The following is a 54,420-nucleotide window of genomic DNA, read 5'->3' as shown; positions in this document are numbered from 1 at the left end:
AGCATCTGCGCCATCGCCTATGCGGTGTCGTTCCTGATGAATGTCGGGCTCTGCATCGCCCTCGTCCCCCGCTACGGCGGCATGGGCGCCGCCGCGTCGACCTCGCTGTCGCTGACCTTCGAGACGATCCTCTTGTTCTATGTGGTGCGCTCGCGCCTCGGGCTGCACGTGCTGGCATTCGGCAAGCGGCGGTGGCATGACCGCCGCCGGACTGGAAAACCTGCCTGACCGCGTTCAGCCTTGCGCCTGTCAGGCGCGCCTGATGTCCGCCTGCCTCCAAGAGTGGCCGGCAACCATGCGGCGGAAGAACCACAGCACGGCCGGGCAAGCCAGGAGCACGGCGGCGCCGAAGTCGAGCGCCGCGCTGGCGGAGCCGACCGCGGTGGAGAGCTTTCCTCCGATCGCAGGTCCCGCCAGCATGCCGGCGTAGAAGACGGTGTAGAATATTCCCATTCCGATCGGCCGCGTCTTCTGCTCGAGCACACGCGCAGGCAGGCTCATGATCGGACCGGCAGGCAGGCCGCAGAGGATTCCAAGAGCGATGACGACGGGAAGCACCGTGCCGCTGCGCGACAGGAGCAGTGTCAGGAGCGCGAAGGCGATGCAGCCCGTGACCAGGATCACCTCGCCGCGCCTGGTCCGATCGGCGAGGAAGCCGCCCAAGGGCACCGAAAAGGCGGCGAGCCAGAGCACGATACTGATGGTCGATCCGGCTGCGGCGCCGGACCAGCCTTGCTCGACAAGCATCGACGGACCGAAACTGAAGATCATCGCAAAACCGATGTTGTAGAGGCACCAGATCAGGCCGGCGGCAATCACGGCGCAGATCGTGTCGGCGGTCAGGCTGCTGTGCTCGCCTTCAACCGCGACGGCCGCATCCGGCGCGCGATAAACCAGAGCGATGAGGCCGAGACCGACCAGGATCACCCCGGCGACGGCAAGATTGACGGCATGGAGTCCGAGCGTGGCTCCGATTGCCGGCAACAGCATGAGAGCGACTGCGATGCCGGCCGGCCATGAGTTGATGAAAATGGCCATCGCGGTGGCGATTTCCCGGCCGGTAAACCAGTCCGCGACCATCTTGGTCATCAGAACGTTCAGGAGGACGCCGCCGATGCCGGCAGTCAGTCGGCCCGCGATCTGCACGCTCCACGACGTTGACGTGGTCATCAGCAGTTCGCCCGCCAGCATCATCAGGAGACCGGCAAGGACCACCACCTTGTCGCCATAGCGACGGCCGATCGCGCCGCCAGGCAAGGCAAGCAAGGCGCCCGGCGCAAAGTAGAGCCCGATCAGAACGCCGATATCGGCGAGGCTCGCGCCCAGACCCTGGCTGAGCTGCGGCGCGATGGCCGCGACGCTCTGAAACTGAAAGGCGATGGTGGCACGAGCGACGAACAGAGCAGCAAGAATGGTCCAGCGGCTTCGCATTTGGATTTTCTCCGATGCCCAGAACTATGTCGTCGGCTTGATGTTCTGGTTCAGGCGGAAGAAATTCGTCGGATCGTACTTGTTCTTGAGCGCGACGAGACGTGCGTAATTTTCGCCATAGGCGTCGCGCACCCGGTCTTCGCCCTCATCCCCCAGGTTGTTGGCATAGACGCCGCCGGTCGAATAGGGCCTGACGGCGCTCCACAGTTCGCGCGCCCAACGCATGTTCGCCTCGTCACCGGCCGGATCGTCCCAGATCGCGACCGGGAAGCAGTCGAACGCCGCATCGCGGTTTGCGTAGGGCGAGTTCGATACCGGAACCCGTGCAATCGCGCCGCCGACATGCTGGAGGACCAGCAAGGACGAGGTGTTGGGGGCTCTCGCATAGGCGTCGAGCAGCGCGTCGATCGCGCCCGCACCGATCTCGCGCAGGAACTGCGCCTTCCAGTAATAGCGGCGTCCCCGCGGAAACAGGGCATCGCCACCCGACTGAATCTCGAGATAGGGCACGGTTGCGAGGCGCGTCTCGACGGGCGAGCCGAACTTGACGATCGGCGAAAGCGCGCGCTCACCGTCATGATGCGAGCCGACGTAACAACCGGAGATGTTGAAGAACCGGTCGCCCGACGGCAGCGTCACAAGGGCCGCATCGACGTTGACCTCGTCGGCAGCGTTTCGGGCGAATTCATCGTAGAACTGCATGGCCTCGCGCGCCTGATCGTAAGGATAAAGCGTTGACGCGACGGGCAACGACGTGCCGATCGGATGCAACTGGTATTCGAACGCAGTCACGATGCCGAAATTGCCGCCGCCGCCTTTCAAGCCCCAGTGCAGGTCGGGGTGTTCGGTCGCGCTGGCCCTTATGACCCCTCCCTCGGCCGTCACCACTTCGGCGGCAATCAGGTTGTCGCAGGTCAACCCGTATTTTCGCCCGAGCTTGCCGAAGCCGCCGCCAAGCGTCAGCCCGGCGATGCCGGTGTCGCTGTTGACCCCCATGGTGGTCGCGAGGCCGTGCGCCTGCGTGGCCCGATCGAATTCGCCGAGATCGAGGCCGGCCTCCGCGCGCGCGGTGCGCCGGACCGGATCAACATCGATGCGTTTCATCCGCGACAGGTCGATGACCATGCCGCCGTCACAGACCGAGAGGCCAGCGACATTGTGGCCTCCGCTGCGAACGGCCACCGGGAACGTGCGGGACCGCGCGAACGTCACAGCCTCGACCACGTCCCGGGTATCCGCGCAGTAGGCGATCATGGCCGGCCGCCTGTCGACGGCACCGTTCCAGACCCTGCGCGCCTCGTCGTAACCGGCGCTCCCGGCGAGGACCACCTGGCCCTTGAGCCGTAGCTGGGAGGTGGGCCGAAGCTCGGAATCCGATTTGCCCATCACCTCGTCATATGGCTGCCGCTGCTCCATCCGATTTGCTCCTCGCCACGAATGCCCATGCCATCATCTCACGGCGTGCCAAATCGTCCTGAATCCGATCGGAAAAAGTTGCGAAAATTTGCCGAAAGGGATGGCTCCAGGCGATGGCGACGACGCCGACATGCGCACCGCCTGCGATGTCGTCCACCCTGGCTCGCGGCCTCAAAACAAAAGCCGGCCCTGATCCAATCAGGGCCGGCTTGTTCTTAGGCCGCCAAATCCCGTCGGAAAATTACTCCGCGGTCCAGCCGCCGTCGATCGAGTAGTTGGAGCCGGTGATCTGCGCGGCATCGTCGCTGCACAGGAACAGCGCGAGCGCTGCGACCTGATCGGAGGTCACGAACTCCTTAGTCGGCTGCGCGGCGAGCAGCACGTCCTTGATGACCTGCTCCTTGGTCATGTTGCGCGCCTTCATGGTCTCCGGAATCTGGTGCTCGACCAGCGGGGTCCAGACATAGCCCGGGCTGATGCAGTTGCAGGTGATCTTGTGCTGCGCGAGCTCCAGCGCCACCGTCTTGGTGAGGCCGGCAATGCCGTGCTTGGCCGAGACATAGGCCGACTTGAAGGGCGAAGCGACCAGCGAGTGGGCCGAGGCGGTGTTGATGATGCGGCCCCAGCCGCGCTTCTTCATGCCGGGCACCGCGGCGCGGATGCCGTAGAACGCCGACGACAGATTGATCGCGATGATCGCTTCCCACTTCTCCGGCGGGAATTCCTCGATCGGCGACACGAACTGGATGCCGGCATTGTTGACGAGGATATCGACCGAACCGAAGGTCTTCTCGCCGAGCGCAATCATGTCGGCGATCTCGGCCGGCTTGGTCATGTCGGCCGGCGAATGCACGGCCTTGACCTTGAAGTCGGTCTCGATGCCGGAACGCTCCTTCTCGATATCGGCCGGAACGCCCATGCCGTTGAGAACGATATTGGCGCCGGCACCCGCGAAGGCGCGCGCGATCGCCAATCCGATGCCGCTGGTCGAGCCGGTCACAACGGCGGTCTTGCCTGTCAACGTACCCATTATCGGTCGCTCCTATTTGCTTGCGGGGGGTGTGGGTTCATCCCCCGTGAGATCGTAAGTCACCATGGTCTCCCCGGACTGCGTCCGTTCTAGCCATTCTTTGTGACGCATCGACAAATGCACGTCGCGGACGCCCGCGCCCCAGTGCTCGACCATCGCAACATGGGAGAAGTCGTAGTCCTTCGAGGAGCTCTCGTAGTTCTTGCTCTTGTAGATCAGGTGAACCACCGTGACGGTGTTCTCCTTGGACGCCTTGCGCAGCAGCTCCACCGACGGATCGTTCTTCAGGTAATCGGGCAGCTTGCCGATCAGGTCACGCACCGCCATGCGGGCGTTGTGGATCTGCCTGTTCTTGTCGGTGTTCATCCGCGTCCGGCTGGAATAGCGGATGTCCTTTTCGCGCTCGGCGGCCTCCAGCAGCGTCTCCGGCAACGGCCCGCGCGCGCTGAACAGATCGACCTGGAAGATCAGGAGATCGCGGCTGGTCTCCTCGTCGAGCACGAAGTCGAGCGGGGTGTTGGAGGCGATGCCGCCGTCCCAGTAATGCTCGCCCTCGATGACGACGGACGGAAAGCCCGGCGGCAGCGCGCCCGAGGCCATGATGTGCTCGGGACCTATCTTCTTGCCGAGCTTCCTGAACTCGTAATTGTCGAAATAGCGGAAATTGCCCGAGGTGACGCTGACCGCGCCGACCGACAGGCGCGTCTTCAGATCGTTGATGCGGTCGAAATCAACCAGGCGCTCCAGCGTCTTCTTCAGGGGCGCGGTGTCGTAATAGCTCAGCGATTGCGAGCTGCCGGGCGGCCACAGCGGCGCCGGCGGAATCCGCGGCGTGAAGAAGCCGGGCACGCCGAAGGTCGCGATGATGGCGGCGCTGGTCTCGTTGAACAGCGAGCGGGCGCGTTCATGCTTCGAGACCGGATTCCACGGCACCGGCGCCGACACCATCTCCCAGAATTCCTTCAACCGCGGCACGCGCTCGGCCGGCTCGTTGCCGGCGATGATCGCGGCGTTGATGGCGCCGATCGAGATGCCGGCGATCCATTCCGGCTCGAAGCCTGCGTGACAGAGCGCCTGAAAGGCGCCGGCCTGATAGGAGCCGAGCGCGCCGCCGCCCTGAAGAACCAGGACGCGTTGCGCTTGCGCGGGCGTCGAGGCCGGCGCGGAATCCGAAGTATCCATTCGTAACCGTTGGGGCTGCAAACAACGAGAACGGCGCACCGTGGCCGCTGTTCGCCGCGGCGTCAATCAACGAGATGCAGGGCTCTTTGTTTGAGCATGATCTCCGCGCAAACGCTTCGCGTTTGTCGCAGGGAAAACCGCCTCACACTTTTCCGGATCATGCTCCAGATCACGCGGAATTTATCGAGATCAGGTTGCCGCCAAAATGAGCGTCCAGAACACCTTGTACTTGGTGTTGGGTGCATAGACCGCCGCGATGCCCATTTTTGTGACACCGCCCTTCAGCATATTGGCCTTGTGCGGCGGTGAATCGCGCCAGCCCGAAAAGGCTTCGGCAAGCGTGTGATAGCCGGCCGAGATGTTCTCGACCGCCACCGTCGCAGGATAGCCCCCGGCCTGCAGCCGCTTGCCGAGCGGGGCCTTCACGTCGTGGTCCATCTTGTTGCGGGCGGCCATCGCCTGCGATTGCTGCTCGGCGAGCTTGGTCAGGTCCGGATCCACCACCACAGTCCCAAGACCATTGTTCTGGCGGTACTGCGAGAACATGATTGCGGCGGCCTGGCTATCCAGCACCGCGCCGGGCTGTGCCATGTTGAGATACATGGTCGGTTCTTCCGGGAGTTTGGTGTCGGCGGCGCAGCCGGCAAGCACCAGAAGCCCGAACAGGGCGACCGTCGTCCGTTTCACTTTTGAGAACCCCCAAGGTTGGCCCGCCGTTGTTGCATACCAACCGTGGCTGAATGGTGAACAGGGGCTAACTTTTGGCCACACAAAACGCCGTCATTCCGGGGCGATGCGGTAGCATCGAACCCGGAATCTCGAGATTCCGGGTTCGGTCCTGCGGACCGTCCCGGAATGACAGGTGAGATTGTTGGCCTGGTAGCCCGGATGAAGCGAAGCGTAATCCGGGACAGCCCATCCGCGGAACGAAGCCCCGGATTTCGCTGCTGTGCATCCGAGCTACGGGTCTTCCCCTTCCCCCTGAAAGGGGGAAGGTCGGGATGGGGGTCAGCCACGGGTGACGGTGTATGCGGAGAGAGCAGATCCCCACCCGCTTTGCTCTGGCGAGCAAAGCGACCTCCCCTTTTCAAGGGGAGGTCGGATCGAGCGGTTGGATGCCTACTCCTGGGCGGCAAAGATCCGGTAGCGGCGGGGCTGCAGGGAGACGATTTCGCCGGCCTGGAGCTCGCGGTCGCGGGGGGCGTCGATCTCGATCACGGTCTTGCCCTCGCTCCCCGACAGGGTCACCTCGGCGCGCTGGATCGGACCGAACGAACGGACATGCCGGATGGCGCCTTCCAGGGCGCCGGTTCCAGCCGGGCCGACCGCCATGTCGTGGCGGCGGACGAACAGTTTTGCCGCGCCCGACGCCGCGCCCAAAGCCGGAATGTTCAGGGGACGGCCGTCCAGCCGCACCGCATCGCCGGCGACGTCGACCGGCAGCACGATGGATTCGCCGATGAAGCCGTGCACGAAGGCGGTCGCCGGATTGTCATAGACCTCGCCGGGCGAGCCGATCTGCTCGATCTTGCCCTTGTCCATCACCACGACGCGGTTGGCGACTTCGAGCGCTTCTTCCTGGTCATGGGTGACGAAGATCGAGGTGACGTGGATCTCGTTGTGCAGCGAGCGCAGCCATTGCCTGAGCTCCTTGCGCACCTTGGCATCGAGCGCGCCGAACGGCTCGTCGAGCAGGAGGATCCGCGGCTCGATCGCGAGCGCGCGCGCCAGCGCGATGCGCTGGCGCTGGCCGCCGGACAATTGGCTGGGATAGCGGTTGGCCAGCCAATCGAGCTGCACCAGGTCGAGCAACTCCTTGACGCGAGCACGGATCGTCGCCTCGTCCTTGCGGATCGCGCGCGGCTGCACGCGCAGGCCGAAGGCGACGTTCTCGAACACCGTCATGTGGCGGAACAGTGCGTAGTGCTGGAACACAAAGCCGACCTGGCGCTCGCTGGCGCCGCGCGAGAGCGCATTCTCGCCGTCGATCGCGACCTCGCCCGAGTCAGGCCAGTCCAGGCCTGCGATGATGCGCAGCAGCGTCGTCTTGCCGGAACCCGATGGACCGAGCAGGGCCAGCAACTCGCCGTCGGCGACCTTGAGATCGACATTGTCGAGCGCGGCGAAGCTGCCGAACGTCTTTACGATATTCTTGACTTCAATCGCCATCGGGCACCTCTGCCTCGTCGAGCCGCCGCTCGAGAACGGTTTTCGCCACCAGGGTGATCAGTGCCAGCATCGCGAGCAGCGACGCGATCGCGAACGAGGCGACGAACTGGTATTCGTTGTAGAGAATTTCGACCAAGAGCGGCATCGTGTTGGTCTCGCCGCGGATGTGGCCGGAGACGACCGACACCGCGCCGAACTCGCCCATCGCGCGCGCGTTGCAGAGCAGGACGCCGTACAGCAGGCCCCATTTGATATTGGGCAGCGTGACGCGGAAGAAGGTCTGCAGGCCGGAGGCGCCGAGCGAGATCGCCGCCTCCTCTTCCTGGGTGCCCTGCTCCTGCATCAGCGGGATCAGCGCGCGCGCCACGAAGGGGAAAGTGACGAAGATCGTCGCCAGCGCGATGCCGGGCACCGCGAACAGGATGTGGACGTTATGCGCCTGCAGCCACGGCCCGAAATAGCCCTGCGCGCCGAACAGCAGCACGAAGACCAGGCCCGAAATCACCGGCGAGACCGAGAACGGCAGGTCGATCAGCGTGATCAGGAAAGTCTTGCCGGTGAACTCGAACTTCGAGATCGCCCAGGCCGCGATCACGCCGAACACGAGGTTGAGCGTGACCGAGATCGCGGCGATCAAGAGCGTCAGCTTGATGGCGGCGAGCGCCTCGGGCTCCGCCAGCGCCGCGAGATAGGCGCCGATCCCCTTCGAGAAGGCCGACGCAAACACCACGACCAGCGGCAGCACGACGAAGATGCTGAGGAAGGCGATCGCGAGCGCGATGATGATCAAGCGGACCGGGCCGGGCTCGGTGCGCAAATTGCGCTGCGCCGTCCCCGGCTCCGCGCGCGCGATCTCGAGCCGCGGCGCCGGCGCCGCCACGCTGACATCGGTCGCGGGTGCGTAGGTCCGCAGTTGCGTGGTCGAGGTCACCAATCCCGTCTGCATCGACATCTCTCAAGACCTCAATGCACGGGGATGCGGGCTTGCGCCCAGCGCTGCAGCCGGTTGATCAGGAAGATGATCAGGAACGAGGCCACCAGCATCACGACCGCGATCGCGGTGGCATCGGCATAGCGGAATTCCGACAGCCGGATCACGATCAGCAGCGGCGCGATCTCGGAGACATTGGGCAGATTGCCCGCGATGAAGATCACCGACCCGTATTCACCGATGGCGCGGGCAAAGGCCAGCGCAAAGCCGGTGAGCAGCGCCGGGATCAAACTCGGTAGGATGACGCGAAACACGGTGTGCCAGCGATTGGCGCCCAGGCTCGCCGCCGCCTCCTCGATCTCGGGATCGAGATCGATCAGCACCGGCTGTACCGTACGCACCACGAACGGAATGCCGATGAAGATCATCGCGATGAAGATGCCGATCGGCGTGAACGCGACCTTGATGCCGAGCTCGGCGAGCGGCGCGCCGAGCCAGCCCTTCTGGGCGAACAGCTGCGTCAGCGCGACGCCGGCGACCGCCGTCGGCAAGGCAAAGGGAATATCGACGATGGCGTCGAACAGCCGCCGGCCCGGAAAGCGGTAGCGCACCAGCGCCCAGACGATGATGGTGCCCATCACCAGGTTGACGCAGGCGGCCGCAAACGAAAGCCCAAACGAAATCTTCAGGGCATTCAGGGTGCGGCGGCTGGTGATGATGCCCCAGAACTGGTCGAGGCTGAGCTCGAACGTCTTGAGGAACAGCGCGGCCAGCGGAATCAGGATGATAACGGAGAGCCATGTCAGGGTCAGTCCCATGGTGAGACCGAACCCCGGCAGGGTACTGCGCCGTGCAACCGCTGTGCTCACATATCCCCCTGATAATCCGATCAGTTCTTGTAAATCTGATCGAAGATGCCGCCCTCGGCGAAGTGCTCCTTCTGCGCCTTGGTCCAACCACCAAAAACGTCGTCGATGGTGAAAAGTTCAACCTTGGCGAAGGATTTTTCGTACTCCTTGGCGATCTCGGGATCGCGCGGCCGGTAGGAGTTGCGCGCGGCGATCTCCTGACCTTCCTTGGTGTACCAGTACTTCAGATAGGCTTCGGCGACCGCCCGGGTGCCCTTCTTGTCGGTCACCTTGTCGACCACGGCGACCGGCGGCTCGGCGAGGATCGACTGCGGCGGGGCCACGATCTCGAACTTGTCCGCGCCGAATTCGCGCAGCGCCAGAAAGGCTTCGTTCTCCCATGCCAGCAGCACGTCGCCGACGCCGCGCTCGACGAAGGTGACGGTCGAGCCGCGCGCGCCGGTGTCGAGCACCGGGACGTTCTGATAGAGATCGGCGACGAATTTCTTCGCCTTGTCGGCCGAGCCGAACTTCTTCTGCGCATAGCCCCAGGCGGCAAGATAATTCCAGCGCGCGCCGCCCGAGGTCTTCGGGTTCGGCGTGATGACGCTGACGCCGGGCTTGATCAAATCGTCCCAATCCTTGATGCCCTTGGGATTGCCCTTGCGCACCAGGAACACGATGGTCGAGGTGTAGGGCGAGGCATTGAGCGGCAGCCGCTTCTGCCAGTCGGCGGCGATCAGGCCCTTGCCCGCGATCGCATCGATGTCATAGGCAAGCGCCAGCGTGACGACATCGGCCTGCAATCCGTCGATCACCGAGCGCGCCTGCGAACCCGAGCCGCCATGCGACTGCTTGATCTCGACGCTCTTGCCGGTTTCCTTCTGATAGGCCGCGGCGAACGCTTTGTTGAAATCGACATAGAGCTCGCGCGTCGGATCGTAGGACACGTTCAGCAGCGAGTAGTCGGCCGCAACGGCCGAGCTCGCCCACAACAGTCCCGCGACCAGCGGCAGGATACGACGGATCATTTCTGTCTCCATTCAACCTGAGAAATGTCAGGGAACACGCAAGACATAACTCACGGCGAAGTGGTCTTAAGTCAACGAAACCGGTTTTCTTTGTTTTCGGCGGCGCAGCGCGCTTGTGCTACGAAGTCGCCGCACTGCGAAGGCTTTGTCGCGTCGCCAAATCGCGATGAACCGTCATCGCGATCGAGCGCCCTGCTCCATGCCCTATGACATCTTCATTGTATGGATGCCGCATTCAGTCTTGGCCCGGCCGCGCCAGCGGCCGTCGCGCGCATCCTCGCCGGCAGCGGACCGGCTGCTGCAAGGCATACACCCGACCGACTGATATCCCGATGCGACAAGTGGATGCGGCGGCAGCTTGCCGAGCGTGTAGATCGCCTCGATCTCCTCGCGGGAGACATTGGCGAACGGATTGAATTTCAGCCTGACGCCGTCATCCTCGACAACCGGGATGTCGGCGCGGACACCGCCCTGGAAACGCTTGCGGCCGTTGATCCAGCCGGCGAACGGCTTCAGCGCGCGCGCCAGCGGCTCGACCTTGCGGATGCGGCAACAGGCGTCGGGATCGGTGAACCACAATTCGCGGTCCGGATCCTGGCGCGACAGCGCTTCCTCATCGGGCTTGATCGAACGCACATCGGTGAGGCCGAGTGCGGCTATCAAAGTGTCACGATAAGCCAGCGTCTCCTCGAACAGCCAGCCGGTATCGAGAAACACCACCGGGATCGCCGGATCGACGTCCGCCATCACCTTGAGCAGCGCGGCGGATTCAGTACCGAACGACGACACGAGCGCCACCTTCTCGCGGCCGAGCGTCTTGACCGCGGCCGCGATCACCTCGGCGGGTGAGGCCGTGCGCAGCGCGCGATCGAGCGCATCGGCCGCGGGCAATGCGGCCGGCGCCACTGCGAGCTCTGGTGCAAGCGTGCTCACTGGCCGGCGCTCTCCGAGTGACGCAGCTGCATGCGGCGGTTGAGTGCGGTGACGCGGCCGTCGCCGGTCGGCTGGTAGAACACCGAATAGCGCTTCATGGTCGCGGCAAACGCGTCGGCATCGGCATCCTTCTTCACCTCGAAGGCGTCGAAGCCGGCGCGCGTCATGAACACGAACTGATCGCGCAGGATCTGGCCGGTGGCGCGCAGCTCGCCGTCATAGCCGTAACGCTCGCGCAGCAGGCGGGCCTGGCTGTAGGCGCGGCCGTCGCGGAAGGTCGGAAACACCAGCGCGACCGAGGCCAGCCGATCAAGATGCGGCACGAGATCGTCGAGGTTGCGGTTGTTCGGCCAGATCACCCCTAGCTTGCCGGGACGGCGCAGCAGCGCCTCCGGATCGGCGAGAAAGCGCTCGGCGCTCACCAGCACCGCGCCGTCGCCCGGCAGCTCGGCGCCGTCGGCGACATGCACGAACAGATCGGTGGTGATTCTTCCCTGCTTAACGAGTGGCATAGACCCGCTCCCTGATAGGCTCGACGCCCAGACGCTTCACCGTATCGACGAACAATTCCTCGGGACGGTCGCGCAGCGCGAGATAGGCTTCGACAATGTCTTCGATCACGTCGGCGACTTCCGCATAGGGAACGGCCGGGCCGATCAAGGTGCCCAACTGCGCGTTCTCGTCGGCGCGGCCCCCGATCGTGATCTGGTAGAATTCCTCGCCGTTCTTCTCGACACCGAGAATGCCGATGTGGCCGACATGGTGATGGCCGCAGGCATTGATGCAGCCGGAGATGTTGATGTGCAGCCGGCCGATCAGGTCGGCGGTGTCGTGGTTGGCGAAACGGCGCGTCAGCTCCTGCGCGATCGGGATCGAGCGCGCATTGGCCAGCGAGCAGTAATCCAGCCCCGGGCAGGCGATGATGTCGGTGACGAGGTTGACGTTCGGCGTCGCGAGGCCGAGGCGATCGAGCGCCTTGAACAGCTGCGGCAGGTCGCGCTTGGCGACGTGCGGCAGCGCCAGGTTCTGCTCGTGGCCGACGCGGATCTCGCCGAACGAATATTTGTCGGCAAGATCGGCGACCGCGTCCATCTGTTCGGCGGTGGCATCGCCCGGAGGGCCACCGACCGGCTTCAGCGACAGCGTCACGATCGAATAGCCCTGCACCTTGTGCGGCGCGACCGAGTTCTTGCGCCAGCGCTCGAACAGCGGATCATGCGCGGCCTGCTTCAGCTCGTCCGGCATGTGCGGCAGCTTCTCGTAAGGCGGATAGGAGAAGCGCGAGCGGACCTCCTCGATGGCGGCGTGATCGAGCGTCAGCCCGACATCGCCCATCGCCTTCCACTCCTCCTCGACTTCCTTGGCGAACTTCTCGATGCCGAGCTCGTGCACCAGGATCTTGATGCGCGCCTTGTAGATGTTGTCGCGGCGGCCGTACTGGTTGTAGACGCGCAGGATCGCCTCGACATAGCTCAGGATGTCGCGGCCGTGCACGAACGGCTTGATGGTCTTGGCGATGAACGGCGTGCGGCCGAGGCCGCCGCCGACCAGCACCTCGAAACCGGTCTCGCCGTCGGCGTTCTTGTGCAGCCGCAACCCGATGTCGTGGATCTTGATCGCGGCGCGGTCGTGCTCGGCGGCGGTGATCGCGATCTTGAACTTGCGCGGCAGGAACGAGAATTCCGGATGCAGCGTGGTGTGCTGGCGCAGGATCTCCGACCAGATCCGCGGATCTTCGATCTCGCCCGGCGCGACGCCGGCCCACTGGTCCGAGGTGACGTTGCGCATGTTGTTGCCGGAGGTCTGCATCGCATGGATGCCGACTTCCGCAAGATCGGCCAGCGCGTCGGGCAGCTCGGCGAGCTTGATCCAGTTGAACTGGATGTTCTGCCGCGTGGTGAAGTGGCCGTAGCCTCGATCGTAGCGGCGCGCCACATGGGCGAGCCGGCGCAGCTGCTTCGACGACAGCGTGCCATAGGGGATCGCGACGCGGAACATGTAGGCGTGCAGCTGCAAGTACACGCCGTTCTGCAAGCGCAGGATCTTGAATTCGTCCTCGGTGAGCTCGCCGGAAAGGCGGCGCTTCACCTGGTCGCGGAATTCCGAAACACGCTCGTTGATCAGCGTGCGGTCGAGTTCGTCATATGCATACATGATGGATGAGCCTTACGCCGGCACCTGGAGATCGATCGTGACGCCCTTGGCGCGGATGTGTTCGCGAAGATTGCCCGGCTTGAGCTTGCCGCCGTCCTTGAGCTCGACCGGCGCGATGTAGGGGCCGACCGCGCCGACGTCGTCGGCGGTGGCTTCGGCCAGCAATGCGCGCGCATCGTCGGAGGTGCTGACGACAGCGGAATCGGACAGTTCGGTGGACCAGCCTTGCTTGGCGGTTCGGTACACCACGGCACCATCCCAGGTGCGGTTGGCGGTCACCACCGAGGGGCCCGTGATCCTGATTTTCTTCTGTTCAAGCGGAGAGGTCATTCGGCAGCTTTCAACAGTTCGGAGAACATCTGGTTGGAGAAGAGTTGGGTGACGTTGGACCGGCTCCACGGCGCGGAATGCGCGACCACGTCGCCGATAATGAGAATGGCGGGACCGCCATCGACCTCTTTGACGAGTTCGGGCAGCCGCGCCAGCGTGCCGACCGCGGCCTTGGCATCCGGCCGCGTCACGCGCGCGAACACGCCGACCGGCGTCTCCGGCGAGCGGCCTGCGGCAAGCATGCCTTCGCGGATCGAGGGCGCCGCGGTCATGCCCATATAGACGACGACGGTCATCTTCTTGTCTGTCAGCACCGACCAGTCGACGACCTCGGCATCGCGCGCCTTGTGCGCGGTGAGGAAGGTGATGCGCAGCGCCTCGTGCCTGAAGGTCAGCGGCACTTCGAATTGCGCGGCCGCGCCCAGACCGGCCGAGACGCCCGGAATGATGGAATAAGCGACGCCGGCATCGCGCAGCGCCTCGATCTCCTCGCCGCCGCGGCCGAAGATAAAAGGATCGCCGCCCTTCAGCCGCACCGCGCGCTGGCCCGACTGCGCGGCCTCGATCATCAATGCATTGATGGCGTCCTGGCCGATGCCGGGCTTGCCGACACGGCGGCCGACCGGGATCCGCGTGGCATCACGCCGGATGCGGTCGAGAATTTCCGGCGACACCAACTCGTCATAGAACACGACGTCGGCATCCTGTAGCGCGCGCAACGCCTTCACCGTGAGCAGATCCGGATCGCCGGGACCGGCGCCGACCAGCGTCACATGACCGATGGCTTTGCCTTCAGCGCTCGCGCCGGCGAATGCGGCGGGATCGGTGATCGCGTTCAGCGCCCGCTCGGCCTCGTCCTTGCGGCCGGCCAGCACCAGTGCGCCGATCGGGCCGTCGACGATGCGCTCCCAGAAGCGGCGGCGCAGCGGAAACTCTTCGATGCGGGCATGGATCGATTTGCGGACGCCGCCGATGAAGCCGGCGAGATCGCCGATCCGCGCCGGCAGCACCGCCTCGATCTTCTCGCGGATGCGGCGCGCCACCACCGGCGACGTACCGCCGGTGCCGACCGCGACCACGACATCGCCGCGATCGACGATCGCCGGCATGATGAAGGTGGAATGCACGAGGTCGTCCATCACATTGACCGGCAGGCCGATCGCTTTGGCGCGCACCGACATCGCAACACCGATCTCGCCGGCGCCGGCACAGAGGACGGCGATGACATCGGAGAGATCGGCGGCGAGCGGATCGCCTTCGGCGCGCTCGATCCGCGCGGTGTCCTCCGCCGCGAGACCGGCAATGTCATGATCGCCGTCGGTCGCGTACCAGCGCACTGCGGCGCCGGCGGCTGCGAGCAGCCGCAACTTGGCGCGCACGAGCTCGCCCGCTCCAACGAGCAGCACCTTGCCGCTTTGCAGATCCAGAAACACCGGCAGATATCGCATCAGACACTCGCTTCCCCAATTTGGGGGTTGACTGAAATTATTTTCTATTTATCTCTCGATCAAGCCCAGCAAAGAGAAAATTATTTCTTCTCTATTGCAGCGCAACTTTAGAATTTTCAACTCCACAGGCCAAGGCCAAGAGATGCATCTTCTCGACAACGAATCCGTCGCCGCCAAGACGCGGTCCGCAGCCCTTAGCAATGCATCTTCCGTGCCGGGGATTCCTGCCAATCAGCCCCCTCCGTCGATGGATCATCTCGACGAACTGGAGGCGCAGAGCATCTACATTTTGCGCGAGGCGTTCGCCCGGCTGAAGAAGCTCGCGCTGCTGTGGTCGCTCGGCAAGGATTCCAACGTGATGATCTGGCTGGCGCGCAAGGCGTTCTTCGGCCGCGTCCCGTTCCCGGCATTGCACGTCGACACCGGCAAGAAATTTCCGGAGATGTATGCGTTCCGCGACCGCTTCGGCAAGGAATGGGACCTCGACCTGCGCGTCGAGCCCTGCCCGCCGATCGACAGCGTCGACCCGACCCTGCCGCCGGCCGCGCGTTCCGCGGCGCGCAAGACCGAGGGGCTGAAGCTCGCACTCAATAAATTCGGCTTTGACGGACTGATCGCCGGCATCCGCCGCGACGAAGAGGCGACGCGCGCCAAGGAGCGCGTGTTCTCGCCGCGCGGCCTCGAAGGCGAATGGGATGTGCGCGACCAGCCGCCGGAGTTCTGGGACCAGTTCAACGCCTCGCCGCCGCCAGGCGCGCATTTGCGCATCCATCCGATCCTGCATTGGACCGAGGCCGACATCTGGGCCTACACCAAGCGCGAAGGCATTCCGATCATCCCGCTCTATCTCGCCAAGGACGGCAAGCGCTACCGCTCGCTGGGTGATGCCGACATCACCTTCCCGGTCGCCTCCACCGCCTCCAACATCGACGAGATTCTCACCGAGCTCGACGGCACCAAGGTCCCGGAGCGCGCCGGCCGCGCGCTCGACCACGAGACCGAGGATGCGTTCGAGCGGCTGCGCGTCGCCGGCTATCTCTGATCGACACTCGAAGCAACACCTGACTCCAAGCAACTTGGCTTCCCACTTCGTGCGAGCGTTCCGATGAACATGATCCTTCCCACCGCCTCGATCTCGGCAACGCCCAACGGCACGACGCGGCCGCAAGTGCGCATCGTCATCGTCGGCCATGTCGATCACGGCAAGTCGACGCTGGTCGGGCGCCTGTTGCATGAGACCGGCAGCCTGCCGGACGGCAAGCTGGAAATGCTGAAGGCGGTCAGCGCGCGGCGCGGCATGCCGTTCGAGTGGTCGTTCCTGCTCGATGCGTTGCAGACCGAGCGCGACCAGGGCATCACCATCGATACCACCCAGATCCGCTTTCGCACCCGCTCGCGCGACGTCGTGCTGATCGACGCGCCCGGCCACGCGGAGTTCTTGCGCAACATGATCACCGGCGCCTCGCAGGCCGACGGTGCGGTGCTGATCATCGATGCGCTGGAAGGCGTGCGCGACCAGACCAGGCGGCACGGTTATCTCCTGCATCTGCTCGGCGTGAAGCAGGTCGCGGTCGTGGTCAACAAGATGGACCGCGTCGAGTTCAGCGCCGATCGCTTCAAGGAGATCAGCGACGAGATTTCCGCGCATCTGATCGGCCTTGGCGTGACGCCTACGGCGGTGATCCCGATCTCGGCGCGCGACGGCGACGGCGTCGCCGAGCGCACGGCGCGGATCGACTGGTACCAGGGACCGACCGTGGTCGAGGCGCTCGATGCGCTCGAGCCGGCACGCCCGCTGGCCGAGCTGCCGCTACGGCTGCCGGTGCAGGCGATCTACAAGTTCGACGACCGCCGCATCGTGGCGGGCCGCATCGAGTCCGGCAGCCTGAAGGCCGGCGACGAGATCGTGATCATGCCGACCGGCAAGATCGCGCAGATCAAGACCGTCGAGAGCTGGCCGGTGACGCCGGTGGGCGCCGCGCAGGGCGCCGGGCGCTCGGTCGGCATCACGCTCGACCGCGAGCTGTTCCTCGAGCGCGGCGACATCATCGGACATTCCGGGCAGAGCCCGCGCGACACCCGCCGCATCCGCGCCCGGATCTTCTGGCTGCACGACAAGCCGCTGACCAAGGGCGAGCAGATCCTGATCCGGCTCGGCACCAAGGAAAGCCGCGCCACCGTGGTCGCGATCGAGAAGGCGGTCGATCCCGGCGCGCTGTCCAACGAAGAGAACACCGCGATCGCACGCAACCATGTCGGCGAGATCGACATCTCGCTGGCGCAGCCGGTTGCAACCGATCCCTACACCGACAATCCGCGCACCGGCCGTCTCGTGATCGAGGTCAACGGCCGTATCGCCGGCGGCGGCCTCGTGCTGTCGGTCGACGCCGGCCGGCCGGCGGTGCCGGTCGATATCGTGCCGGTGGAGTCCGCGCTGCGGCCGGACGAGCGCTCGGCGCGCTACCATCACAACGGCGCGGTGATCTGGCTGACCGGCCTGCCCGGCTCGGGCAAGTCGACCCTGGCGCGGGCGCTGGAGCGGCGCCTGTTCGGCAATGGCGGCTCGCCGATCCTGCTCGATGGCGACACGCTGCGGGCCGGGCTGAACGGCGATCTCGGCTTCTCGCCGCAGGACCGCGCCGAAAACATCCGCCGCCTCGCCGAAGTCGCGACCCATCTGGCGCGCAACGGCCATATCGCGATCGTCGCCGCGGTGTCGCCCGCGGCTGCCGACCGTGCGGTCGCACGTCGCATCGCCGACAGCGCGTTCCGTGAGATCTATGTCGCGACGCCGGCCGAGGTCTGCGAGACCCGCGACCCCAAGGGCCATTACGCCAAGGCCCGCTCCGGCGGATTGCCGTCTTTCACCGGCATCACCAATGACTACCAGCCGCCGACCGGCAATGAACTGACCATCGACACCTCGAACCGCTCGGTCAGCGATGCCACCGACGAGATCGAGCGGATGCTGGCCACGACCGGCATCCTGTTCGACGAACTGACCGACCTCGCGGCGAATATCTAGGCGGCATGGCCTCCTCCTCTGGGGGGCCTTCTCAGAACCGTGGCTTTAGGGCTAAAAGGGCCGTGAACGCGGCTCTTTGGCGCGTTTTTTGCTGATTTCTTCTGAAAACAGCCCCTAAACGCCCCGTTTCTTTGAGAAAGCCCATCATGACTCGTGTCGATGCCCATGGATTGAAGATCGCCCCTGTCCTGTTCGATTTCATCGCCAAGGAGGCGACACCGAAAACCGGGATCGCCCCGGATGCATTCTGGGCCGGACTTGCCGCCATCATCCAGAAGCTCGGACCGAAGAACCGCGAGCTGCTCGCGGTCCGCGACGCGCTGCAGGCCAAGATCGACGACTGGCATCGCGCCAACAAGGGCAAGGCGTTCGACATCAACGCCTACACCGCGTTCCTCAAGGACATCGGCTACCTGCTGCCCGAGCCCGCGACCCACAAGGTCGAGACCGCAAATGTCGACGAGGAAATCGGCAAGATCTGCGGCCCGCAGCTGGTGGTGCCGCTCACCAACGCCCGCTACGCACTGAACGCCGCCAACGCGCGCTGGGGTTCGCTGTACGACGCGTTCTACGGCACCGATGCGATCCCGCACGATCCGAGCGAGGCTGGCCGCGGTTACAACAAGGCCCGCGGCGACAAGGTGATCGCGAAGGCGAAGGCGTTCCTCGACGCCGCCGTGCCGCTTGCGACCGGAAGCCACACCGACGTGACCTCCTACGCCGTGATCGCGGGCCAGCTCTCGGTCAAGCTGAAGAGCGGCAATTCGACCGCGCTGAAGAACGCCGCCCAGTTCGCCGGCTATCAGGGCGACGCCGCCCAGCCTTCCGCGATCCTGCTCGTCAACAACGGCATGCATGTCGAGGTCAAGATCGACCGCAGCAACGCGATCGGCAAGGATGACCCGGCCGGCGTCGCCGACATGATCCTGGAATCGGCGGTCTCCACCATTCTCGACATGGAAGACTCGGTCGCCGCCGTCGACGCCGAGGACAAGGTGCTGGTCTATCGCAACACGCTCGGCCTGATGAACGGCACGCTGTCGGCCGATTTCGAGAAGGGCGGCAAGACGCTGACCCGTTCGCTCAATGCCGACCGCGTCTACAAGAAGCCCGACGGCAGCGAGCTGAAGCTGCACGGCCGCAGCCTGCTGCTGATGCGCAATGTCGGCCACCACATGTTCACCGACGCCGTGCTCGACGCCAAGGGTGAGGAAATCCCGGAAGGCATCCTGGATGCCGCGGTAGCCGGCCTGCTCGCGATCCACGACCTCAAGGGCAATTCCAAGGTCAAGAACAGCCGCACCGGCTCGGCCTATATCGTCAAGCCGAAGATGCACGGCCCCGACGAGGTGACGCTGACCTGCGACCTGTTCGCCGAGGTCGAGAAGATGCTCTCGCTACCCGAGAACACGCTGAAGGTCGGCATCATGGACGAGGAGCGCCGCACCACGGTCAACCTCAAGGCCTGCATCCAGCGCGCCTCCAAGCGCATCATGTTCATCAACACCGGCTTCCTCGACCGTACCGGCGACGAGATCCACACCTCGATGGAAGCGGGTCCGATGATCCGCAAGAACGACATGAAGGCGCAGCCGTGGATCAAGGCCTATGAGGACTGGAACGTCGACAACGGCCTGATCGACGGCCTGCCCGGCCATGCCCAGATCGGCAAGGGCATGTGGGCCGCGCCCGACAAGATGGCCGACATGCTGACACAGAAGATCGGTCATCCGCAGGCCGGTGCCACCACCGCCTGGGTGCCGTCGCCGACCGCGGCCACGCTGCACGCGTTGCACTATCACCAGGTCAACGTGATCGCCCGGCAGCAGGAGCTCGCCAAGGGCGGGCCGCGCGCAAAGCTGTCCGACATCCTCACCATTCCGGTGTCGCAGTCGAACTGGGCGCCCGACGACGTCAAGCAGGAGATCGACAACAACTGCCAGGGCATCCTGGGCTACGTCGTGCGCTGGATCGACCAGGGCGTCGGCTGCTCCAAGGTGCCCGACATCCACGATGTCGGCCTGATGGAAGACCGCGCCACGCTGCGCATCTCGAGCCAGCACCTCGCGAACTGGCTGCATCAGGGCGTCATCACCAGGGACCAGGTGATGGAGTCACTGAAGCGCATGGCCGTCGTCGTCGACGAGCAGAACGCCGGCGACAGTCTCTACAAGCCGATGGCGCCCGCGTTCAATGGCACCGCCTTCAAGGCCGCCTGCGACCTGATCTTCGAAGGCCGCGCGCAGCCGAACGGCTACACCGAATTCATCCTCACCGCGCGCCGCCGCGAGGCCAAGGCCGCGGGCTGATCCGCGAGCGATCGCAACGACTAAGCAAAGCCCCGGTGCGAGCCGGGGCTTTTTTGTTGGCGCCGCGAGCCCGCCGTCGCAGGAGCGCACTGCCAAAATATCGAAAACAACCCCATGCAAAGTAGCCGGACACGGCAACTTGACACGTCGGGCAAATCAGCGGCATTATTCCATTATTCCGAAATCGTGATGTGTGTCTGCGGCTCCTCCAACCCGTCGTCCCTGCCTAGTGCGCAGGGACCCATACGCCGCGGCGGGCTTATTGAAGGGACTCGTCGTTCCAGCATCGTCCAACAATTGGCATTTGTGGTTATGGGTCCCTGCTCCCGTGCGCAATTGCGCACTAGGCAGGGACGACGCTGAGGATGGTTCTCGATTCCAGGCGTCACACCACGCGGTGTCATCACCCCCACCGGATCTCGCCTTCGGCAGCGGACCGCTGTTTCGACCAAAAACCATCGCGCTCTAGAACACCGCCAGATATTTCAGCAGCGAGATAATGCCGATGATGATGACGACGGCGCGCGCAATCTGCTTGGCGCGGCCGTCGAGCGGCAGCATGTTGATGAGATAAAGAACGAGAATAACGACAAGGAAGGTGACGAGTACGCCGACGAGCATGCGAAGCCCCCTGATGGCATCGGTGAATGTGCTGTTCGCCCTTTGCTAACGTGCAGGAGGCAGGCCGGTTCCGCGCCAGGAACCGAAAGCGGCCGCCCGCGTGCGATCGACGCTACTCGCGCGCCAGCACCGCCGGCCGGCCATATTTGGCGCGGATGCGATCCGGCGCCGGCGTGAAGTTGAGCTGCGCGCCGCGCCGGTCCGGACGGCTCACCGACATCAGCCCGTCCTTGCCGGCAACGATGTCGCCCTTGCGCAAGGTCGGATCGTCCTCGATTTTCACCGCGGCGAGGCCGACAGAGTCCTTGCCGTTGCAGGTGCAGCCCGAGACCAGCTCGTCGCGATAGCGGAACGCGTTCGGCAGCTCGGAATACGGCTTGCCGTCTTCCGTCGCGGCGTTGTCGATATTGCCGCCATAGACCACTTCGGTTGCGCTCGCCGGGCAGAAGCTGTTGCAGCTTTCCGCCTTGCTCTGGTTGCCGGTCGCAGCAAGCGGGAAATAGCGGCCGTCGCAGGTCCGCACGCAATAGGCCTGGCCGACGTCATAGCGCAGACGGCGCTCGACCCGCGGCGCCATCGGCGCCGGGCCGTCGTCGAACGGCATCCGGATCACCGGCGGGCGGCCATGCATGAAGCCGCCGAACAGTTGCGAGAAAAAATCCTGAGCTTGCGCTGCAGGCGCAAGGGACAGGCCGAGCAATGCCGCCGTCCCGAACGCGCAGCGCCTTACGTGCCGTTTCACCATCACCGACCTCGGTACAATGCCGATCCCTAGGAGCCCCGTTCCGATTGAATCGGAACGGGCCTCTAGATTCTTGTTCTGACGCGTTTTCTTCACGCGAACCGGTATCCACTTCGCTCGAAAACGCTCTAGTGTCCCGAATCCGAAGTTCGCATCATTTGCCGCACCTTCGGAGCGAACTTCGGATTCGATAAGGACACTAGGAAACTTATGATTCTAGTGTGCTTTATGAATGCGAAGTTCGTGAAGGCGGCTGCCGCGAAATCGCACGAACTTCGCATTCAGCACACTAGTACAACGAGGAAGCCGTCGGGATGTTCATTGCCTGACGCCCGGAAGGCAGCGTCATCGCCGCGGGGCGCGGCCGCGCCGCGGCCGGCCGGACCGAGATCTGCGTCGTGGTCGGGCCGATCTCGCGCGCGGCGAGGTGCGGCGCGTTCTTCGGCAGCACCACGACCCTGGTGCCGACATCGACCCGGCTGAACAGGTCGGAAACGTCTTCATTGGTCAGGCGGATGCAGCCGGATGAGACGAACTTGCCGATCGTCGAGGGATCGTTGGTGCCGTGGATGCGGTATTCGCTGGACCCGAGATACATCGCGCGCGCACCGAGCGGGTTGCCCGGGCCGCCGGCCATGAAGCGCGGCAGATAAGGCTGGCGCCTGATCATCTCGGCCGGCGGATGCCAGTCCGGCCATTCCGCCTTGCGGCTGATCGTCTGTGTGCCGGCCCAGGTGAAGCCCTCGCGGCCGACGCCGACGCCGTAGCGGATCGCCCGGCCGCCACCGAGCACGTAATAGAGCGCGGTGTTGCCGGTATCGATGATGATGGTGCCGGGCGCCTCAGTCGTGTTGAGCGCGACGGTGGTCCGGCGCAGCCGCTCCGGCAGCGCGCCGTCCTCGCCGGCCCCACTCGAGGGGTCGTTCATCACCTCGTCGGCGGGAAATGCGCCCGGTTGCGTCGACGCATAGCCGAGCGCGGAAGAGCGGACCTGGGCGCTGGCCGCCGTGCTGACGACAAGCGGCGTCACCAACAGGACGCTGCCGATGGCAAGAATGCGGGCAAGGGTGCGCGCGGCGCGCGACGCAAGCCGGCGGCTGGAAACAGGCTGCTGTGTCATGTGCTGCCCCTGGACGGGATGCGCATCGTGGTGATGCGATGCCGGGCCAACGCGCATGGCCGCGAGTCAGTTCCGCCGCGAATCGTCGCGAGGTCGCGATTGTCAACCCGTCACGTCTCACGAAGCCGCGATGGAACTTTCTCCGCAGCGATCCGTTGTCATCGCGCAATTCGGCGCGCGGGGCGACCACGCGACGGGTTTGTTCGTCCTCACGCGGGAGGAGTTCGGTGCGCGCCTTTCCGAGTGAAGACCTGCTTGGCAATGCGCCCGAAGGCACGCCCGTCCCCGACAGCAAGATCGAACTGCCGCCGGTTGTCAGCCGCGCCGAGGCCGTCGCCTTCGCATTGATCGCCCTGCTGGTCATTGTCGTTGTGGCGGTGCTCTATCTCGCACGCGCCTTCTTCCTCCCGATCACCATGGCTTTCATCGTCGGCACCATGCTGTCGCCGGCGGCGAGCATGCTTGAACGCTATCGGATCCCGCGCGCGCTCGGCGCGGTCGTCATCGTGATCGCGGTCGGCGCCGCCGTCAGCTTCATGGTCGGGCTGATCGCCTCGCCGGTGATGGAGTGGAGTTCGCGGCTGCCCGAGCTCGGCGCGATCCTGAGGGAGAAGCTGCATGTGTTCGACCGGCCCCTCGCGCTGTGGCAGGAATTGCAGACCATGGTCGGCGGCTCCGATACGCTGGCCACGCTCCAGCTGCCGAAATTCGAGTGGGTGCAGCCGACGCTGGAATTCCTGTCGCCGACCTTCGCCGAATTCCTGCTGTTCATCGCGACCCTGATCCTTTTCATCGCAAGCTGGAAGGATCTGCGCCGCGCACTGGTGATGGCCTTCAGCGAACGCACGGCACGGCTGCGTACGCTGCGCATCCTCAACGAGGTCGAGACCCATCTCGGCAATTATCTGCTGACGGTGACCATGATCAATGTCGGCGTCGGCATCGTCACCGGCGCGATCTGCGCGATGACGGGCATGCCAACCCCGGCCGGGCTCGGTGCGCTCGCCGCGACGCTGAACTTCGTTCCGATCATCGGTCCGGTCGCGATGTTCGTCGTGCTGGTCGTGGTCGGCATCATCGCCTCGCCGACCATCGGCGCGGGGCTGATCGCGCCGGCTTGTTTTGCGGTCGTGACCTTCCTGGAAGGACATTTCGTGACGCCGACGATCGTCGGCCGCAGGCTGTCGCTGAATGCGCTCGCGGTCTTTCTGGCGCTGGCGTTCTGGACCTGGCTGTGGGGTCCGATGGGCGCCTTCCTGTCGTCGCCGCTCTTGATCGTGGCGCTGATCGTCAAGGAGCATTTGATGCCGGTCAATTCGCCGCAGCTGCCGGAAGACTAGCCCCGGTTTCGCATCGGGAACCATGCACCGCGCGGCGCGTTTTTGTACCAGCACGCAAGTTCTCCGGGAGCCTTCGATGTCGAGCACGGACAGCGCATTTGGGATCAAGAACATGACGGACAAAGCGACCTACGAACGCCTCGAAAAGGATGTCACCGCCGTGAAGAACGATATCGCCGCCCTCACCGAACAGATCACCGACGCGCTGAACTCGTTTGCCAACAACGCGGGCAAGCAGGCCCGCCGCCGCTACAAGGATGCGCGCGCCAGTGCGGAAGATACACTCGACGACATGTCGGAGCGCGGCAGCGCGATGATGGGCGCGGCGCAGGATGCCGCATCCTCGATCGAGGAATCGCTGGAAGATATGATCACGCAGCGGCCGCTGGCGACGGTCGGCCTTGCGCTCGGTCTCGGCTTCCTGATCGGCGTCACCTGGCGCCGCTAGGCAATCTGCGGTCTCCGGGGGATGAGCCCCATGGTGGCGATCATGCGAAAACCCCCGTTCTGGATGCGATGGCGGCGCTGGCGCGCCGCCGCCGCGTTTGTCGATGCGCTCTTCAGGGCGAGATTCAAGGCAAGAATCAGGGCAGGGCTGGTCGATGCTTCAGCGGCTGATCAATGACGTCAAGGATTCCACCGGCAACGCGCTGCGGCTGACGTCGCTGGCCGCGGCCACGGCGATCGCGCTGTTCATCACCATCGCCTTTCTGTGCGCGGCCGCCTTCGTCTACGTGCTGCAGCACTACGGGCCGGTGGAAGCGTGCCTCGCCGGCGCCGCGCTGTTCCTTGTCGTCACGGTGATCGCCGCCAGCGTCTACGTGGTGCGAAAGCGCGAGATGCGCCGCCGCGCCGAGAAGGCGGCAAAGGCCGCCGCGGCCAATGTGTTCGCCGATCCGGTGGTGGTCGCCACCGGCCTGCAGATCGTGCGGGCCATCGGCGTGAAGCGGCTGATCCCGCTCCTGGCGGTCGGCGGCCTCGCGCTCGGCCTGATGGCAAGCCGCAGCGCTGCCAGCAGCAGCGAGGCGGAGGAGGAGGAATAGCCTGCGTTGCCCGGTAAGGTGCAAACCGCAACCAACGATGTCATCGCCCGGCTTGACCGGGCGATCCAGTATTCCAGAGACGATTGTGATTGAGCCGATGGGCCGCGGCGTACTGGATCGCCCGGTCAAGCCGGGCGATGATATTAGACCGACTGGGCGCCCTGCTCAGGTCACGCAGCGGCCGGGCTGCAGTAGCTTGGCCACTTCGGTCAGCACGCTGACCACCGGCTCGCAGGCCACCTTGCGGGTGTCGCCGGGCCGTGCCCGAGCCGGCATTGCGGGGCGATGGCGCGCCTCTTCCTTGGCCACGGGGACGCGGACCAGCACCGACGTATCGGGAAGCCGCTCGACCTTCAGCGCAACGGTCCGGCTCGGCAGGCCGGTGACTGGAACCGTGGCACGGTCGGTCTTGGCGGCGCGATTGACGGCGCTCTCCGGCGCCAGTGCGGTGGTGACCTGCTGGCCGCCGATGAGATCGTGGCCCGATGCCAGCTGGACGGCGCCAAGCGTCAGCCCAGCCGCCAGCGCAGCGAAAATTCCCATCTGAATCTTTGACATGGTGATGTCCCTCGCCCCATGGAAATTCGCTCGACGATCCCTTGGCGATCCCGGACACAACGCGAACGAAACCCGCGGGGTTCTCGCGTCCGGCCATCACTTAACCGTGTACGAAAATATTTTCGCTTGCGCGGAACGACTCAGGGGGTCTGCGAGTCATTGGAAGAGCCGGTTATTCCCCCTGCCCCATTGACCGGCGACGTAGGGCGCGACCGTGGTGATGCCGGTCGCGCCCTGCTCTTTTTCTGGTGTGCCGCGAACGATGCGTCAGCCGGCCTGTCGCTCACCGGTCGCAATCGAAAACCTGAAACCAAAGGCCCGGTCCTCCCACGCGCGAGAGGACCGTCCGCGTCAGGCATTGTCGTTGGCTGGCATATCCTGGGATCGAACAACCGTCACTTCACGGCATGACGGGCAACGACCGACGTGAAACTTGATTCCGGTTGTCTGGTCGTCGACGAGCATCAATTCGCTCAAGGGCTCACCGCATTTGCAGGTGACCGTTTTCTGATCGGCAAAGTACATCTGACGTCCTCCATAAGCCTGGAGATTTCTCGTCTTCGGGGCGAGCTCGCTTGCGCCGTGCTCGCCCCCTCGCTTCCGCTCCTTCTCGTTCGGTCAGATCCGGCCATCCGGATGGTTGGTGTGGCTCCTGGCGCTTATTTCGAAGCGGATTGCGCCTTCCTTGACTCCGCGGCTTCGCGCGCCTGCCGCTCGGCCTTGAGGCGCTGGAAGTTGTCGTAGAACGCCTTCTCGTTGGCGCGATGCTCCTTCATCGCCTGCGATGCGTCTTGCTGGCGCTGCGCATCACGGTCCTTGCGCTGCTGGGGAGTAAGATTCATACGACCTCCGACTAAGCTCTTGAATCAACGCTGGATTCAACGCACGAGGCCGGAAAAGGTTGCACCTTGGAAGGGAACTGGGTCTATTTGCGCAGGCTCGCCCAGACGCCGCCGAGGATCAAAAGACCGCCAACCAGATGGATCAGCTTCGGCGGTTCGCCGAGGACGATCCAGGACAGGAAGGCGCTCGCGATCGGCGCGACGTAGAGCACCAGCGAGCTCCGCACCGAGCCGAACCGCGCGCCGAGCCAGGCGAACCCCGCATAGGCGATCAGGCCGGGCACGAGGCCGGCGAAGACATAGGCCTCGAACGCCCGGGTGTTGAACACCTCCGCCGGGATGGCCCACATCTCCTGGAGCGCCGGCGGCAGCGAGCACAGCGCGCCCGCCGCCGAGAACAGGCTGACCCGCGCCAGCAGCGAGGCGCGCGGCGCGACACGCGACTGCAGCAGTGTGTAGCCGGACCAGCCGAGCATCGCGCATACCACCAGGAGATCGCCCCAGGCCGCGCTCGATTGCGTCAGCGTTCCCAGATGACCGCCCGAGACGATCAAGAGCGCGCCGCCGAGCGCCAGCGCCGTGCCGAGCCATTGCAGCGGACCGATATGCTCGATGCCGAGCGCCGCCGAGATCAGCAGCACCATGATCGGCGACAGCGCGAAGATCAGCGCGATATGGATCGCCGTGGTCGTGATGCCGGCGATGTAGACCGGGGCGCCGCACCGGAACATGCCGAGGAAGCCGGCGGCGAGGATCGGCCAGAGGTTCTGCGCCAGCGGGATCTTGCCGTCGCGGATCGCTGCGATCGCAAACGGCGCGAGGCCGATGGCGATGAAGGTCCAGCGGAAGAAGGCCAGCGAAAACGGCGGCACCGAGCCGGCAAGCCCGCGCGCCAGAACCTGGTTGGAGGCCTGCCCGACCGCGACCAGGATGAAGCCGGTCAGCGCGACCGCGTCCTCCCAGCCTTTGGCGGGGCGGCTGACCTGCGCTTTCGGCAGCTCCGCATCCATCACACCGCCCCCTCAGCCGGCGCGCGATCGGCTCACACGTCCGCTACTGCTCGGCCGCCTCGCGCTCCATGTCGCGGCCGGCGAGATCCTCGCCCTGCATGTTGGCGTATTCGCGCGCCATTTCGCGCATCAGGAATTTGGCGGGGACGTCGTGATAGCTGCCGTGGTCGTTGACATACTGCATGTAGGCGCGCCCTTCGCCGTCGAAGGGATGCAGCAGCGCGTCGGCGTGGCCGTCGAAATCGAGCGGCTTGACGCCGAGCTTGGCGCACAGCGTGTCGTTGAAGGTCGGGGTCGCCTTGCGCCAGGCGCCGTCGACGAACACGTCGGTGAAGCCGTGCCAGGTGAACAGGTCCGAGCCCATGCTCTGGCGCAGCTTCTCGGTGGTGAGGTGGTTGCGCACATCGGCGAAGCCGACACGCGCCGGGATGCCGTGGACCCGGCAGGCAGCGGCATAGAGCGCCGCCTTGCCGACGCAGTAGCCATTGCCGGCGGCGAGCACGCTGGAGGCCCGGTAGCTCTCGGGCGAGCGCATGCTGACATAGGGGTTGTAGCGGATGCCGTCGCGCACCGCGGTGTAGAGCCGGCGCGCCTTGTCGCGCGCGCTGGCGTCAGACGGAACGGCGGCGCGGGCGAACGCCTCGACGGCGGGATGGTCGCTGTCGACATATTCGCCTGGGTCGGTGTAGAGGCGGCTGATCGTATCGGGGAGCTGCTCGGTCATGGCATAAGCTTAGCAAGCCATCTGCGCAGTTCAATGCAGCACGTGCGGCCCCGCCCGCAGCCCTGCCCCGCCGAAGCCTCGCACCGATTAAATCGAACGGGCTCTGGATTTTGGTTTTGACGCGTTTTCTTCACGCGAACCGGTGCCCACTTCGCTCGAAAACGCTCTAGTTCTCGAAGTGTTCGTCCAACCGCGGTGACGGGTAGCTGCGCCGCTTCGCCTTGAAATATTGGCGTGCGAAATGGATGCCGATCCCGATCAGGAACGGCGGCGCAAGCGCGGCCGCGATCATGAGCGCGGTGATCGATTTCGGCGTCACGATGTCCAGCACCATCGACGCCAGCAGCCACAGCGTGGCAGCAATCACCGCGACGTCGACGTGCTTCATTCCTTGGTCTTTCCCTTGGTTCCTGGCTACCATTCGGGTTCCATCCTACCGGCTGGTCCCGGACGCGCCAAGGATTCCGGGCGGCAGACGGTACCTCCGGCCCTTCACTTTTTTGGAACGGCGCTTGTTTGGAACGGCGCCTGCGCGGGCCACGTTTATCCAGATCAGAGCTTGATCAACCGAGTTCGGAGGCCGCGATGGGCAACTCCAGTGACATCCACAGCGGCGTCGACCGTCCCGCCAGCCGGAACGGCGTCAACGATCCCGTCGGCGGGGTCGATGTGAAGCGAACCTTCAACGACAACCAGACGCCGCACGAACGCGCGCAATGGGCCGCCGATGTGCGTGCCGACCCCTCGCCTCGGCGGGACGAACCGTTCCTGCCCGAAGCGCTACGACGGCCGCCGACCGCACCGCTCAATCCACGCACCGGCCGCCGTGCGACTGATTAGCGCCTAGCGGGACCGGTATATCCATTCGTCAATTTCGCCCCGTCATCCTGAGGTGCGAGCGAAGCGAGCCTCGAAGGATGTACGGCCACTAGCCTGGCCGTGCATCCTTCGAGACGCGCGTTCCGCGCTCCTCAGGATGACGGAACAGCGACCGCTTAGCTGACCATCAAGTCGTGAACGCCCGCACCAGCAGCAGGCCGCCGAACAGCGCGAGAATCGAAAGCGCAACGGAGGCTGCCATGTAGGCGCCGGCCGGCCATAGCTCGCCGCGCTGCATCAACACGATCGCATCGAGCGAGAAGGTCGAGAAGGTGGTGAAGCCGCCGCAAATGCCGACGGTGAGAAACACCCGCATCGCCTGGCTGGCGTTCCAGCTCAGCGCGAACGCCTCCGCGAAGACGCCGATCAGGAACGAGCCCGCGATATTGATCACCAGCGTGCCCCAGGGAAATTCCGCGCCGACCAGGCGCCCCGCGCCGATCGCCACCAGATAGCGCGCGACCGATCCCAGCGAACCGCCGATCGCGACCGCCGCCAACAACTGAACGTTCAATGCTCCGCCTTTCCGGCCCGCCATTCGACGAAGCCCGCCAGCACCCCAAACACGAAGGCCGCGGCAACCAGCTCGCCCGGCGCGTCGACCAGCAAGGCGACGACACCGACGAGCCAGATCGACCCGACCAGCGACAATGCGATTGAGAGTGAACCAGGAAGACCCGTCATGCGCTGTCCCTTCTCATTCGCGGGACACGGCGGGTCGGCGGTGGCACATGCTCCTACCGACGCTGTCGCGCCCGGTAGGAGTCATCAGCCTCGCGGCGGTTATCGGGGGACTCCATCCCCATCAACGTGGCGATGCTACGGTGCATGGCGGATGCGGGCAAGATGTTTTCAGGAGCTTGATTGATCTCCGGCGCATAACGAGTTGCACGACTTGCAATCAACCAAAGCGCGAATAGAATGAACTGCAGATTATCAAAGTGGACCAACTCGCTAGATGTTGCGACGGCTCGTTGTTTGTATTGCTTTGCTCGTTGCTGCCACAGCTCCCGCAATCGCTGAGGACAGTGCAGCCCCGCAGGTCGCCCCTTCAGTCGTGGCATGGAAGCAGGATATCTCCATCCGTCTGCGCCTGGCCCGGCGTTATCCACCGACACTCGCGCGTGGGCAGGGTGGCACCGCCACAGTCGCCTTCAGGATCGACCGCGCAGGTCATCTCGTGTCGAGTTGGCTTATCGAGAGCAGCGGCATCCCTGTGATAGACGCAGAGGCATTGGCAATCGTCGAACGGGCTTAACCCTTTGCTGCGCTGCCCGCGGATGTGAGGGACGATACTGCCGTTCTGACCGTGCCATTCAATTTCGGAGCGATGCCGGCGCCCTCCTTCACGGAAAGCAATCCGGTTCCGCCGCGGGACGATCCCGCCCTCAAGGCAAAGCTGAATTTCAATCTGCCGCGGATGCTGAGCGACCCGCGTGGCCGCTCACGCCTGTTGCGACAGCATCGCGTTCAGCTCAACGGCCGTTCGCAGTTGCTCGATGCGCGCGACAATCTGCTCGCGTTCGACACCACGCGGCAATTGAGCGAGCAGGCTTTCAAGTCGCACGCGATGTTCCTCGAGGCGCTGCTCGAATGTGTGGGGTTCAGATCGCTTCCGCTTTTGAATCGTCCTCTGCATTATCGACCTTTGGCGGTTGAAGACCGGGGCTGTTGGCCCAGCGGTCCAGTTGCTCAATCACTTTCGCGTGGCTCGGGCGCCGCGGTTTCGGGGCCTCCGGCTCATCGGACAGCTTGCGGGGAAGCTTGACTTGGTTGGCCATGGGCATCTCTCCAGCGACATAACGAGACGGGTGGCCGGATCGTTCCCAAATTTTTTATCTAAGTTATTGATTTCATTTGTTAATTATACTCAATCAGCGTTTTTGTCTCAACCGGAGGAACCGCACGCGAGTTTGGCGGTTTAGCAAATTACTCAACAAGCTAAGTCTGGGTGTTTTGCGATGAATGAGCTTCGCGCTGAACGGCTTCAGGTCATGCTGTCGCCAGAGGAGTTGGCAGCCCTCGACGATTTCCGGTTCAAGCACCGCATGCCGACCCGCGCTGCGGCGGTCCGCGAGCTGCTCAAGCTCGGTCTGGCCGGCATTGGCACCGACGGGGCGGCAGGAGTGAAATCGAGCGATTATGGGGTGTTCGACCGGGGGCCCGATGGGCACACCCAGAGCGACGCGCCGCAGGAGGAATGACGGCGCGTTGGCAGCATGGTGGCGATCAACCGGCGGCGAACAGGTCCACAATCGCCTTCAGGCTGCACACCACGAGGGCCGACGTGAACGTCGCCGTGCCGAGATCCGCGAGATAAAGCAGTTGCGCCCTCTGCTCAGCATCAAGCCGCGCGATCGCTTTGCGCATGGCCAAGCTCCCTTTTCGGGAGAACGCAATGCGCCGATGTCCGTTCCCTGCCTCGCATCAGGCCCGCTGCAGCGCCAGCGTCACGCCGCCGAGCGTCAGTGCCATGGCGCCGATCTCGCGGAGCCCCAGCGGTTCACCAAGAATGATCGCGGCCGACACCACGCCGATGACCGGCACCAGAAGCATGCCCGTTGACGCCGATGTCGGCGGCAGGCGGCGCAGCGTCTCGAACCAGGTGAGATAGCAGATGCCCATCGGCATCAGCGTCATGTAGGCAAAGCAACCGAGGCCGAGCGGCGTGATCGCGGCATAGTTCGGATGCTCGAAGAAAATGCCGAGCAGGAGCATCACGAGACAGCCGATGCCGACCTGCCAGGCCACCACCGCGAGCGGCGGCATCGGCAGCGGCTTGCGATTCAGCACGTTGCCGAGCGCGAACAGGATGGCGCAGGCGAGCGCCAGCGCGATACCGGTCAGCTTGTCGGCGCTGAACGCAAAGCCATTGCCGCCAAGCAAGAGCGCAACGCCGGCGACGCCGAGCACCAGCGCCGCAAGATCCCGCAGCGTCGGGCGGCTGTGCAGCACCGGCCATGCGAACAGCATCGCCCAGATCGGCATCGTGTAGGCGAGCAGCGCGCCCTCGCCGACCGTGACGAATTTCATCGCGATGGTGCCAAAGCCCATCCAGGCGAAGACATTGGTGAAGGAGGCAAACAGCAGCCGCGGCACCGCCTCGCGCGGCACGGCGAGCGACTGGCCGCGGGCCAGCGCCAGCGTTGCCAGGATCACCGCCGCGCAGGTGCCGGCAAGCCCACGGGCGAACAGCGGCGGCCATTGCTGCAGCAACAGCTTCATCAGCGGCCAGTTCAGGGCCCAGCCGAACGCCGTCACCACCAGGCAGAGAAAGCCCACCGTTCTATCGCGCTGCGTCGTATCCATGGGCCGCGCTTAGCAGGCGAAGGCGCGGGATTCCACATCGCTTCGCGTATGAGGGGCGCGTCGCGTATGCGGGGCCGCGTGGCACGCGCGAATAACCGGGCGACGACCTTCGTATACCCTTCCGTCAGGCGAAGGTGCCGATCGTGACCCGTGGCCAGCCGTCGCTTTTCCGCGCGGCGGCAAGCCTGGCCGTCCAGGCATCGATCAGGCTTGCGATGAGCAGGCGGCCGGTGCCGCGCATGTCGGGCAGTTTCATGGTCGGCGTGCCGAGCGTGAGCGCGACCACGCCGTGGGTCGCCGCCAGCAGCGCGGTCGCGAGCCGCTGCGGCAGGCCAGGCGCCGGCTCGGCGCCATGTGCCGCCAGAAATTCCCGCACTGAGATCACGAACAATTCGTAGCTTCGGCGCGCGATCTCGGTCTCGCCGAAATAGACGCCGTCGGGAAATCGGCGGTCCTCGATCGTACCGGACATCGAGAACAGCGAGCGGAAGTGATCGGGATTGTCGGCCCAGTAATCGAGATAGGTTTCCATCACGCGCCGCAGCCGCAGCTCGCTGTCGGCCGTCTCCGCGCGGACCCGCTCGAGGCGTTCAGCCACCGCCTCGAGGTTCTGTTGCTTCACCGCGAGCAGCAGCAGCAGCTTGGTCGGGTAATATTTGAGGACGGTGCCCTTCGAGTAGCCGATCGCGTCGGCGATCTTCTGGATCGATACGGTCTCCAGCGTGCCGGCGGCGAACTCCTTGCGCGCGGTTTCCAGGATCAGCGCCTTCAGCGCCTCCTTGTCGGCCTCCTGGCGCGCCCTGCGCTGAAAGCGCCGTGCGCCTTTGGCTCGCTCCACGATCGACATCCCCATCCGCCTCGCGCCTCCATGCCGCGCACCCGCCCCGATGGCAACCCCGCCCTTGCAATATGCAAGTTAATTGACTATGGTCAATTAACTAATGACAAGACGGGAGGATCCGATGAGCACCCATGTGAGCCCAGTTGCGAGCTCCCTTGCGAGCCCCCTTGCAGGCGAAATTGTCCGCAGCGATTTCGATCCGTTCAGCGCGGCGACGCGGGCCGATCCCTACGGCACCTATGCGGAGCTGCGTGCCGCGGCACCGGTCGTCCGCCTGACCAAATATGACATCTGGGCGGTGCCGCGCTTTGCCGAGGTCAAGACGATCTTCGGAGACCATGTCAATTTCAGCAACGCCGGCGGCGCGGGGCTTGCGAACCACTTCAAGGAAAAGCCGTGGCGGCCGCCAAGCATCGTGCTGGAAGCCGATCCGCCGCTGCACACGCGAACCCGCGCGGTGCTGGCGCGGATCCTCTCGCCCGGCGCGATGCGGCGGCTTGCCGATGACTTCAAGGCGACGGCGACGCGGCTGATCGACGGGCTGGTCGAACGCGGATCGTGTGACGCCATCAAGGACATCGCCGAGGTGTTTCCGGTCAGCGTGTTTCCCGACGCGCTCGGCATCGACCAGGAGGGCCGCGAGAACTTCCTGACCTATGGCGCGATGGTGTTCGCCGGCTTCGGGCCCGAGAACGACTATTTTCGCGATCTGATGCAGCAGGCACCCCGCGTGCTGCCCTGGGTCGCGGCGCGCTGCCAGCGCGAGGCGCTGCGCCCGGGCAGTTTTGGCGCGCTGGTCTATGAGGCGGCCGACGCTGGCGAGATCAGCGCGGAGGAAGCGCCGCTGCTGGTGCGTTCGCTGCTCTCGGCCGGGCTCGACACCACGATCAGCGCGATCGGCATGGCGCTGTACACGCTTGCATGCCATCCCGAGCAATGGTCGCTGCTTGCAGCCGATCCGTCGTTGTCGCGCGCGGCATTCGACGAGACCCTGCGCTTCGATTCACCGGCGCCGTTCGTGTTCCGCACCACGCCGCATGACACCGAGATTGCAGGCGTCAGGATCGGCAAGCACGAGAAGGTGCTGCTGCTGCTCGCCTCCGCCAACCGCGACCAGACGCGCTGGGAGCATGCCGACCGGTTCGACGTCAGACGGCGGCTCTCCGGACATATGGGCTTCGGCGTCGGCATCCACGGCTGTGTCGGGCAGATGGTGGCGCGGCTGGAAGCCGAGGCCGTGATCACAGCGCTCGCCAGCCGCGTCAAGCAGCTCGAGATTGCAGGCCCCACAGCCTTCCGCGACAGCTCGGGCCTGCGGGCGCTCAGCACAATGCCGGTCCGCGTGACGCCGAAGTAACGTCGCTATCGAAGACTTGCTCAAAAAAAGACCGGCGTACCTTTCGGCACGCCGGCCTGGATTTGGACGCTTGCGTAAATTCAGCTCATGCCGACGCCGCGCGCGGCGTGCGGTTGCGCGAGTTGCGCTGGAAGAACAGCGCCTGGCTCGCCACCGCCGACACCATCGCCGGCTGGAACGGCTTTGAGATCAGGAATGCCGGCTCCGGCCGCTCGCCGGTCAGGAAGCGCTCGGGATAGGCGGTGATGAATACCACCGGCACCTCGAAGGTCCGCAGCAACTCGTTCACGGCATCGAGGCCCGACGAGCCGTCGGCGAGCTGGATATCGGCGAGGATCAGGCCGGGCTTCTTGTTCTTGGCGAGCGCCACCGCATCGGAATGCGTGCGCGCAACGCCGATGACGTTGTGGCCGAGATTCTTCACCAGGCTCTCGAGGTCCATGGCGATGAAGGTCTCGTCCTCGATGATCAGGACGTCGGTGGCGATCTCGGCGGCCATCTCGCGGCCGGCGGCATCGGTCAGCTTGCGCGTCTCGGCGATGTCGGTGCCGAGAATGTAGCCGACCTCCTCCTCCGAAAAGCCCTCCAGCGACAGCAGCAGGAAGGCCTGGCGCGGCAGCGGCGTGATGTTGGACAGCCGCCGCTCCGGCGGCAGCGACAGCGTCGCTACGTCGGCATTGTCGTTGTTGTTCACCGACACCGAATTCCAGATCTGGGTGAACAGCCGAAACAGGCCGGCGCGCGGCCCGTGGGTCTGGTCCAGCAACGATCCATCCTGCAACAGGGCCTCGAGCATGGCCCCGACATAGGCGTCCCCCGACGCCTGATTTCCGGTCAGTGCGCGAGCGTAACGGCGCAACAGCGGAAGGTGTTCGGCAACGATCTGCGATCGGGACATTCCCACTCCATCCTTGTTCGTGAGGCCTGGTGGCCTGAAACCCGTTGTCTGGGGGCGCCAGAATCCAGTTCTGGGGCGCCCCCGGTTCCCCTGCATGCCCGACTACGCGCGAAAGCCGAAAAAGTTCCACGAAATAGTTCCAGCATTCCGGAACTTTCTGCGCAACTTCGCATTAGCTCCTGACCGACGAGGCAACGCGGCCAGCCTCCTTTTTCGAGGAAACGACTTGGAAATCAGAGACTTAACTCCCGGGGAAGCGTGGATCACATCATGAAGGAAGTAAAGAAGCAGGGCGGTCTCAACGCCGAGATTCAATCGAGAATCGGCCACCAGCTTCGCGCCATGTACGATGACGTGGTGCGGCAGGGCGTACCCGACCGCTTTGCGGAGCTGATCCGCAAACTCGACGGGCCGGAGGCAGCGGCGGCGGCCGTCGCCGGGGGCGATACCGACAAGAACAATGGAGGGGACTAATGCCTCTCACGAATGAACTTCGCGACGATATCCTTGCGTCGGTCCCGAGCCTGCGCGCGTTCGCGATCTCACTGTCCGGTAATGGTGACCGCGCCGACGATCTGGTGCAGGAGACCCTGCTGCGCGCGATCGCCAACATCGACTCGTTTCAGCCCGGCTCGAACCTCCCCGCGTGGCTGTTCACCATCCTGCGCAACCTGTTTCGCTCCGACTACCGGAAGCGGCGGCGCGAGGTGGAGGATGCCGAGGGCAATTATGCCAAGACGCTGAAGAGCCAGCCTTCGCAGGCGGCGCATCTGGAGTTCGAGGAATTCCGCGCCGCGCTCGAAAAGCTGCCGCAGGACCAGCGCGAGGCGCTGATTCTGGTCGGCGCGTCCGGCTTCTCCTACGAGGATGCCGCGGCGATCTGCGGCTGCGCGGTCGGCACCATCAAGAGCCGCGTCAACCGCGCGCGATCGAAGCTCTCCGCGCTGCTTTATGTCGACAGCGCCGAGGATTTCGGCCCCGACAACACCGTGCGCGCCGTGATCGGCGGCAATGGCGGCTAAGCGCGACCACAACGATAAATGAGAAAAGGCGGCCCGCGGGCCGCCTTTTTATATCGACCTGCAAGGCCCGGTGACGCTCAGCGCGCCATCAGCTGGCCATCGCCGTCTTGACGGAGGCCGGCTTGAAGCCGTTTCTCAATTCGAGGATCTTGGCCGCGATTTCGGTCACCGGGACCGGATGACTGAGCAGGAAGCCCTGCGCCTCGTTGCAGCCTTCGGCCCGCATATGATCCAGCTGCTCGACGGTCTCGATGCCCTCCGCGATCGTGGTCATGCCGAGGCTTCTGCCGAGGCTGATGACGGCGCGGACGATCGACTTCGATCCATGCGTCGCGGTCGCGTCGCGCACGAAGGATTTGTCGATCTTGAGCTTGTCGAACGGGAAGCTGCGCAGATAGCTCAGCGACGAATAGCCGGTACCGAAATCATCGAGCGCGATGCGCAGCCCCTGCGCCTTCAGCTTGTGCAGCGTTGCAAGCGTCTCGTTGCTGTTCGCGAGGAACACGGACTCGGTGATTTCGAGCTCCAGCCGGCGCGGCGACAATTTTGACGCCGCGAGCGCGTTGACAACGACGTCGATGAAGTCGGCATCACGAAACTGGACCGCGGAAACGTTGACCGCGAGCTTCATCTCGCCGGGCCAGGTCGTCGCCTGTTCGCAGGCGCGATTGAGCACCCATTCTCCCAGCGGGCCGATCAGGCCGATCTCTTCCGCGATCGGGATGAACTGGTCCGGCGACACCAGCCCGCGCTTGGGGTGATGCCAGCGCAGCAGCGCCTCGAAGCCGCAGATGCGGTCGAGATGGAGATCGTAGAGCGGCTGGTAGAACAACGAGAACTCGTCCTTGGCCATCGCCTCGCGAAGGTCGAGCTCGATCGCCCGTCGCCGCTGCAGGCTGGCGTCCATCGCAGGCTCGAAGAAGCGCCAGGTGCCGCGGCCTTCCATCTTGGCGCGGTACAAGGCGACGTCGGCGTTCTTCAGCAGCTTCTCGCCGGTGGTGCCGTCGCCCGGCGACATCGAGATGCCGACGCTGCATCCGACGACGACGCGATGCCCGTTCAGCTCGTAGGGCGCACCCACGCATTCCACGATGCGGCGCGCGAGGCGCTCGGCCTCGTCTCCGCCCTGGACGCCACACTGGATGACCGCGAACTCGTCGCCGCCCAAACGTGCGACGGTGTCGACCTCACGGACGCAGGCGTTGAGCCGGTCCGCGACCGCACACAGCAATTCGTCGCCGACCGGATGCCCGAGCGTGTCGTTGACCTGCTTGAAATTATCGAGATCGAGGCAGAACACCGCGAAGCCGAGTCCGCGGCCGACCTGCGCAACCGCCAGCTCGATCCGTTCGGCCAGCAACGTCCGGTTCGGCAGCTTGGTCAGCGCATCGTGCCGGGCCATGAACGCGATCTGCGATTCCGCCCGTTGCTGTTCGGTGACGTCCTCGCAGGTGACGAGCCAGCCGCCATCGGATGTCGGCCGTTGCGCGATCGCAATGATCCGTCCATCGCTGAGATGCTGCAGATAGTTGCCGTCGTGCTGGGCCATCGACCGCTCGCGCTCCGCCAGCAGGTCGGTGACGGTCCGCTCCCCGTGATTGCCCGCGGCGATGCTCAGGTCGAGCACCTCCTCCATGGTCATTCCGGGAACGACAAGCTCCGGCGATATATCGAAGATCTCACAGAACCGGCGGTTGGCGACCTGCAGCCGCGCCTCGCTGTTGTAGAGGCACAAGCCTTGCGACATGTGCGTGAGCGCCGCGTCGAGCCGCAGATTGGTTTCATGCAGCTCCGCCTTCTGCTGCTTCAGCGCGGAGATGTCGCTGTAGACGAGAACGACGCCGCCCTCCTGCGTCTCGCTGCGGCTGACGCGCAGCCAGCGTCCATCCGCAAGCTGCGCCTCGCTCGCAAAGCCGTCGATGTCACCATCGGCGGGCGCCAGCCTGGCGGCATCGAGCGGATGCGACTGCAGAAGCTGCGGCGAGAGACGGATGAATTCACTCGCGCGCGAGTTGGCCAGCGCGACCTGGCCGTCAGCGTCGAGCAGCACGACGCCCTCACGCGACGTTTCAAGCGCATCGGAAAGCCGTGCCTGCGCCGAGCGGCGTTGCGATACCTCTTGATTGACCATCCGCCGGATGTTGTCACGCATCGTTTCCATGGCGGTCAGAAGGGTGCCAAGCTCGTCGGTACCGCCCTTGGGGATGGTCGCGTCGAGGTCGCCGCCGGCAATGCTTCGCGCGGCCCGCGACGCGATCGCGACCGGTCCGATAATGCGCCGCGCCAGCAGCCACGAAAACAGGGCCGACAGAAACAGCGCGACGGTCAGCCCGGCGACGTTGAGCTGCAAGTCCCGCTTGATCGTCGAGAGCGCCTTCTGCCGGAACAGAAAGCCATCGCCGGCCGTATAGTTGACCAGCAGCTCGACCTGCTGGCTGACGATCTTGGAGTAGCGATCGACATCGCCGACCGTCGCACCTGGTGCGCGCAGATCAGCCACCGCGCTTCCCTCTGTGGACGATCCGATCGCGCGTCGGTGCAGCGCCATCCAGGCGTCGGCGGCTTCCTGAACCTTTGCGGCGGCTTGCGCGGCGCGCGAGGATTGCGACCGATCGGCAGCAATCGCCAAATCTTCCGAGAGCGTCTTCGCGAGCTTTTCAATCTGGCCATCGAGATTGGCGCGGATCTCCGGATCCGTGGTCAGCAGGCGCTGCGACGAGGCGACCCGCATCGTGGCGAAATCCGCACCGGCCGCGCGTGCATAGTTGATCGACATCAGGGATTCGTCGAACGTCTTGGCCACCAGATCGCCGGCATGGCGGATGCCGAGGATGGAGTACCCGCCGAGGGCGACCGCAACGGCGCTCATCGCAAGGCAAAAAATCAGGATCTGGCTGCGGATCGAACCCTTGGTCAGGGCAAGACGCGAAAGGCGGCCGGTTGCGAACCGGAAGGCCGCACCGCTCTTTACTTTGAGGTTGCCAAATAGGCTGTCCATGCCCGCGTTTCGCCGTAGTGCTCGATACTCAGCTACGCAGAAACGCGCAGCACTGCGGAAAATAACTGTCTGCTCAAAATTGCCTTAGTAGTGACTGGAACTCATGCTGAAATCGTTAAGATCAGCTGGCGATAATCACCCTTGCAGGTAATCCGGGAGCCACACTTGCAGCCCGGGATAGCCGATATTTGGTGTTCGAGGTTCAGCGGGGGTCTCATGCAGTCAGGCTTGTTGCGCGCTTTGCGCCTGGGCCAGTTCGGCCGCCTGCCATTTGCGGCGGCGATCGTCACTGGAGCGCTTGCGGGAGCCGCTTTGGGCGCAGCCCCTTATGTCATTTCGCAGAAGGATCGTGAATTCAAACCCGCGCAGATCTCGATCAAGCGGGGTGAGATTTTACGATTCGTTAACGATGACGGTGAACTGCTGCATCACGCTTATTTGAGCACCGATACATTCAGTTTCGACTCGGGCGACCAGCAGCCGGGCAGCAAGTTCGATGTCACCTTCTCGGTGCCCGGCGACTACACCGTGCTGTGCGGCATTCATCCGAAGATGAAGCTTGCCGTCCACGTCGCCAAATAGCCGCGCCAGGCGGCGGCGATCTACAGGACCGACGTCTTGAAGATCGCGGCGTGGCCGAAATAGTAGACGAACAAGGTCACCGACAGCGCGGCGCAGAGCGCGACCGGGGCAAGCCACGGCGCACGGCGGTCGCGCGGCAACACCTTGTTGTCGGCGACAATCGCAAGCAGGACAGCGATGATCGCCGAGTGTCCGATCGTGTCGATCTTGCCGAATTCGAAGCATGCGCTGATGAACATCCCCGTCAGCACCGTGGCGGCGCAGCGCCGGATCAGCGGCGTCCAGATCAAGGCAAAGGCGAGCGTGAATTCCACCATGCCGGCAGCGCGCATGTAGAACTCGTTGTCGAAGCCCAGCGTCATCGCGGAATGCTCGATCAGCAGCGGGAAGCTCCACTCCGGATAGGCCCATTTTTCGACCGAGGCCCACATCAACGTCACCGCGGCGGCGTAGCGCATCACGTCGATCGGCCGGATTCCGAACAGATCCTTGTTCAGCCCGACGAGCGCAAGATAGGCGGCAACACCGAGAAAGATCGGGTAATCGGCGAGGTGAAAGACACCGTAGTCGCGCACGCCGATCCCGAACAGGACCACCATCCCCGCCGCCGACAGCGGCAGCGTGCGGCGTGACAGCATCCCGGCAGCGATCGCAAGCTGCAGCGCGCCCACGAACGGCGACGTCGTCTTCAGCTCGGGCGTCAGCAGGATGCCGCCCACGGCCCAGATCGAGATGAAGAAGAACGCGCATACGGCGCGCATCATCAATTCGGTGCGCAGCCGCAGTCCCTCGGTGACGCGGTCCATCACCCGGATCGTGGCATCACCCAGCGAGGTGGGCTCGATCAGGCAACCCGCAAACAGCCAGAAAATGGCGACGCCGAGCAGCAGCTCGAAATCCAGGCAAAGAACATTCTCGAGTCCGCGGGGTTGACCGGCGACATCGTAAGCACAGAACCATTTGACATGTGCCTCGGCACTGCGCGCGGCTACGACACAAAACAAAACCGCTGCAAGGCACGTGGCGAAAAAGGAGCGCACCGCCGAGACGGTATCTCGCGCCCATCCACTAAACATTGAACCAACCGCCCACACACTTAAGGACTTGTTTAACTTATATCAAATTTTACGCTTTGCGCCTGCCGGGACACCCCGTGGTTGCATTGTGGTTAATCATGGCAGGCGAGCCCCCGGCCTGTCCCTTAATGCAGTCTTTACAGCCGGTTCCCTCAAATTTTAGCTAATTCCGGCACGGGAGCTCAATTCAACTGTCGTAGTGAAATCCGGACAAAATCGGATCGGGAGGCCGGTACAGTGTTCGGAGCGTTGAGCGTCGTAAGTATCGGGGTGGGGTCGGCCCTCGCCTACATGACAAGATCATCCGCTGCGCGCGCAGCGACACTCGAGACCTGCGCGGGCGCATTCGTGATCGTCGGGCTTGGCCTGCTGGGCGCGGCGCTGCCGCACCTGTCCTGAACGAACCTCGTTCTGAGCCGCGTTGGGCCGAGGTCAGCGCGGCAGTTTGGGGACTCCTGCCACCGGCGGGGCCGTTGCGGTCAGGGTTTGCAGGAAGGCGATGAGGTCGTTCTTCTCGCCTGCCGTCAGGGACAGCGGCTTGATGTCGGGCGATCGGCTCGGCCGATCGATCCCGCCCTTGTTGTAAAGCTCGATGACATCTTCCAGCGTCGCCACCGATCCGTCGTGCATATAGGGCGCGCGGCGCGCGACGTCGCGCAATGTCGGCGTCTTGAACGCATATTTCAGCTTCGCCGAGGTCGGAAAGAAACGGCCGCGCCCGATGTCATGGCCCTTGGCGGTACCGATATCCTGGAAGGATCCGTCGGAAAACGACGGGCCGCTGTGGCAGGCCGAGCAACGCGCCTTGCCGTTGAAAAGCTCAAAGCCGTGCTGGGCCGACTTGCTGATGGCGGTATCGTCGCCCTTGATCCAACGGTCGAACGGAGCCTCGCCTGCGATGATGGAGCGCTCGAAGGTCGCTAATGACGCCTCGATCCTCGGCCGCGTGATCGCGCCGTCTCCGAACGCGTGGGTGAAGGCATCGACATAGCCGGGGATCGCCGACAGTCGCGCGATCAATTCCGGCTCGGTCATGTTCAGGTTCGCCGGACTGAGGATCGGCCCGAACGCGACGGATTCCAGATCCTTGAACTTGCCGTCCCATCCCAGCGGCTCGAAGAAGGCCACATCGATCAATGTCGGCGAGCGGATCGGCAGGCCCTTGGGATCCTCACCGATGGCGCGTGGAAGGCCGTCGGCCCATGAAAGGGATGGCCTGTGGCAGCTCGCGCAGGAGTGCGTCTTTGACCTCGACAGCAGCGGATCGAAGAACAGCAGCTGCCCAAGGGTGGATTTCGCCTCCGAATAGGGATTGCTGCTCGGGAACGGAACGACGTCCGGCCGCCGATAGCTGGCACGGATTGTCGCAGGGTCGCCCGGCGCCGTCGCCGGGGTCAAGGCAAGCGACAGCCCTACCGGCAAAACTGCCGCGAGCAAGGTCAGGCTGACCCAAAGCCTCATCGGGGTCCTCAGACGGTATCCTGCTCGGTATATGCCCAAGCAAGTTCAACGAAGTTTTAACAAACGGTTGCGGCCTATTACGGATACCGGGCATTGGTCACGATGACGCGGGGCCTGCGCGCGCGCCTGATTTCGATCAATCCGCGCGGTGGTCTGGTCACACAACCTGAGGCAGCCGCTACTTCTTCACCGGGCGCAGCGGCGCGGAGAACTGTTCGGTGCGGTCGCGCTCGGTCATGTCGACGACGGTGTCCATCGGCGCGGTCAGCTCATAGACATAGGAGACGTCGGTGAAGTAGCGCTTCGCGGTGCCGCCGAGCGCCTCGGGCGCGACACGGTCGAGCAGGATCAGGCCGAAGTCACTGTCGACCCGCCGCGTCGCCTGGCTGGTGTTGAACTCCTCCCAGCGGAAATGGAAGACCGCGTCGGCATCCTCGCCGACGACCTCCCAATTGGCGACGATGTGCGGGTGCTTGCCGACCAGCGACAGCCCTTCGTCGGAATGCGAGGCGAGCTCGAAGAACAGCAGCGACAGCGATTGCGCGGCGCGGGCGCTGACGGTGATGTCGGGACCGTTCACCGCGATCCGGTCGGCATGCGGGATCGAGCGCGATTCGAACAGGCCCTTCAGCTTGACGCCCTGCCACTGGCTCTCGCTGAGCAGCGTGACGACGTTCGACATCGCATGGATGCGCCCGATCAGGAGCTCGCGCGCGACGTCGATATCGGCGCCGTGCCGCAGCGTGCGGGTCACGATCGACTGGATCACCGCGAGGATGTTCTTGACGCGATGGTTGAGCTCGTCGATCACGGCGGTCAACCGGCGCTCGAAGCCGATGCGGACCTCGATCTCGCGGCTGAGGCGCAAATTGTTGTAGGCGACATATCCGAACAGGCCGCAGACGATACCGGTCAGCGCGAGGCCGATCGCCGCGACGATGGTCGCGGTCTGCTGCGCACGCACCGTGGCGTTGCTCTTGGCGTAATAGTCGAGCGACCAGTCACGGCCGCCGAACGTCACCGTGCGCACCATCGACGGCAGCGGGCCGTCCTGGCGTACCGCGCGCGAGGTGACGATGCCCTGCTCGTTGGCGGTGAACTCGTCATTCGAATCGCGCGGGTCCTTCAGCGCCACCGCGAACAGCGAGCTGTCGTCGTTGGTCAGCATCAGCGACGACAACTCATAGGAGAAGGTGATGAAGCCGGCCGGCTCGGATGCGCCCTCCTGGAACACCGGCGCGGCGAGCACGACCCCGACCGGGCCGTTCTGCCGCAACAGCGGCACCGGGTCGGAGGCCACCGGCTTGGCGTTGGCCATCGCCCGCGCCAGCATCGGACCCACCACCGAGTGGCGGTCGAAGGCGCGGCCCGGAATGCTCAATGTCTCCGGATTGCGCGGCTCGACGTCCATCAGCACGTTGATCGGCTTGTCGAGCGCCCTGAGGTCGAGCGCCTGGTCGTCGAAATCCCGGATGGTCGGATTGGTGAAGCCGTTGGCCTTCAGCTCGGCCTCCGCCGCGGCGAGCTCGTCCGGCTTGAGCCGCGCGATCCAGGCGGCGACGACGAAATCGGTCTTGAAGGCGTAGATCGCCGAGCGCAGCGGCTGCAGCATGTTGGCCTTCACCATCGACGGCGCCCGGAACAGCCCCGAGGCGACCCGCGCCAGCAGCTCGCGCTCGGTCAGGCGGTCCTGCACCAGGCTGGCATGGACGTCGATCGCCCGCGCCAGCGCGATGCCGTCGATCGCGAGCTCCTGATCGTGCACCCGATAGGCGGCAAGACCGGAGAGCAGAACTCCGATCAGCGCAATCAAGGCAACGATGAAGCCCAGTCGAACCACACGCTTACTCGGCAATCAGGGGGTGGCGAAAGGGGACGGAAGGCATCTGGCTTCTGCGAGGGCGGCGACAAATCAGGATGCGATGAAAGCCCGCCGCAAAGTAATATGGAATAGCGATCATCGGTCCGCAACAGGAGCCGGTCGGCAACATTAACGACGACGCCACCCGGCGGTCTTTGGCGGCGCCAACGGTTGCTAATCGTCAAAGTTGGAAATTGTTCCGGCTATTGCGCAGCTTTTTTGCGGCGGGCGTGATCGGCCAATGAATCACCCCGTCATCCTGAGGTGCGAGCGGAGCGAGCCTCGAAGGATGCACGGCCCCGCTGGTGGCCGTCGATCCTTCGAGACGCGCTACGCGCTCCTCAGGATGACGGGCAGGCTGCTGACGCAAGCGGCTGCCACAATGATTAACGCGCTACCTCGCCCTGCCCGCCTTGCCCTGCGACCGAAGGCCGCCCTTGGTCTCGATGAAGCTGATGATGCGATCGAGGCCGTCGCTCTTCTTCAGGTTGGTCATGACGAAGGGCCGCTCGCCGCGCATCCGCCTGGCGTCGGTGTCCATCTTCTCGAGCGACGCACCGACATGGGGTGCGAGATCGATCTTGTTGATCACCAGGAGGTCGGATCGCGTGATGCCGGGGCCGCCCTTGGAGGGGATCTTGTCGCCGGCGGCAACGTCGATGACGTAGATCGTCAGATCAGCCAATTCCGGCGAGAAGGTCGCCGCCAGATTGTCGCCGCCGGATTCGATCAGCACCAGATCGAGGTTGGGGAATTTCGCCCGCATGTCGGCGACCGCGGCGAGATTCATCGAAGCGTCCTCGCGGATCGCAGTGTGCGGACAGCCGCCGGTCTCGACACCAGCGATGCGGTCCGGCGTCAGCGAGCCGGAGCGCACCAGAAACTCGGCATCCCATTTGGTGTAGATGTCGTTGGTGATCGCGGCGATGTCGTAGCGCTCGCGCATCGATTTGCAGAGCAGGTCCATCAGCGCGGTCTTGCCGGAGCCGACCGGACCGCCGACGCCGACGCGAAGTGGGCCGTGGGAAGTGGGCATATCAATCCATCCATCGTCGTCCCGGCGAAGGCCGGGACCCATTACCACCGAACTGAATTGGTGCGACGCGCTGGGGCCACAGCCCTGCACAACCACAGAAGCCTGTGGTTATGGGTCCCGGCCTTCGCCGGGACGACGGCTGAGGACGCGAACGCGGAACCAGCATCGTCGCTTCATTGCGCCTCATGACCGGAACAGCCTCGTGTATTGCGTCTCGTGACGCAGGCTCGCGAGATCGGCGCGAAAGGTCGCGCTGCCGAGATCGTCGAGCGAGGCCGCGTCGGCCCGCGCCGCGGTCGCGGCCACGACCGGCTCGAGATCGGCCAGCACGCGCTGGCTGTCGGTCTGCCCGAGCGGGATCAGCCGGCTGCCCGCGGAAATCCAGTTCGAGGTCACGGCATGCAGGAAGGCGTGCAGCACAGGCGGAAGCCGAATGCCGTGCGCGGCGCTGACGAGGCCGACTGCGACCGGGTAGACGATCGGTCCGTCGCAAGCCGCGATCATGGCGTCGAGGCCGGGCGAATTCCAGGCGGCACGGGCAATCTCGATGAAGGCGCGCCCCTGCGTCGTGGTTTCAAGCTGCCGCTCGCGCGACGGCACGAAGGCGGCCGCGAGTACGGCAATCTCCTTCAGCCCGGCGGGATCATGCTCAGACGCCGCGCGAAAACTCTGCGCGAGAAACACGGCGTCGCAAAATCCGCTGCCACCGGCGAGCATCGCCGCGAGCCAATCGCGCAGCGACGCGGCGTCCGTGATGTCGCCGGCCTCGACCACCCATTCGATGCCGCTAGAATAGGCGAATGCTCCGACCGGAAAGGACGGCGACAGCCATGTCATCAGCCGGTACAGCGCGGCCACCTCGTCCTCCGCCATCCCGCCGCGCAGCACGGCGGGATCAGGCTCATTTGTGGTCATGAGCATGGGAGTGGTCGTGGTGATGATGGGCATGCTCGCAATGCTCATCATGATGATGGTGGTGGTGGTCGTGGTCAGGCCCATGATCATGGCCATGGTGGTGACCGTGATCATGCGCATGGCTGTGGGCATGATCGTGCCCGGTGTGACCATGCGCGTGCTCGTCGGCATGCGCATGCTCGGCATAGGCGCCGCCCTCGGGATCGAACGGCGCCTCGATCTCGATGACACGGGCCCCTAACCCCTTCACCATCGCCTCGATCACGTGATCCCTGCGGATGCGCAGGCCCTTCGGCATGATCTGGGTCGGCAGATGACGGTTGCCGAGATGCCAGGCGACCCGGATCAGATGATGCGGATCGCTGCCGCGGATTTCCGCGAGCGGCTCGGGAGCTGCGACCACCTCGACGAGGCGGCCGTCCTCCAGCACCAGGGCATCGCCGCCGCGCAGCGCGACGGCGTTTTCGAGATCAAGCAGGAATTCGAGCCCGCGCGTCCCTGACATCACCATCCGCCGCCGGTGCCGGTCGTCGAAATCGAGCACGACGGTGTCGGCTGCCGCTTCCTTCCAGCGATGCTGTCCCAGGACTTTGGTGGCGCGGATCATCGATGCCTCAGAGCTTCTCGACCTTGGCGTCGCTGATGATCTCGATCACCGTCGGCCCGGTCTTCATGTTAGCGGAATATTCGCGCCATACCTTCATGTGCGGCGCCCTGGCATGGCCGTTGAGATCCTCGCGGCTCTCCCAGCGCTCGACCACCACATAGAGGTTGGGATCGTTGACGCTGACATTGCCGTCATAGGAGATGCAGCCCTTCTCCTTGCGGGTCTCGACCGTGCAGGCCTTGTGCCCCTTGATGAAGTCGTCCTTGTTCTCCGGCTTCATGGGCGTGGTGGCGATGACATAGATCATGCTGTTGCTCCCTTTCTTCTTATTTTAGCGGACGTCGACCTTCTCGGGCGTGATCACCTCGATCTTCGGCGGCGCGGCCATGCATTTCACCGCGACCCGGCCGAACGTCTTCATGTGCTCGGCGGTGCGATGCGGCACCAGCGCCTCCGCGTTCTCCCACTGCTCGACGAACACCATCTTGCTGTGGTCGGTCACGCTCTCATGCAGATCGTAGGCGATGTTGCCGGGCTCCTTGCGGGTTTCCTTGATGCAGGCCGTCGCCGCGGCGATGAATTCGGCGCGGGTCTCGGGCTTGATGGTCAGCGTGGCAACGACGTAAATCACGGAAATTCCTCCCGGTTTTCTTTTCTAGGTGAGATACCGGGATGGGTTTTAGAACATAAAATAGCGCTGTGCCATGGGCAGCACGTCGGCCGGCGCGCAGGTCAGCAGCTCGCCGTCTGCGCGTACCTCATAGGTCTCGGGATCGACCTCGATCTCGGGCGTCGCGTCGTTGTGGATCATGCTCTTCTTGGAGATCTTGCCGCGGGTGTTCTGCACCGCATAGAGCTTCTTGGCCGTGCCGAGCTTGCGGGCGAGACCGCCGCTCGCCGCGGCCTTCGAGGTGAACACCACCGAGGACGCGGTGAGCGACTTGCCGAAGGCGGCGAACATCGGCTGGTAATGCACCGGCTGCGGCGTCGGGATCGAGGCGTTGGGATCGCCCATCGGCGCCGCCACGATCGAGCCGCCCTTGATGATGCAGTCCGGCTTGACGCCGAAGAACGCCGGCGACCACAGCACGAGGTCGGCGAGCTTGCCTTTCTCGACCGAGCCAATCAGCTTCGACACGCCGTGCGCGATCGCGGGGTTGATGGTGTATTTGGCGATGTAACGCTTGACGCGGAAATTGTCGTTGTCGTTGCCCTTGTCCTGCGGCAGCGTGCCGCGCTGTTTCTTCATCTTGTCGGCGGTCTGCCAGGTACGGATGATGACTTCCCCGAGCCGCCCCATCGCCTGCGAGTCCGACGAGATCATCGAGAGCGCGCCGAGATCGTGCAGGATGTCCTCGGCGGCGATGGTCTCCTTGCGGATTCGGCTTTCGGCGAAGGCGAGGTCCTCGGCGATCGACGGATCGAGGTGATGGCACACCATCAGCATGTCGAGATGCTCGTCGATGGTGTTGCGCGTGAACGGCCTTGTCGGATTGGTCGAGGACGGCAGCACGTTCTTGAGGCCGGCGACCTTGATGATGTCGGGCGCGTGGCCGCCGCCGGCACCCTCGGTGTGGAAGGCATGGATGGTGCGGCCCTTGAAAGCCTTGATCGTATCCTCGACGAAGCCGGATTCGTTGAGCGTGTCCGAGTGCAGCATCACCTGGACGTCGTAATCGTCGGCCACCGAGAGGCAGGTGTCGATCGCGGACGGCGTGGTGCCCCAATCCTCGTGCAGCTTCAGCGCGCAGGCACCGGCCTTGATCATCTCGACCAGCGCTCCCGGACGCGAGGCATTGCCCTTGCCGGAGATGCCGAGATTGACCGGGAAGGCGTCGAACGACTGGATCATCCGCCCCATGTGCCACGGGCCGGGCGTGCAGGTGGTGGCGAAGGTGCCGTGCGAGGGGCCGGTGCCGCCCCCTAACATCGAGGTGACGCCACTCATCAGTGCGTGCTCGATCTGCTGCGGGCAGATGAAATGGATGTGGCTGTCGAAACCGCCGGCGGTGAGGATCTTGCCCTCGCCCGCGATCACGTCGGTGCCGGGGCCGACGATGATGGTCACGTTGGGCTGGATGTCGGGATTGCCGGCCTTGCCGATCGCCGCGATCATGCCCTCCTTGATCGCGACGTCGGCCTTCACGATGCCCCAGTGATCGACGATCAGCGCGTTGGTGATCACGGTATCCGCCGCGCCCTGCGCGTTGGTCACCTGCGACTGCCCCATGCCGTCGCGGATCACCTTGCCGCCACCGAACTTCACCTCCTCGCCATAGGTGGTGAGATCCTTCTCGACCTCGATGATCAGGTCGGTGTCGGCGAGCCGCACCTTGTCGCCGGTGGTCGGGCCGAACATGTCGGCATAGACGGAACGCTTGATCTTCACGGACATATCAGCCCCCAGTTTCAGCCAGCGCGGCCTTGGCGCGCGCAATCGTGTCGTCGAAAATGCGGTCGAGCCGCGGATTGATGCCCCGGCAACCGGCAACGACCTTGTCGGCCCAGGCCGCATAGTCGGCGAGATCGTCGCGCTCGTCCTTGCTTGGATGCGGCACGATCCGCGCGCCGATATTGCTGATCTTGTCGGCGGCCTTGATCAGCTTTGCACCAGGAGATTTGTGCGGAGCATCCTCGATCTGCTTTTGCCGGCGGGCAGCCTTTGGCAGGCTCATGTCGTCGGTGCATTCGGCCACCAGCGAGGCAACGCGCGCGCTGAACTTTTGCGCGAGCTCCTCGGGCGTGGTCTCGGTGTCCTCGATAGTGTCGTGAAGCCAGCCTGCCGCCACCAGCTCGGCATCGGCGCCATCGGTCACCTGCGCGAGCAGGTTCGCGACCTCGGCGAGATGATTGATGTAAGGCTCGCTGCCTCGCCCCTTGCGCGCCATGCCGTTGTGGCGCCGCGCAGCAAGCTCGGCGGCTTCGGAGACGAGGCGGAGCGCGGGAAGCATGGCGCTACAACTTGCCCTTCACCTCGGCGCGGAAGCCGTAGATCACGCGCTTGCCGGCGAGTGCCACGAGCTGGACGTCGCGGGTCTGGCCGGGTTCGAAGCGGACGGCGGTGCCGGCGGCGATGTCGAGGCGCATGCCGCGGGCCTTCTTGCGGTCGAATTTCAGCGCCGGATTGGTCTCGAAGAAATGGTAGTGCGAGCCGACCTGGATCGGACGGTCGCCGGTGTTGGCGACCGAGAGCGTCACGGTCTTGCGGCCGGCATTGAGTTCGATCTCGCCGTCCTTGATGAAGAGTTCGCCGGGGATCATGTCGCGCTCCTATCGGATCGGCTCGTGCACGGTGACGAGTTTTGTCCCGTCGGGAAATGTCGCTTCCACCTGAATGTCGTGGATCATCTCGGGGATGCCATGCATCACCTGCGCGCGGGTCAGGACCTGGGCGCCGGCCTGCATCAGATCGGCGACGGTGCGGCCATCACGCGCGCCCTCGACGATGAAGTCGGTGATCAACGCGACGGCTTCGGGATGGTTCAGCTTGACGCCGCGCTCGAGCCGACGCCGCGCCACCATGGCCGCCATCGATACCAGGAGCTTGTCCTTTTCGCGGGGAGACAAATTCATGCGAGCACTCTGATCGTTCTTGAAAGGATTAGTTGAGCCACAGCCGCGGCAGCGGGACAGTGGAGGCGCGGCCAAGCACCGTGATCATGTCGGCGCGCAGCCGGGCCGCATCTTGGGCACAGAAGCGGGCCATTGCAAAGCCATTCCAGGCGGAGATGCCGACCTCGCCGCCAAAGCTTTCCGACGCCTCGCGGATGCGCTCGACCAAGGCCTCGTCGCCCGGCACGATCAGCGCCGTACCGATCGCGCAGCCGCCATTGGCAATCGCCGGCCTTGCTAGCTTCTCGCCAATCTCGCCGTCGAGCCTGACGGTCTCGGCAAACACCAGCCTCCCGCCACGCCGCATCCGCCAGCGATCGACAAATTCGCCGTGGCGCATGGTCTCGCCCATCGCGGCGCGGCCGAACACCACGATCTCGCAGAGCAGGAGCGAGGCACCCTCGGCAAGGTCGATGTCGAAGCCGCGGTGAATGCGGGCACGGTCGAACAGGATGGTTTCCTGCGGCAGCCAGGCGAGATGCGCGCCTGCGGCAACGGTCAGCGCGATGTCGAGCCGTGCCGCCGCTGCCGGTGCACGGTAGACTTTCTCAGCCGCCGCCGTGGTCAGCGTCAAACGCGCGCCCTCGCCGGCCGCGATCGCGATCTCGAAGCGATCCCCGCCGGCAATGCCGCCGGCGGTGTTGACGAACATGGCCGAGAGACCGTCGTCCTCCGGCGATGGGAAGCGGACGCGCAGCGAGCCGGACTCATGCAGGTCGCCGCGGCGGGTGGCGCCGTCTTTTAGATGCACGCCGAACCGGACCGCACCCTGGGCGCGGTTTGCCGCAAACGTCGCCGCTGCCGCGCCTGCGATCCCGGTCCGCATTCCACCGACGCTCCCTTCGCGCGCCACGACAGGCGGCGTCACATCCTGTTCACAGCGCCATCTGGCGGCTGATCTCGGCGGGATCGAGGCTTGCGCGGTCGCAGGCATATTTCACCGCACCCCGGTCCATCACGGCAAAACTGTCGCCGAGTTCGCAGGCAAAGTCGAGATATTGTTCGACCAGCACGATCGCGATGTTGCCGAGGTTGCGCAGATAGGAGATGGCGCGGCCGATATCCTTGATGATCGAGGGTTGAATGCCCTCGGTCGGCTCGTCGAGCAGCAGGAGCTTTGGCCGCATCACGAGCGCGCGGCCGATCGCGAGCTGCTGCTGCTGGCCGCCGGAAAGGTCGCCGCCGCGGCGGCCCAGCATGGTCTCCAGCACCGGAAACAGCGAGAACACGTCGTCGGGAATGTTGCGGTCTTCGCGCTTCAGCGGACCGAAGCCGGTCTTGAGGTTTTCCTCCACCGTCAGCAGCGGAAATATCTCGCGGCCCTGCGGCACGAAGCCGATGCCGCGACGCGCCCGCTCATAGGGCTTGAGCGCGGTGATGTCCTTGCCGTCGAAATTGATCGCGCCGGACGCAATCGGATACTGGCCGACCATGGCGCGCAGCAGCGAGGTCTTGCCGACGCCGTTGCGGCCGAGCACGCAGGTGACCTTGCCCGGCTCGGCGGTCAGCGACACGCCGCGCAAGGCCTGCGCCGCACCGTAGTAGAGATTGATGTTGTCGATCTTCAGCATCGCGCTAGCGCCCCAGATACACTTCGACCACCCGCTCGTTCGATGACACCTGGTCGATCGAACCTTCGGCGAGCACCGAGCCCTCATGCAGGCAGGTCACCTTGACGCCGAGCTCGCGCACGAAGGTCATGTCGTGCTCGACCACCATGATGGTGTGGTTCCTGTTGATCTCCTTCAGGAGCTCCGCGGTCAGATGGGTCTCGACATCGGTCATCCCGGCGACCGGCTCGTCGACCAGCAGCACCTTCGGGTCCTGCGCCAGCAACATGCCGATCTCGAGCCACTGCTTCTGGCCGTGCGACAGGCTGCCGGCGAGGCGGTTGCGCGCATCGGTCAAGCGGATGGTCTCGAGCACCTTGTCGATGCGCTCGGACTCGGCCTTGCTGCCGCGCCAGAACAGCGTGCCGCGCACGGAATGATCGACATTGAGCGCGAGCAGGAGATTGTCCTGCACGGTCTGGCTCTCGAACACCGTCGGCTTCTGGAATTTGCGGCCGATGCCGAGCTCGGCGATCCGGGTCTCGTCGAGCCGGGTCAGGTCGACGGTACCGTCGAACAGCACCGTGCCCTCGTCCGGCTTGGTCTTGCCGGTGATGATATCCATCATCGTGGTCTTGCCGGCGCCGTTCGGGCCGATGATGGCGCGCATCTCGCCGGGCTCGAGCGCCAGCGACAGATTGTTGATGGCGTGGAAACCGTCGAACGAGACGTGCACGCCGTCGAGGTAGAGCATGGCCGAAGTGGCGCGGGTATCCATGACGTTCATCTGCCTACTCCGCCGGGTTCGGTGCGCCGATGCCGTCTTCGCGCGCGGCACTCTCGGCGTCGGGTGAGTTGCGCCGCGCTTTCAGCGGCTCCCACCAGGCGTTGAAGGTACCGACGATGCCCTTGGGCAAGAGCAGCGTGACCAGGATGAACAGCGCGCCCAGCATGAACAGCCAGTACGGTGCGAGCGGCCCCGAGGTGAAGAACGTCTTGGCATAGTTGACGACGACGGCGCCGAGCGCCGCGCCGATCAGCGTGCCGCGGCCGCCGACCGCGACCCAGATCACCGCCTCGATCGAGTTGGCGGGCGCGAACTCGCTGGGATTGATGATGCCGACCTGCGGCACGTACAGCGCGCCGGCGACGCCGGCCATGCACGCCGACAGCGTGAACACGAACAGCTTGTAGGATTCGACACGATAGCCAAGGAAGCGGGTCCGGCTTTCGGCGTCACGCACCGCGATCAGGACCTTGCCGAGCTTCGAGGTCACGATCGCGCGGCAGATCAGGAAAGCGATGATCAGCGCAAGGCAGCTCAGCAGGAACAGCGCGGCGCGGGTGCCTTCGGCCTGCACGTTGAAGCCGATGATGTCCTTGAAGTCGGTCAGCCCGTTGTTGCCGCCGAAGCCGAAATCGTTGCGGAAGAACGCCAGCAGCAGCGCGTAGGTCATCGCCTGCGTGATGATCGAGAGATACACGCCGGTGACGCGCGAGCGGAAGGCGAGCCAGCCGAAGCAGAAGGCGAGCAGACCCGGCACCAGCAGCACCATCAGCGCGGCGAACCAGAACTTGTCGAAGCCGTACCAGTACCAGGGCAGCTTGCTCCAGTTCAGGAACACCATGAAGTCGGGCAGGATCGGGTTGCCGTAGACGCCGCGGCTGCCGATCTGGCGCATCAGGTACATCCCCATCGCGTAGCCGCCGAGCGCGAAAAACGCGCCGTGGCCGAGCGAGAGGATGCCGCAATAGCCCCAGATCAGATCGATCGAGAGCGCGAGGATGGCGTAACAGACATATTTGCCCCACAGCGCGACCAGATAAGTCGGCACCTGGAACATCGAGCCCTGCGGCAGCAGCAAGTTCGACAACGGGATCAGCACGCCGATCGCGGCGACGATCAGGACGAACGCGGTCGCCGCGCGGTCGAGCGAACGGGTAAGGATGTGCGGCGTCATCGGCTGACTCCCTTGCCTCTCCCGCTTGCGGGGGAGCGCAGGCCGCCTTGGGCGGCCGTTCTTAGGAGACGCCGAAGCGGAGCTTCGGCTATGGCGCGCATCAGCGCGCGGCGGGTGGGGGTCTCTCCACGTCGGGAGTCTACCGTGTAGAGAGACCCCCACCCCAACCTGTCTCTTATACACAACACCGAGCCCACGAGACTTAGGATATCATCGCA

Annotated in this window: 63 protein-coding genes and 1 riboswitch (1 of these 64 only partly in view); of the genes, 14 read left to right on the top strand and 49 right to left on the bottom strand. The window is 64.7% G+C overall.

Features of this window, described 5'->3' with window-relative positions; genetic code table 11:
• Positions 1-228, top strand: partial view of an oligosaccharide flippase family protein gene (locus tag PMN64_RS00940; RefSeq protein WP_411779345.1) — the 3' end only. The gene continues 1,179 nt to the left of window position 1, outside the view; the window shows 228 of its 1,407 coding nt (coding positions 1,180-1,407); its start codon lies off the left edge, out of view; its stop codon occupies positions 226-228.
• A gap of 21 nt (positions 229-249) precedes the next feature.
• Here the strand turns inward: PMN64_RS00940 and PMN64_RS00935 are convergent, their stop codons facing one another.
• The 15 genes from PMN64_RS00935 to cysG all read right to left on the bottom strand — a co-directional run bounded on the left by PMN64_RS00935 (position 250) and on the right by cysG (position 14,903).
• Positions 250-1,431 (bottom strand): CynX/NimT family MFS transporter, encoded by a 1,182-nt coding sequence (locus PMN64_RS00935; RefSeq protein WP_411779280.1) that lies wholly within the window; start codon positions 1,429-1,431, stop codon positions 250-252.
• A 24-nt stretch (positions 1,432-1,455) separates the two neighbouring features.
• On the bottom strand, positions 1,456-2,847 hold the full coding sequence (locus PMN64_RS00930) for an FAD-binding oxidoreductase (protein WP_411779279.1): 1,392 nt from the start codon (positions 2,845-2,847) through the stop codon (positions 1,456-1,458).
• Positions 2,825-3,004: a hypothetical protein gene (locus PMN64_RS00925; RefSeq protein WP_411779278.1), complete on the bottom strand. Its 180-nt coding sequence runs from the start codon at positions 3,002-3,004 to the stop codon at positions 2,825-2,827. The genes PMN64_RS00930 and PMN64_RS00925 overlap by 23 nt, the downstream gene beginning before the upstream one ends.
• Before the next feature lie 84 nt (positions 3,005-3,088).
• Positions 3,089-3,877, bottom strand: coding sequence for a 3-hydroxybutyrate dehydrogenase (locus PMN64_RS00920; RefSeq protein ID WP_304498496.1), 789 nt, complete (start codon positions 3,875-3,877; stop codon positions 3,089-3,091).
• 12 nt (positions 3,878-3,889) lie between these two features.
• Entirely contained in the window at positions 3,890-5,059 is a 1,170-nt protein-coding gene (locus PMN64_RS00915; protein ID WP_411779276.1) for a DUF3734 domain-containing protein, read from the bottom strand.
• A gap of 189 nt (positions 5,060-5,248) precedes the next feature.
• A complete protein-coding gene (locus PMN64_RS00910) occupies positions 5,249-5,746 on the bottom strand; it encodes a CAP domain-containing protein (protein ID WP_028342239.1) in 498 nt (165 codons plus the stop codon).
• Positions 5,747-6,178: 432 nt separating this feature from the next.
• The gene (locus PMN64_RS00905; RefSeq protein ID WP_411779275.1) at positions 6,179-7,228 is read right to left on the bottom strand and encodes a sulfate/molybdate ABC transporter ATP-binding protein; all 1,050 of its coding nucleotides are present in this window, start codon (positions 7,226-7,228) and stop codon (positions 6,179-6,181) included.
• Entirely contained in the window at positions 7,218-8,180 is a 963-nt protein-coding gene (gene cysW, locus PMN64_RS00900) for a sulfate ABC transporter permease subunit CysW (protein WP_411779274.1), read from the bottom strand. Before cysW ends, PMN64_RS00905 begins: the two co-directional genes overlap by 11 nt.
• Before the next feature lie 11 nt (positions 8,181-8,191).
• The gene (gene cysT, locus PMN64_RS00895; RefSeq protein ID WP_028342242.1) at positions 8,192-8,998 is read right to left on the bottom strand and encodes a sulfate ABC transporter permease subunit CysT; all 807 of its coding nucleotides are present in this window, start codon (positions 8,996-8,998) and stop codon (positions 8,192-8,194) included.
• A gap of 50 nt (positions 8,999-9,048) precedes the next feature.
• Positions 9,049-10,038, bottom strand: a complete 990-nt coding sequence (locus PMN64_RS00890) for a sulfate ABC transporter substrate-binding protein (RefSeq protein ID WP_411779273.1) — start codon at positions 10,036-10,038, stop codon at positions 9,049-9,051.
• A 204-nt stretch (positions 10,039-10,242) separates the two neighbouring features.
• On the bottom strand, positions 10,243-10,971 hold the full coding sequence (locus PMN64_RS00885) for a phosphoadenylyl-sulfate reductase (RefSeq protein WP_411779271.1): 729 nt from the start codon (positions 10,969-10,971) through the stop codon (positions 10,243-10,245).
• The gene (locus PMN64_RS00880; protein WP_016845212.1) at positions 10,968-11,483 is read right to left on the bottom strand and encodes a DUF934 domain-containing protein; all 516 of its coding nucleotides are present in this window, start codon (positions 11,481-11,483) and stop codon (positions 10,968-10,970) included. The genes PMN64_RS00885 and PMN64_RS00880 overlap by 4 nt, the downstream gene beginning before the upstream one ends.
• Entirely contained in the window at positions 11,470-13,125 is a 1,656-nt protein-coding gene (locus PMN64_RS00875) for a nitrite/sulfite reductase (RefSeq protein WP_411779270.1), read from the bottom strand. The genes PMN64_RS00880 and PMN64_RS00875 overlap by 14 nt, the downstream gene beginning before the upstream one ends.
• Before the next feature lie 12 nt (positions 13,126-13,137).
• Complete coding sequence (locus tag PMN64_RS00870) at positions 13,138-13,455, bottom strand: DUF2849 domain-containing protein (RefSeq protein ID WP_028334721.1); 318 nt, start codon at positions 13,453-13,455, stop codon at positions 13,138-13,140.
• Complete coding sequence (cysG, locus tag PMN64_RS00865; protein WP_411779269.1) at positions 13,452-14,903, bottom strand: siroheme synthase CysG; 1,452 nt, start codon at positions 14,901-14,903, stop codon at positions 13,452-13,454. The genes PMN64_RS00870 and cysG overlap by 4 nt, the downstream gene beginning before the upstream one ends.
• Before the next feature lie 247 nt (positions 14,904-15,150).
• Here cysG and cysD point away from each other — a divergent pair, with 247 nt between their 5' ends.
• The 3 genes from cysD to PMN64_RS00850 all read left to right on the top strand — a co-directional run bounded on the left by cysD (position 15,151) and on the right by PMN64_RS00850 (position 20,237).
• Positions 15,151-15,945, top strand: coding sequence for a sulfate adenylyltransferase subunit CysD (gene cysD / locus PMN64_RS00860; protein ID WP_155258612.1), 795 nt, complete (start codon positions 15,151-15,153; stop codon positions 15,943-15,945).
• A gap of 63 nt (positions 15,946-16,008) precedes the next feature.
• Entirely contained in the window at positions 16,009-17,928 is a 1,920-nt protein-coding gene (cysC, locus tag PMN64_RS00855) for an adenylyl-sulfate kinase (RefSeq protein WP_411779267.1), read from the top strand.
• Between the two features lie 146 nt (positions 17,929-18,074).
• A complete protein-coding gene (locus tag PMN64_RS00850; RefSeq protein ID WP_411779266.1) occupies positions 18,075-20,237 on the top strand; it encodes a malate synthase G in 2,163 nt (720 codons plus the stop codon).
• Between the two features lie 465 nt (positions 20,238-20,702).
• Here the strand turns inward: PMN64_RS00850 and PMN64_RS00845 are convergent, their stop codons facing one another.
• The 3 genes from PMN64_RS00845 to PMN64_RS00835 all read right to left on the bottom strand — a co-directional run bounded on the left by PMN64_RS00845 (position 20,703) and on the right by PMN64_RS00835 (position 22,720).
• A complete protein-coding gene (locus tag PMN64_RS00845) occupies positions 20,703-20,858 on the bottom strand; it encodes a Thivi_2564 family membrane protein (protein WP_085970696.1) in 156 nt (51 codons plus the stop codon).
• 112 nt (positions 20,859-20,970) lie between these two features.
• On the bottom strand, positions 20,971-21,603 hold the full coding sequence (locus PMN64_RS00840; RefSeq protein ID WP_411779265.1) for a DUF2865 domain-containing protein: 633 nt from the start codon (positions 21,601-21,603) through the stop codon (positions 20,971-20,973).
• Positions 21,604-21,889: 286 nt separating this feature from the next.
• Entirely contained in the window at positions 21,890-22,720 is an 831-nt protein-coding gene (locus tag PMN64_RS00835) for a L,D-transpeptidase (RefSeq protein WP_411779263.1), read from the bottom strand.
• Positions 22,721-22,947: 227 nt separating this feature from the next.
• Between PMN64_RS00835 and PMN64_RS00830 the strand changes: the two genes are divergently transcribed.
• The 3 genes from PMN64_RS00830 (at position 22,948) to PMN64_RS00820 (ending at position 25,103) form a co-directional block, all read left to right on the top strand.
• A complete protein-coding gene (locus PMN64_RS00830) occupies positions 22,948-24,060 on the top strand; it encodes an AI-2E family transporter (protein WP_028342252.1) in 1,113 nt (370 codons plus the stop codon).
• Positions 24,061-24,136: 76 nt separating this feature from the next.
• On the top strand, positions 24,137-24,508 hold the full coding sequence (locus tag PMN64_RS00825; RefSeq protein ID WP_016842979.1) for a YqjD family protein: 372 nt from the start codon (positions 24,137-24,139) through the stop codon (positions 24,506-24,508).
• A 154-nt stretch (positions 24,509-24,662) separates the two neighbouring features.
• Positions 24,663-25,103, top strand: a complete 441-nt coding sequence (locus PMN64_RS00820) for a hypothetical protein (RefSeq protein ID WP_411779261.1) — start codon at positions 24,663-24,665, stop codon at positions 25,101-25,103.
• A gap of 165 nt (positions 25,104-25,268) precedes the next feature.
• Here PMN64_RS00820 and PMN64_RS00815 read toward each other — a convergent pair whose 3' ends face one another.
• The 6 genes from PMN64_RS00815 to PMN64_RS00790 all read right to left on the bottom strand — a co-directional run bounded on the left by PMN64_RS00815 (position 25,269) and on the right by PMN64_RS00790 (position 28,625).
• Positions 25,269-25,661 (bottom strand): hypothetical protein, encoded by a 393-nt coding sequence (locus tag PMN64_RS00815; RefSeq protein WP_411779260.1) that lies wholly within the window; start codon positions 25,659-25,661, stop codon positions 25,269-25,271.
• A gap of 351 nt (positions 25,662-26,012) precedes the next feature.
• Entirely contained in the window at positions 26,013-26,186 is a 174-nt protein-coding gene (locus tag PMN64_RS00810) for a hypothetical protein (RefSeq protein WP_196238193.1), read from the bottom strand.
• Positions 26,187-26,320: 134 nt separating this feature from the next.
• On the bottom strand, positions 26,321-26,503 hold the full coding sequence (locus PMN64_RS00805) for a hypothetical protein (RefSeq protein WP_016842983.1): 183 nt from the start codon (positions 26,501-26,503) through the stop codon (positions 26,321-26,323).
• Positions 26,504-26,586: 83 nt separating this feature from the next.
• Positions 26,587-27,513: a DMT family transporter gene (locus tag PMN64_RS00800; protein WP_411779259.1), complete on the bottom strand. Its 927-nt coding sequence runs from the start codon at positions 27,511-27,513 to the stop codon at positions 26,587-26,589.
• A 43-nt stretch (positions 27,514-27,556) separates the two neighbouring features.
• Complete coding sequence (locus tag PMN64_RS00795; protein WP_310883142.1) at positions 27,557-28,237, bottom strand: transglutaminase family protein; 681 nt, start codon at positions 28,235-28,237, stop codon at positions 27,557-27,559.
• Positions 28,238-28,403: 166 nt separating this feature from the next.
• On the bottom strand, positions 28,404-28,625 hold the full coding sequence (locus tag PMN64_RS00790; protein WP_016844392.1) for a hypothetical protein: 222 nt from the start codon (positions 28,623-28,625) through the stop codon (positions 28,404-28,406).
• Between the two features lie 197 nt (positions 28,626-28,822).
• On the opposite strand from PMN64_RS00790, the gene PMN64_RS00785 reads away from it, so the two are divergent.
• Entirely contained in the window at positions 28,823-29,077 is a 255-nt protein-coding gene (locus PMN64_RS00785; protein ID WP_411779258.1) for a hypothetical protein, read from the top strand.
• Between the two features lie 166 nt (positions 29,078-29,243).
• Here the strand turns inward: PMN64_RS00785 and crcB are convergent, their stop codons facing one another.
• On the bottom strand, positions 29,244-29,630 hold the full coding sequence (crcB, locus tag PMN64_RS00780) for a fluoride efflux transporter CrcB (RefSeq protein ID WP_411779257.1): 387 nt from the start codon (positions 29,628-29,630) through the stop codon (positions 29,244-29,246).
• Positions 29,627-29,800, bottom strand: coding sequence for a hypothetical protein (locus PMN64_RS00775; RefSeq protein ID WP_155258614.1), 174 nt, complete (start codon positions 29,798-29,800; stop codon positions 29,627-29,629). Before PMN64_RS00775 ends, crcB begins: the two co-directional genes overlap by 4 nt.
• 68 nt (positions 29,801-29,868) lie before the next feature.
• Positions 29,869-29,929, bottom strand: a riboswitch (Fluoride riboswitch).
• A gap of 145 nt (positions 29,930-30,074) precedes the next feature.
• Between PMN64_RS00775 and PMN64_RS00770 the strand changes: the two genes are divergently transcribed.
• Positions 30,075-30,374 carry an energy transducer TonB gene (locus tag PMN64_RS00770; RefSeq protein ID WP_411779256.1) on the top strand — a complete coding sequence of 100 codons (300 nt, stop codon included), beginning with the start codon at positions 30,075-30,077 and terminating at the stop codon, positions 30,372-30,374.
• Between the two features lie 186 nt (positions 30,375-30,560).
• Here PMN64_RS00770 and PMN64_RS00765 read toward each other — a convergent pair whose 3' ends face one another.
• Both PMN64_RS00765 and PMN64_RS00760 read right to left on the bottom strand, forming a co-directional pair.
• A complete protein-coding gene (locus PMN64_RS00765; RefSeq protein ID WP_411779254.1) occupies positions 30,561-30,683 on the bottom strand; it encodes a hypothetical protein in 123 nt (40 codons plus the stop codon).
• 37 nt (positions 30,684-30,720) lie between these two features.
• Positions 30,721-30,897, bottom strand: coding sequence for a hypothetical protein (locus PMN64_RS00760; RefSeq protein ID WP_196238195.1), 177 nt, complete (start codon positions 30,895-30,897; stop codon positions 30,721-30,723).
• Between the two features lie 180 nt (positions 30,898-31,077).
• Between PMN64_RS00760 and PMN64_RS00755 the strand changes: the two genes are divergently transcribed.
• Positions 31,078-31,320 (top strand): hypothetical protein, encoded by a 243-nt coding sequence (locus PMN64_RS00755; protein ID WP_304498479.1) that lies wholly within the window; start codon positions 31,078-31,080, stop codon positions 31,318-31,320.
• Positions 31,321-31,345: 25 nt separating this feature from the next.
• On the opposite strand, the gene PMN64_RS00750 is transcribed toward PMN64_RS00755, so the two are convergent.
• The 3 genes from PMN64_RS00750 to PMN64_RS00740 all read right to left on the bottom strand — a co-directional run bounded on the left by PMN64_RS00750 (position 31,346) and on the right by PMN64_RS00740 (position 33,272).
• Complete coding sequence (locus PMN64_RS00750; RefSeq protein ID WP_411779253.1) at positions 31,346-31,486, bottom strand: hypothetical protein; 141 nt, start codon at positions 31,484-31,486, stop codon at positions 31,346-31,348.
• A 57-nt stretch (positions 31,487-31,543) separates the two neighbouring features.
• Positions 31,544-32,425, bottom strand: a complete 882-nt coding sequence (locus PMN64_RS00745) for a DMT family transporter (RefSeq protein ID WP_411779252.1) — start codon at positions 32,423-32,425, stop codon at positions 31,544-31,546.
• A gap of 124 nt (positions 32,426-32,549) precedes the next feature.
• Positions 32,550-33,272, bottom strand: a complete 723-nt coding sequence (locus PMN64_RS00740; protein ID WP_411779251.1) for a TetR/AcrR family transcriptional regulator — start codon at positions 33,270-33,272, stop codon at positions 32,550-32,552.
• 115 nt (positions 33,273-33,387) lie between these two features.
• Here PMN64_RS00740 and PMN64_RS00735 point away from each other — a divergent pair, with 115 nt between their 5' ends.
• Complete coding sequence (locus tag PMN64_RS00735) at positions 33,388-34,623, top strand: cytochrome P450 (RefSeq protein WP_411779250.1); 1,236 nt, start codon at positions 33,388-33,390, stop codon at positions 34,621-34,623.
• Positions 34,624-34,708: 85 nt separating this feature from the next.
• Here the strand turns inward: PMN64_RS00735 and PMN64_RS00730 are convergent, their stop codons facing one another.
• Positions 34,709-35,521, bottom strand: a complete 813-nt coding sequence (locus PMN64_RS00730) for a response regulator (RefSeq protein ID WP_016847263.1) — start codon at positions 35,519-35,521, stop codon at positions 34,709-34,711.
• A 270-nt stretch (positions 35,522-35,791) separates the two neighbouring features.
• On the opposite strand from PMN64_RS00730, the gene PMN64_RS00725 reads away from it, so the two are divergent.
• On the top strand, positions 35,792-35,995 hold the full coding sequence (locus tag PMN64_RS00725) for a NepR family anti-sigma factor (RefSeq protein WP_018269610.1): 204 nt from the start codon (positions 35,792-35,794) through the stop codon (positions 35,993-35,995).
• Entirely contained in the window at positions 35,995-36,543 is a 549-nt protein-coding gene (locus PMN64_RS00720; RefSeq protein ID WP_016847265.1) for a sigma-70 family RNA polymerase sigma factor, read from the top strand. The genes PMN64_RS00725 and PMN64_RS00720 overlap by 1 nt, the downstream gene beginning before the upstream one ends.
• An 88-nt stretch (positions 36,544-36,631) precedes the next feature.
• Here PMN64_RS00720 and PMN64_RS00715 read toward each other — a convergent pair whose 3' ends face one another.
• Positions 36,632-39,541, bottom strand: coding sequence for an EAL domain-containing protein (locus tag PMN64_RS00715; RefSeq protein ID WP_411779248.1), 2,910 nt, complete (start codon positions 39,539-39,541; stop codon positions 36,632-36,634).
• Positions 39,542-39,757: 216 nt separating this feature from the next.
• Here PMN64_RS00715 and PMN64_RS00710 point away from each other — a divergent pair, with 216 nt between their 5' ends.
• Entirely contained in the window at positions 39,758-40,123 is a 366-nt protein-coding gene (locus PMN64_RS00710; protein ID WP_411779247.1) for a methylamine utilization protein, read from the top strand.
• A gap of 20 nt (positions 40,124-40,143) precedes the next feature.
• Here the strand turns inward: PMN64_RS00710 and PMN64_RS00705 are convergent, their stop codons facing one another.
• The 16 genes from PMN64_RS00705 to urtC form a co-directional block, all read right to left on the bottom strand.
• Positions 40,144-41,127, bottom strand: coding sequence for a hypothetical protein (locus PMN64_RS00705; protein ID WP_411779246.1), 984 nt, complete (start codon positions 41,125-41,127; stop codon positions 40,144-40,146).
• A gap of 504 nt (positions 41,128-41,631) precedes the next feature.
• Positions 41,632-42,660 (bottom strand): cytochrome-c peroxidase, encoded by a 1,029-nt coding sequence (locus PMN64_RS00700; RefSeq protein WP_051003091.1) that lies wholly within the window; start codon positions 42,658-42,660, stop codon positions 41,632-41,634.
• Positions 42,661-42,838: 178 nt separating this feature from the next.
• Positions 42,839-44,500 carry an HWE histidine kinase domain-containing protein gene (locus PMN64_RS00695; protein ID WP_411779245.1) on the bottom strand — a complete coding sequence of 554 codons (1,662 nt, stop codon included), beginning with the start codon at positions 44,498-44,500 and terminating at the stop codon, positions 42,839-42,841.
• Positions 44,501-44,915: 415 nt separating this feature from the next.
• Complete coding sequence (gene ureG, locus PMN64_RS00690; protein ID WP_411779244.1) at positions 44,916-45,557, bottom strand: urease accessory protein UreG; 642 nt, start codon at positions 45,555-45,557, stop codon at positions 44,916-44,918.
• A 183-nt stretch (positions 45,558-45,740) separates the two neighbouring features.
• Positions 45,741-46,478: an urease accessory protein UreF gene (locus PMN64_RS00685; protein WP_411779344.1), complete on the bottom strand. Its 738-nt coding sequence runs from the start codon at positions 46,476-46,478 to the stop codon at positions 45,741-45,743.
• The gene (locus PMN64_RS00680; RefSeq protein WP_411779243.1) at positions 46,459-47,079 is read right to left on the bottom strand and encodes an urease accessory protein UreE; all 621 of its coding nucleotides are present in this window, start codon (positions 47,077-47,079) and stop codon (positions 46,459-46,461) included. Before PMN64_RS00680 ends, PMN64_RS00685 begins: the two co-directional genes overlap by 20 nt.
• 7 nt (positions 47,080-47,086) lie before the next feature.
• Positions 47,087-47,386, bottom strand: a complete 300-nt coding sequence (locus PMN64_RS00675; RefSeq protein ID WP_028342270.1) for a putative quinol monooxygenase — start codon at positions 47,384-47,386, stop codon at positions 47,087-47,089.
• Positions 47,387-47,410: 24 nt separating this feature from the next.
• Positions 47,411-47,710 (bottom strand): putative quinol monooxygenase, encoded by a 300-nt coding sequence (locus PMN64_RS00670; RefSeq protein ID WP_024581875.1) that lies wholly within the window; start codon positions 47,708-47,710, stop codon positions 47,411-47,413.
• Between the two features lie 48 nt (positions 47,711-47,758).
• The gene (gene ureC, locus PMN64_RS00665) at positions 47,759-49,474 is read right to left on the bottom strand and encodes an urease subunit alpha (protein ID WP_411779242.1); all 1,716 of its coding nucleotides are present in this window, start codon (positions 49,472-49,474) and stop codon (positions 47,759-47,761) included.
• A gap of 1 nt (position 49,475) precedes the next feature.
• Positions 49,476-50,030: an HD domain-containing protein gene (locus PMN64_RS00660; protein ID WP_411779241.1), complete on the bottom strand. Its 555-nt coding sequence runs from the start codon at positions 50,028-50,030 to the stop codon at positions 49,476-49,478.
• 4 nt (positions 50,031-50,034) lie between these two features.
• Entirely contained in the window at positions 50,035-50,340 is a 306-nt protein-coding gene (locus PMN64_RS00655) for an urease subunit beta (RefSeq protein WP_028334688.1), read from the bottom strand.
• A gap of 9 nt (positions 50,341-50,349) precedes the next feature.
• On the bottom strand, positions 50,350-50,652 hold the full coding sequence (locus PMN64_RS00650; RefSeq protein ID WP_304498472.1) for an urease subunit gamma: 303 nt from the start codon (positions 50,650-50,652) through the stop codon (positions 50,350-50,352).
• Between the two features lie 28 nt (positions 50,653-50,680).
• Complete coding sequence (locus PMN64_RS00645) at positions 50,681-51,517, bottom strand: urease accessory protein UreD (RefSeq protein ID WP_411779240.1); 837 nt, start codon at positions 51,515-51,517, stop codon at positions 50,681-50,683.
• A 49-nt stretch (positions 51,518-51,566) separates the two neighbouring features.
• Complete coding sequence (gene urtE, locus PMN64_RS00640; protein ID WP_024581870.1) at positions 51,567-52,262, bottom strand: urea ABC transporter ATP-binding subunit UrtE; 696 nt, start codon at positions 52,260-52,262, stop codon at positions 51,567-51,569.
• A gap of 4 nt (positions 52,263-52,266) precedes the next feature.
• A complete protein-coding gene (gene urtD, locus PMN64_RS00635; protein WP_016842654.1) occupies positions 52,267-53,028 on the bottom strand; it encodes an urea ABC transporter ATP-binding protein UrtD in 762 nt (253 codons plus the stop codon).
• 4 nt (positions 53,029-53,032) lie between these two features.
• On the bottom strand, positions 53,033-54,202 hold the full coding sequence (urtC, locus tag PMN64_RS00630; protein ID WP_168858008.1) for an urea ABC transporter permease subunit UrtC: 1,170 nt from the start codon (positions 54,200-54,202) through the stop codon (positions 53,033-53,035).
• Positions 54,203-54,420 lie beyond the last annotated feature (218 nt).

Origin of the sequence: Bradyrhizobium sp. UFLA01-814, assembly GCF_046718885.1 — a bacterium.
GTDB classification, from domain to species: domain Bacteria; phylum Pseudomonadota; class Alphaproteobacteria; order Rhizobiales; family Xanthobacteraceae; genus Bradyrhizobium; species Bradyrhizobium elkanii.
This window is presented reverse-complemented; position numbering and strand designations above follow the sequence as displayed.

Excerpts from the sequence above, each read along its gene's own strand:
- PMN64_RS00750 (WP_411779253.1), bottom strand. The coding sequence starts at position 31,486 with ATGCGCAAAGCGATCGCGCGGCTTGATGCTGAGCAGAGGGCGCAACTG.
- PMN64_RS00915 (WP_411779276.1), bottom strand. The coding sequence starts at position 5,059 with ATGGATACTTCGGATTCCGCGCCGGCCTCGACGCCCGCGCAAGCGCAA.
- PMN64_RS00725 (WP_018269610.1), top strand. The coding sequence starts at position 35,792 with ATGAAGGAAGTAAAGAAGCAGGGCGGTCTCAACGCCGAGATTCAATCG.
- PMN64_RS00685 (WP_411779344.1), bottom strand. The coding sequence starts at position 46,478 with ATGCTCATGACCACAAATGAGCCTGATCCCGCCGTGCTGCGCGGCGGG.
- PMN64_RS00850 (WP_411779266.1), top strand. The coding sequence starts at position 18,075 with ATGACTCGTGTCGATGCCCATGGATTGAAGATCGCCCCTGTCCTGTTC.
- PMN64_RS00820 (WP_411779261.1), top strand. The coding sequence starts at position 24,663 with ATGCTTCAGCGGCTGATCAATGACGTCAAGGATTCCACCGGCAACGCG.
- PMN64_RS00785 (WP_411779258.1), top strand. The coding sequence starts at position 28,823 with ATGGGCAACTCCAGTGACATCCACAGCGGCGTCGACCGTCCCGCCAGC.
- PMN64_RS00825 (WP_016842979.1), top strand. The coding sequence starts at position 24,137 with ATGTCGAGCACGGACAGCGCATTTGGGATCAAGAACATGACGGACAAA.
- PMN64_RS00735 (WP_411779250.1), top strand. The coding sequence starts at position 33,388 with ATGAGCACCCATGTGAGCCCAGTTGCGAGCTCCCTTGCGAGCCCCCTT.
- PMN64_RS00715 (WP_411779248.1), bottom strand. The coding sequence starts at position 39,541 with ATGGACAGCCTATTTGGCAACCTCAAAGTAAAGAGCGGTGCGGCCTTC.
- PMN64_RS00800 (WP_411779259.1), bottom strand. The coding sequence starts at position 27,513 with ATGGATGCGGAGCTGCCGAAAGCGCAGGTCAGCCGCCCCGCCAAAGGC.
- ureC (WP_411779242.1), bottom strand. The coding sequence starts at position 49,474 with ATGTCCGTGAAGATCAAGCGTTCCGTCTATGCCGACATGTTCGGCCCG.
- PMN64_RS00770 (WP_411779256.1), top strand. The coding sequence starts at position 30,075 with ATGTTGCGACGGCTCGTTGTTTGTATTGCTTTGCTCGTTGCTGCCACA.
- urtD (WP_016842654.1), bottom strand. The coding sequence starts at position 53,028 with ATGAACGTCATGGATACCCGCGCCACTTCGGCCATGCTCTACCTCGAC.
- PMN64_RS00675 (WP_028342270.1), bottom strand. The coding sequence starts at position 47,386 with ATGATCTATGTCATCGCCACCACGCCCATGAAGCCGGAGAACAAGGAC.
- PMN64_RS00660 (WP_411779241.1), bottom strand. The coding sequence starts at position 50,030 with ATGCTTCCCGCGCTCCGCCTCGTCTCCGAAGCCGCCGAGCTTGCTGCG.
- PMN64_RS00935 (WP_411779280.1), bottom strand. The coding sequence starts at position 1,431 with ATGCGAAGCCGCTGGACCATTCTTGCTGCTCTGTTCGTCGCTCGTGCC.
- PMN64_RS00795 (WP_310883142.1), bottom strand. The coding sequence starts at position 28,237 with ATGACCGAGCAGCTCCCCGATACGATCAGCCGCCTCTACACCGACCCA.
- PMN64_RS00710 (WP_411779247.1), top strand. The coding sequence starts at position 39,758 with ATGCAGTCAGGCTTGTTGCGCGCTTTGCGCCTGGGCCAGTTCGGCCGC.
- urtE (WP_024581870.1), bottom strand. The coding sequence starts at position 52,262 with ATGCTGAAGATCGACAACATCAATCTCTACTACGGTGCGGCGCAGGCC.
- cysC (WP_411779267.1), top strand. The coding sequence starts at position 16,009 with ATGAACATGATCCTTCCCACCGCCTCGATCTCGGCAACGCCCAACGGC.
- urtC (WP_168858008.1), bottom strand. The coding sequence starts at position 54,202 with ATGACGCCGCACATCCTTACCCGTTCGCTCGACCGCGCGGCGACCGCG.
- PMN64_RS00730 (WP_016847263.1), bottom strand. The coding sequence starts at position 35,521 with ATGTCCCGATCGCAGATCGTTGCCGAACACCTTCCGCTGTTGCGCCGT.
- PMN64_RS00775 (WP_155258614.1), bottom strand. The coding sequence starts at position 29,800 with ATGACGGGTCTTCCTGGTTCACTCTCAATCGCATTGTCGCTGGTCGGG.
- cysD (WP_155258612.1), top strand. The coding sequence starts at position 15,151 with ATGGATCATCTCGACGAACTGGAGGCGCAGAGCATCTACATTTTGCGC.
- PMN64_RS00650 (WP_304498472.1), bottom strand. The coding sequence starts at position 50,652 with ATGAATTTGTCTCCCCGCGAAAAGGACAAGCTCCTGGTATCGATGGCG.
- PMN64_RS00880 (WP_016845212.1), bottom strand. The coding sequence starts at position 11,483 with ATGCCACTCGTTAAGCAGGGAAGAATCACCACCGATCTGTTCGTGCAT.
- PMN64_RS00840 (WP_411779265.1), bottom strand. The coding sequence starts at position 21,603 with ATGGTGAAACGGCACGTAAGGCGCTGCGCGTTCGGGACGGCGGCATTG.
- PMN64_RS00845 (WP_085970696.1), bottom strand. The coding sequence starts at position 20,858 with ATGCTCGTCGGCGTACTCGTCACCTTCCTTGTCGTTATTCTCGTTCTT.
- PMN64_RS00790 (WP_016844392.1), bottom strand. The coding sequence starts at position 28,625 with ATGAAGCACGTCGACGTCGCGGTGATTGCTGCCACGCTGTGGCTGCTG.
- cysG (WP_411779269.1), bottom strand. The coding sequence starts at position 14,903 with ATGCGATATCTGCCGGTGTTTCTGGATCTGCAAAGCGGCAAGGTGCTG.
- PMN64_RS00920 (WP_304498496.1), bottom strand. The coding sequence starts at position 3,877 with ATGGGTACGTTGACAGGCAAGACCGCCGTTGTGACCGGCTCGACCAGC.
- PMN64_RS00740 (WP_411779251.1), bottom strand. The coding sequence starts at position 33,272 with ATGTCGATCGTGGAGCGAGCCAAAGGCGCACGGCGCTTTCAGCGCAGG.
- ureG (WP_411779244.1), bottom strand. The coding sequence starts at position 45,557 with ATGCCCACTTCCCACGGCCCACTTCGCGTCGGCGTCGGCGGTCCGGTC.
- PMN64_RS00890 (WP_411779273.1), bottom strand. The coding sequence starts at position 10,038 with ATGATCCGTCGTATCCTGCCGCTGGTCGCGGGACTGTTGTGGGCGAGC.
- PMN64_RS00760 (WP_196238195.1), bottom strand. The coding sequence starts at position 30,897 with ATGGCCAACCAAGTCAAGCTTCCCCGCAAGCTGTCCGATGAGCCGGAG.
- PMN64_RS00810 (WP_196238193.1), bottom strand. The coding sequence starts at position 26,186 with ATGTACTTTGCCGATCAGAAAACGGTCACCTGCAAATGCGGTGAGCCC.
- PMN64_RS00655 (WP_028334688.1), bottom strand. The coding sequence starts at position 50,340 with ATGATCCCCGGCGAACTCTTCATCAAGGACGGCGAGATCGAACTCAAT.
- PMN64_RS00815 (WP_411779260.1), bottom strand. The coding sequence starts at position 25,661 with ATGTCAAAGATTCAGATGGGAATTTTCGCTGCGCTGGCGGCTGGGCTG.
- PMN64_RS00930 (WP_411779279.1), bottom strand. The coding sequence starts at position 2,847 with ATGGAGCAGCGGCAGCCATATGACGAGGTGATGGGCAAATCGGATTCC.
- PMN64_RS00805 (WP_016842983.1), bottom strand. The coding sequence starts at position 26,503 with ATGAATCTTACTCCCCAGCAGCGCAAGGACCGTGATGCGCAGCGCCAG.
- PMN64_RS00875 (WP_411779270.1), bottom strand. The coding sequence starts at position 13,125 with ATGTATGCATATGACGAACTCGACCGCACGCTGATCAACGAGCGTGTT.
- PMN64_RS00835 (WP_411779263.1), bottom strand. The coding sequence starts at position 22,720 with ATGACACAGCAGCCTGTTTCCAGCCGCCGGCTTGCGTCGCGCGCCGCG.
- PMN64_RS00645 (WP_411779240.1), bottom strand. The coding sequence starts at position 51,517 with ATGCGGACCGGGATCGCAGGCGCGGCAGCGGCGACGTTTGCGGCAAAC.
- PMN64_RS00745 (WP_411779252.1), bottom strand. The coding sequence starts at position 32,425 with ATGGATACGACGCAGCGCGATAGAACGGTGGGCTTTCTCTGCCTGGTG.
- PMN64_RS00870 (WP_028334721.1), bottom strand. The coding sequence starts at position 13,455 with ATGACCTCTCCGCTTGAACAGAAGAAAATCAGGATCACGGGCCCCTCG.
- PMN64_RS00755 (WP_304498479.1), top strand. The coding sequence starts at position 31,078 with ATGAATGAGCTTCGCGCTGAACGGCTTCAGGTCATGCTGTCGCCAGAG.
- PMN64_RS00700 (WP_051003091.1), bottom strand. The coding sequence starts at position 42,660 with ATGAGGCTTTGGGTCAGCCTGACCTTGCTCGCGGCAGTTTTGCCGGTA.
- cysW (WP_411779274.1), bottom strand. The coding sequence starts at position 8,180 with ATGTCGATGCAGACGGGATTGGTGACCTCGACCACGCAACTGCGGACC.
- PMN64_RS00905 (WP_411779275.1), bottom strand. The coding sequence starts at position 7,228 with ATGGCGATTGAAGTCAAGAATATCGTAAAGACGTTCGGCAGCTTCGCC.
- PMN64_RS00680 (WP_411779243.1), bottom strand. The coding sequence starts at position 47,079 with ATGATCCGCGCCACCAAAGTCCTGGGACAGCATCGCTGGAAGGAAGCG.
- PMN64_RS00720 (WP_016847265.1), top strand. The coding sequence starts at position 35,995 with ATGCCTCTCACGAATGAACTTCGCGACGATATCCTTGCGTCGGTCCCG.